The sequence below is a fragment of the Luteolibacter pohnpeiensis genome (genome assembly GCF_016595435.1).
Taxonomy (GTDB): Bacteria; Verrucomicrobiota; Verrucomicrobiia; order Verrucomicrobiales; family Akkermansiaceae; genus Luteolibacter; species Luteolibacter pohnpeiensis.
Genome location: NZ_JAENIJ010000026.1, coordinates 1 through 57,671, shown reverse-complemented (window position 1 = coordinate 57,671; position 57,671 = coordinate 1). Strand labels below are relative to the sequence as shown.

Below are 57,671 nucleotides of genomic sequence, written 5' to 3'. Positions count from 1 at the left end.
TTCGGCTTTTTGGGCGGCATTTCGACAGGAGAATCATCATCTCCGAAGTCCCAGAGATCCTGTTCGGTGGTGTCCTTCGCCAGATTATCCAGGTTCGCGCGATGGCGTGGTTTACTGGGCTTTCCTTCCGGAGATATGGGAGAATCAGGTGTCATGACAAGCGGCGAGGGTTGTTTAGAGAGGCGAGTCCGGCTTGGCGAGTGTGAAAGACGCCATGCTTTCCCTCGAAAAATCGAGTTGCAAGCTTGGCCCGGTGCATGCAACCAAGTGGCGAGAGATTACCCAATCCAGCATGGCAGACCGCGAAGACAAGAACATAGAAAACGTGCCCGGCAAATTTTACGTGGATAGCCAGTGCATTGATTGCGACCTGTGCCGCGAAACCGCTCCGGATAACTTCACGCGGGCGGACGACGAAGGTTACTCATTCGTTTTCAAACAACCAGCAAACGAAGAAGAGGAAGAACTCTGCCGCGAAGCGATGGAAGGCTGCCCGGTCGAAGCGATCGGCGAAGACGGCTGACCGAGCCGAAGCCTGCATCCATGAAAAAAAAGCCGTCCGTCAGCAGGCTGCGACAGGAAATTCTGCGCGAGTGGCGTGGCGGCGATGAAGCGGACGATTTGAATTCCGGGGTGCACCTGGCGGAGGAATTCGTCAGCGCGATCCTGAAAGCCGCTGGTGCCGAGGACGGCATTCATGAAGATGAAGTCCGCGCTGCCTGGAAAGAATTGGCTGGTGAATTCATTGCCAAGCACGCTGAGCCGGTCTCTGTGAAAGGTGGCCATTTGGTGCTACGCGTCACTCAGCCCGCCATGCGCTTCCATCTGGAGCAGATGAAGCCGCTGCTGCTCAAGCGCATTCAGGAACAACTCGGCAACAAGATCCGCTCGGTGAAATTTGGCCACGGCTGAAACCAGGCTGGTCTTGGCAGCAAGCGGATGGCAGGAATTTTCACACATGTTTCGCAACCTGATTTTCGATTGGTCCGGCACCTTGGTGGATGATTTGGGACCAGTGATCGATGCCACCAATGCGGTTTTGGTCCGCTACGGGCTGGATCCGATGGATCGTGAACAGTTCCGGCGCAAATTCCGGCTGCCATACCGGGAATTTTACGAGGAACTGCTTCCCGGGATCGCGTTGGAAGAACTTGAAGCCCATTTCCGCCCGGCGTTCGATGAATCGAAAGCTCCAGTTTGGGTGCTGCCGCATGCCCGGGAAAAACTCGACTGGTGCAAGCAGCTGGGCATTCGCACCTTCGTGCTGAGCTCGATGGATGCCACGGTGTTTGCTCGCCAACTCGAGCTTTTCGGCCTGACGGAGCACTTCGAAGCCACCTATGCGGGGGTGATCGATAAGCGGGAGCTGATCCATCAGATTTTGGAAACCCACCACCTCAATCCGACAGAAACTGCGTTTGTCGGTGACATGACTCACGATATTGAAACCGCCCGGCATGGTGGCATCTCTTCGATCGCCGTGCTGACCGGCTATCAAGATCCGGAGATTCTGGCTACGGTGAAGCCGGATCTAACCGTGCCGGATTTGAGCGTTTTGATGAAATTGATGGATCGCCGCTACCCGCCCAAACGGCCGATCATCACCGTGGGCGGCTTGGTCCATGATGGCGCTGGCCAGGTGCTGATGATCCAAACCCACAAGTGGGGCGATCGCTGGGGAATCCCTGGCGGAAAGGTCGAACACGGCGAACCGGCGGAACAGGCCTTGCGGCGGGAAATGCGCGAAGAAACGGGACTGGAAATTTCCGACATCCGCTTCGCCTTGGTCCAGGATTGCATCAACTCGCCGGAATTTCTCCGCCCCGAGCACTTTGTGTTGCTCAATTACACCGCTCTCGCGACATCGCGTGAGGTGGTGCTCAATGAGGAAGCTGAGCATTTCCGATGGCTGCCACTCGCGGATGCCTTTGACTTGGATTTGAATGAACCGACGCGCGTGCTGTTGCAGGATGTGGTCGACAACCAGCGCATCCCACTGTCATGAGAGATACCATCATCATTCGTCGGCTGCGGGTCAGCACCCATATCGGGGTGCCGGATGAGGAGCGGGCCCAGCCACAGACCCTTTGGATCACGCTTCGGCTGACACCCATTCATGGATTCGACGACCTCGCCGATGACATTACCCGAACGGTCGATTACCATGCCGTGGCAGTGGACATTGCTTCGCTTTCTGCGGCGAAACCACGTCGGCTGATCGAGTCACTGGCCGTCGAAATCGCGGATCACTTGTTGAACGCTTATCCGTTGGATAAAGTTTTTGTCGAAATCGAAAAACACATTCTTCCTGATACGGAATGTGTTGCAGTGAAATTGGTGCGGGAACGGGTCGCATCACAGTCTGAAACGCAAGATTCGGATTGAAGACTTCGCTGGATCAGCTCGACTCCGCAGCATGAAAGTTACCATCGTTGGTCCGGGAAAAGTGGGGATGATCCTCGCCTACACTCTTGTCATGAGAGGATCGGCACGGGAGATCGTGTTGATCGGAAACAATCGCCGCAAAGCAGAAGGCGAAGCGATGGATTTGATGCACGCGCAAGCGTTCATGAAAATTCCGGTCAAGGTCCGGGCCGGAGATTTGGAGGATGCGGCGAATAGTGAAGTGATCGCGATTTGTGCCTCGGTGCCGATGGCCCATGACTTTGGCGACCGCAACAGCCTCGCGGTTGGGAATGCAGAAATGATGAAACGCATTCTTCCGGTGCTTGCCCAATCTTCGCCAAATGCGAAACTGCTGATGGTTTCCAATCCGGTCGATGTGCTTTCGTATCAGGCCGAGAAACTCACCGGCTTCCCGCCTGAACGGGTGATGGGGACTGGCACTTTGGTCGACTCTATGCGGTTCCGTGAGCTGCTTTCCTCCGCAGTTTCCATCCACGCCGGCGATGTGCGTGCTTATATCTTTGGTGAACACGGAGAACATCAATTTGCTGCCATGAGTGTCGCCCAGGCAGGCGGTGAAAAATTGGATGATACTCCGGAGCGGCGCGCATTATGTGATGTCGCGAAAGCAGCGGGCATCGAGGTGTTTCGGAAAAAAGGCAACACATGCTATGCCATCGGCCAGTCTGCTTCCTATGTCATCGAATCCATCTTGTTAGATCAAAAACGGACGATTCCACTGAGCGTGGCGATTGATGGATACCTCGGCGTGAAAGATGTGTATTTGAGCATTCCGGTGGTGATCGGCAAAGCCGGAATTGAACGGAAACTACAACCGCAACTCAGTGAGCTGGAAATCGAACAATTCCATCTTGCTGCGAAAAGTGTGAGAAGTGTGATCGATTCCATCATGTGACGAAAACGGCACGCGAATCGAGCTGCCAGTTCGGAGGATTGTCGGTTTGGTCATCGCGGGATGAAAATCGACATCGTCACCGATACGTTTGCGCCGGATGTAAATGGAGTCGCCATGACTCTGGGACGCCTCACCGAAGGATTGCGGGCTCGCGGACATCGCGTGCATGTGATTCGCACGGGAGTCGGAATCGAGCCGCGACAAACCCTGGCGGCTTCTTTTCCTCTACCTGGCTATCAGGAAGTGCGGGTGGGATTGCCCGGTGCATTCAAATTGAGAAAGCGCTGGCTCAAGAAACGGCCGGACGCGGTGTATGTCGCCACGGAAAGTCCGCTTGGCAGATCTGCGGTGAAAACCGCCAAGGCATTATCCATCCCGGTGGCAACCGGTTTTCACACGAATTTCCAGGATTACATGGAGCAATATCGCCTCGGGCTGTTGCAGCCAGCGGCGATGGCATATCTCAAAAGATTTCATCGCGATGCCGATTGCACCTTGGCGCCAAGTCCGGAGCTGGTGGAGAAGTTGCGCGATGAAGGCTTGAACGAGGTGCACCTGTTAGGGCGCGGAGTGGACACGGAGTTGTTCAATCCTGCCAAGCGCTGCGAACAACTCCGCCAGCAATGGGGAGCACGGGTGGGAGTCCCGGTGGTGATGGTCGTAGGACGGGTTGCTGCGGAGAAAAATCTGGATTTGGCAATGAAGTGCTTTGAGCGCATGCGCCAAACGATTCCAGACTTATGCTGTGTGGTCGTCGGCGATGGGCCATTGCGTGCCCGATTGGAGGAAAAAAATCCCGGTGTGATCTTCGCTGGCATGCGGACCGGCGAGGAATTGGCGAAGCATTATGCTTCTGCTGACCTGTTGTTGTTCCCGAGTGAAACTGAAACATTTGGGAATGTCTTGTTAGAAGGCATGGCAAGCGGACTGGTGACCCTGAGTTATGATTACGCCGCTTCTGCTAGATATGTGAACTCTGGCAATGGATTGAAAGTTCCCAAAGGAGACTCAGAGGCATTTTTGCGGGCTGCTCAGGAAATGTTCCGCCACTTGCGCGATCAAGACATGGGTCAAGCCGCACGCGAAACCGCGGAGCGACTGGGGTGGGATCAGGTGATCTCGGAATTCGAAAATCGGCTCAACACCATCTCGGAATCCAAGCAGCCGAGCCCGCTTTCAAAACGCAAACGTGAGAAACGTGAGAAGCTTTCCTGCCGCACCTTGTTCCTTTCTGACATCCACCTTGGCACCCCGAATAGCAAAGCAGCCGAGGTGGTGCATTTCCTGAAACACATCAAGTGCTCAAAGCTGGTTCTCAACGGCGACATCATCGATGGCTGGGCCCTGCGCCGCGGCGGCAGATGGCGGGGAAAACACAGCCGGGTGATCCGCAAGATCCTCAAGATGATGGAAAAGGATCACACCGAGGTGATTTACCTACGCGGCAACCACGATGATATTCTGGAGCGCTTTCTCCCTCTTGCCTTTGGTCGACTGAAAGTAGGCAAGGAGCACATCCACATCACTCCCGATGGCAAGCGCTACCTGGTTGTTCACGGCGACGGTTTCGACAGCGTTTCCACCAATCACCGCTGGCTGGCAATGATGGGCGCGGTTGGATACGATTTCCTGTTGAAGGTGAATCGATTCTACAACCAATGGCGCGCCTGGCAGGGGAAGGAATATTTCTCTCTCAGCAAGAGTGTGAAAGCACGGGTGAAATCCGCAGTCAGCTTTGTGGATCGCTACGAAGAGCTGTTGCAGGACCTCGCTCGGCATAAGCAATGTGAGGGAATCATTTGCGGGCATATTCACACGCCGGAGGACAAGATGACGGGCGGAATCCACTATCTGAATTCCGGTGATTGGGTGGAGAGTCTCACCGCCATCATCGAGCATCACGATGGCCGGATGGAGCTGGTCCGTTACGAGGATTTCTTCCAAACGGAGCCGGAAATACTGAGTGAAGAAGCCGTCCTCGTTTAAGGGCTGCTCCGATTGTAAAAGGAATTGACCTCGCTGGTTAATTGAGACTCATTCGCATTTTCACTGCGATGAGCTTGCCACAAACAATTCGTAAAGGAGTCTTCTGGGCGCATTTGGCGATCGGTCTTTTGGCTGGGGTCATGGTCCTGTCGATGTCCGTCACCGGTATTCTGATGGTCTATGAGCGCCAGATTATCGAATGGGTGGATGGCGTTACGGTGAAACCTTCAGCCGAGGCTCTCCCTCTGGAATCGGTCATCGGAGACGAATTTTCCAAACAGGTACCGCCATCATCCATCCTGCTTTCCAGCAAACCGACGGAGCCCATCGGTTTGCAATATGGCCGTGAAAAAACCGTTTATTTTGATCCTTACACGGGCAAGTCACTTGGCGAGGGCAGCCAATCCGCGAGTAAATTCTTCCACTCTGTTGAAAGCTGGCACCGCTGGCTGGGGCAAACCGGTGAAAAGCGGACGATTGGCAAATCGATCGTCGATTCGGCGAACCTGATGTTCCTCTTCATCGTGGTGTCCGGACTTTGGCTGTGGTTTCCCCGGCGCTGGACGAAGTCAGGCATCAAAGCGATCACCCGCATTCAGCCGCGCTTGAAGGGCCGCGCCTGGGAGTGGAACTTGCACAACGTTTTCGGTTTCTGGGCATGCATCCCACTTTTTATCATCGTCACCACCGGTACGATCATGGCGTTCCCTTGGGCAAATGCATTGATCTTCAAAGCGGTCGGTGAAGAAGCCCCACAAGGACGCGGCGGTCCGAGGGGAGGAAAGCCTGGCGGTCGCGGAGAAGGCGCTCGCACGGAAGGCGGCGGAACTCGCAATGAAGGTCGGGGTGAATCACGCGGGGAGGGTCGCGGACCAGGGGAACGTAGTGAGCGCAATGAACGTGGCGGACGGGGAGGGCGTGGTGAAGGCCAAAGCCGGGGGCAACGCGAAGGCGAAGGAAGAGGGCGTGGTGAGCGCGGCGGTCTGGAAACCCAGACCGGCTCAGGGACCGTTTCTCTCGTCGGATTGAATGCGGCCTATCAAACCGTGGCGAAATCAAATCCAGACTGGGAAACGATGCGGATCGAGATGCTCGCGGATCATCAGGCAAAGTTTTCCGTGACGGATTCGCATCGCGGCCGCCCGGATCGCCGCCAGGAGGTGACCATGGATTTGGCGAAAAATCAGATCGTGCCAGTGAGTGCGTCGGATAAGCAAAGCTTGGGCCGTCAGATTCGTGGATGGGTGCGCTGGGTCCATACCGGTGAAGCCGGTGGCTGGATCGGCCAGACCATCGCGGCATTTGCCGCCGGATCGGCAGCCGTGCTGGTGTGGTCCGGATTTGCACTGAGCTGGCGCCGCTTTTTTGGAAAGCGGAAACGTTCGAAGGCGGCAATGGCATGATTCAGGACCAAATTGGCCAATCCACTGCCTGGATGCAGGAAGGGTTGCGCTTGGCAGCCCGGAACGAATGGGTATCGGCGTTGGCGCAATTTGATGAGTCGCTTGCCGTCCGTTCATCCTGGCAGTGGCAGAGCGATCCGCATCTGGCCTGGTTGCTGGCGGCGGTGTGGACCAACCGGGCAGATGCGTTGGTCCGATTGGGCCTCGAATCGCAGGCGCTGGAGTCCCTGGACCGCGGCATCGAGGTCCTCAAACACACGGATCTGGCCGAAAATCCCGCCCATCTGGAACGCTGGATTCTTGCGCTCATCCAACGGGCGACCTTGTTGGTCGATACCGCGTGTTACGATCGATCCCAGGAGGATTTTCGTGAAGCGGAAACGGCTTTGCTTCGTTTCGGAGATCGGGGGTTTTTGTCGGCATTGCTCCGGTTGAATCGCGCAAGGCTAGAGTTGCATCTGGGAAAACCGGTCGAGAGCTGGGAGGACGCAGAAGCTGCCATTGAGATTTTGAAGCGACTGCCGCCGGTGCCGGAAGTCATCGAAGCAGGAATCAAGGCGCGGAGCATCGGCTGCCGGGCGTTGGCGATGTTGCTGGAATTGCCGGACGGCCTTGAGCGGGTTGGCGATTGGATTGCCAAAGCAACGGATTTGACCGAGGAGGCGCTGGCGTGGGTTCGGGCATCGGGATTTCGCGGCCCCTGGATCGCGGATCTGGTTCGCTACGGGGCGAAAATCTATCGGGCGTGCCAGCCTCAGTTTTTAGGTGCATTTGCAACCGAGTGGGTTGGCTCCGAAGGGCCGTTGGCGGGCGATCTGGAACTGAAGCGGGAGATGCGAAACGAAATCCTGTTAGCGAAGGCGGAGGTCGAAGCCAGGGTCTACCGCGCAGCGCACGATCGCGAATGGGTCGAGCGTCAAACCCGCGTCTTGAAGTCGCTTCAGGCAGGGGAAATTGGTTTGATGGATGATTTTTGAGAAAGGAGGATGGGGCATGGAAAAGCCGCTCACGCAGATTCCGCCGCACGTGGTTTCGTTGTCCGATTACGAGGCGCTTGCGCAATCGCGAGTTGAGTCCGGCGCGTGGGCTTACATTTCAGGCGGAGCTGGCGATGAACTTACGCTGCGGGAGAATGTGGATGCCTTTCGCCGCCTGCAAATCACACCGCGAGTTTTCAAGGACATGGCTGGCGGTTCGACTTCCGTGGACATGCTTGGACGTCGATGGATCCACCCAATTTTGGTCGCGCCGATGGCGTTTCATCAGCTGATGCACCCGGATGGGGAAATCGGCACGGTGCTGGGGGCTGCCGCGATGGAAACCCCGGTGGTGGTCAGCACGCAGTCGGGCATTTCTCTCGAAGAGATCGCAAAGCGGGCGATGTCACCTTTGTGGTTTCAGCTCTACATTCAGCCGGATAGGCAGTTCACCTCAGACCTGGTGCGCCGCGCTGAAGCCGCAGGTTATGAAGCATTGGTGGTGACGGCGGATGCTCCCTTGAGTGGATTGCGCAACCGGGAGCAGCGGGCAGGATTCAGGCTGCCGGATGGAATTTCGCCGGTAAATTTAAAAGGCATGGCATCCCTGCCTCCGGAAGATCGGGTATTTGGTGGCGCTCTGGTCCAGAACGCTCCGACATGGAAGGATCTGCAATGGCTGCAAGGGCAGACCCGATTGCCGGTTTTGGTGAAAGGGATTTTGAATCCGGAAGACGCACGGATTGCGATGGACCAAGGCGTCGGCGGGATTGTGGTATCAAATCACGGCGGTCGGACCTTGGATGGTTTGCCTGCGGCGATTGAGGTTTTGCCCGAAGTGGTTGATGCGGTCAGCGGACACATCCCGGTTTTGCTGGATGGAGGAATCCGGCGGGGGACCGACATTTTCAAGGCCCTGGCGCTGGGCGCGACGGCGGTGATGGTCGGGAGACCGGTGCTGTATGGGTTGGCAGCGGCCGGCGCGGTAGGTGTTGGCCACGTCTTGAAAATCCTGCGCACCGAACTGGAAATGGCGATGGTACTGGCGGGAACGGCTACGATTTCCGAGATCAATCGCTCTGCGCTACGCCGCGGATCAGTCTAGCATTTCTCGATAAGCGCTGGTCGTTGATTCGCGATACACCCCGGGCCCATGGCGATGGATAAACCGAGCTGCCAAGCCGTGAGATTCCGCCAGGAGCGGGCCGTGCTCAGGACCGGCGATGTAAAGGGCGGTGGCCCAGGCATCCGCCAGAATGCATGTTGGTGCAAGAACCGAGACCGATGCCAGGTCCATCGACGCGGCGCTGCCGGTGCCGGGGTCGATCAAATGGCTGATTTCGCGCCCACGGTGGGTGCGGCGACGGGCGAAATCCCCGGAACTGGCGAGCGAAAGCCCGCATAGAGCGACCACGGTTTCGGCAAGCGAGTCCGCTCGGGCATCTGGTGGATTTTCGAGCAAACACCACCAGGGCGAGCCATCGGGCTTGCATCCGTGTCCTCGGATTTCACCGCCAATTTCGACGAGAAATGCCGGACTATCGTGGGCAAGCAGGACCTCGGAAATCAGATCAACCGCACCCCCTTTCGCGATCGAAGAAAGATCGAGTTGGCAATCCCCCGGCTGCAGAGCGCGATGCGATGTTGGATCGAGCGAAAGGCGTCGCCATCCCATCTGTTGGTGGGCGATTTCGAAATCGGCATCCGATAAATCTGGCGCGGGTTCGTGCGGTCCGAATCCGTGAAGGTCGACAAGGCGGCCAACGGTGGGGTCGAGCGCGCCGTTGGATGCTTCAGCGACTTCGAGAGCGATTTGCAGAACGTGGAAAAATTCGTCTGGCAATGGATGCCAGGAATTTGCCGGTGCGCGGTTGAAGCGGCATAGGTCAGACTCCGGGGCCCAGTGGCTCATTTGCCGGATGATCCGATCCAGAGTGGCCTCGATTTCGGCTTGGATTGCCTGGGCAGATAATGGCTCGGGAAGAATGCAGCGGACCGTCCAGGTTGTGCCCATGGTTGCGCCTTCCAATGTAACGAACGGTTGGCCGGAACCAACCGCTGACAGGACATGGGAAGCCAGATTTTGGGGGACCAGGACCTGGCGATCCGCTGCACGATTCGGGTTCACTGCGGGAGAACCTCGAAAGTCGCGGTGTAGGATGAGCGGCTGCTGGTTGGGATGCCTTCGAATTCGCCGCCTTCGCCCTCGGCACTCGCATTCAGCCAATAGCGTCCGGCTTCCGGGAAGGTGATGGTGAGTTTGCCGGTCGAGTCGGTTTTCAGCTTCATTTCACCCACTTCGTTGCGATAGCGATCGTCACCCTTTACGACGGTGATTTCGGTGTCCGCAGCAGGTTTGCCGTTGAATTGGAGAACAAATGAAACGGGCTCGCCGTTGAACAGATCGTTGGGATGGGTTCCATCGAGCACGAGTTCCAAACCTTCACCCGAAGGCTTGAGCACGGTATTCGTAGGTTCGCCAGCAGTGACGAAAGTTTCGACCCGTGAGTTGTTGCGAGTCAGCTTCAGATCAGCCTTATCTTTCAGACCAGCTTCAGCGAAGCTTTGGGTATCACCACGCCAGCGTTTGGTTTCACCATTCTCGGTATAGCTGGCGAAAAGCCCGTCGCGGACGCTGAAAATCTTGTAAGTGCCGGGTTGGCTGAGCTCGACATCGAAAGTCGTGCGATATTGTCCCTTCATGCCGTTTTGTAGGGCGACGCTTTTTCCATCTGGCCCGAGGACGGACAGGGAATCGAGGCCGGGTGACGCGTGGTCTGGGAAAAACAGGCTGTTGGAAATGGCGGCATCAACCGTCACCCAAGGGTGTTCGCCGGAGAGAACGGAGGATGATGGGATGATCCAAAACCGGTGGGCGGAGAGAGGTTGCACGGCAAAGGCGAGCAACGCGACGGTGGTGAGCAGGGTGTTGCGTTTCATAAGGATTTTAGGGTTCAGGTTGGATCGTGAATTTCACCGCACCGAGTTCGGTTTTTCCGGTGTCAGCCGCATCGACTGCGGTTTTTCCATCCCATTTGAAGGGAATGCGGACCATTTCCCGGCCGCCCACCTCACGGGCGGCCTCAACCACGAGCGTGTATTCGCCATCGGGCAGGGGGGCGATGGCAGCGGCTTTGTCGGATAGATCGAGCTCGTGCTTGCCGACGGGCCGGGTTGGACCGCTGACTCCATCAATGGGCAGTTCTGCGGAGCGGCCGCTTTTGCGCCACCATTGGCGGAGGTCTTTGAGCCAGGATGTGCCTTTTTTGTTCTTCGCGTCATACCAAACGGTGAGGTCGGTCGCGACGCTGCGATCGGGCTTTTCTATCCAGGCTGCGACGTAAGGGCGGTGGTATTCGGCGGCGTCGAGCTGTGGGATTTCGATGGTCAATTTGACCTCACCGCCAAAAGCCGTGGTCGCGAGGATGGGGGCGAAAATCAGGAATGAGGGTTTCATGCGTGTAGGAAAAACAGGATGAGGATGAGCGGGATCACGATGCCGGCGATCACGACCGGCCACGTGCTGGGGCGGCGCTTGGCGTGCACCCAGAGCAGGCAAAGGCCGGTGATGCAGAACACCACGCAGGCGATGGAAAATAGATCAATAAACCAAGCCCATGCGGGGCCGGTATTGCGTCCTTTGTGAAGATCATTGATGAAGGCAACCGTTCCGCGGCGGGTCGTTTCGTGGAGGATTTCCCCGGTTTCGCGATCGATCGAAAGCCATCCATCGCCGCCTGGTCGTGGGAGGCTGATGTAGAGTTCATATTCCGACCATTCCGCAGCGCGGCCGGAAAGTTTGGTCCCGGTTTTCTTGCTGAGCCAATCGGCGACCTCTTCCGGAACGGGAGCGGTGGCATCTGGTGAACCGTCGAATGCGATGCGCTTGAGCAGATTCGGTGGCAAGGTGGCCTTGATTTCCCGGACATCCGGTTTGCTCGAGAAACGGGATGCGTGATTCAGGGTGATGCCGGTGACGGCGAAAAACAGCATCGCAGCCAGGCATAAGGCGCTGCTGACCCAATGCCAAAGGTAGAACTGCTTGGTGAAAAACGCTTTGCGCTTTTTGGCCGCGTTGCGGGCAGAGTTGGATGGCTTTGGTGGATCGTCAGCAGGCATGGCAGGGCTTTACATCTCCGCCCACTGGCGCAGCAGGTTGTGGTAAACGCCGGTCAGTTGGGTGGTCGTTTCGGTGACCAACGGATCGTCAGGTCGCCCACCGCAGAGGCGTTGGATGGCGATGTCCATGTCGAACAGGAGCGAGCGGCGCTCATCGGACCGGATCATGCTTTGGAGCCAGAAAAAGGAGCACAGCCGGGTTCCGCGCGTGACGGGAGTGACGTGGTGCAGGCTGGTCGATGGATAGAGGACCATGTGACCGGCGGGGAGCTTGACGCTTTTGGCTCCATACGTGTCTTCGATGATGAGTTCACCGCCATCGTATTCGTCAGGCTCGGCGAAGAAGAGGGTGCAGGAAAGATCGGTGCGGATTTGCCGACCATCGGGAAGCCAGCGCAGGGCAGAATCGACATGGATGCCGTAGGTTTGGCCGCCGCTGTAGCTGTTGAAAAGGGGAGGTAGAATATGCAGCGGAGCGGCTGCAGACATGAAAAGCGGATTGGAGCGCAATGCCCGGACAATCCGTGAGCCGACATCGTGAGCAGTGGGGTGATCGCCTGGGAGCTGCAGATTGTTTTTAACCTTCACGGCCTGATGTCCGGCGGTTTTTTTCCCGTCTTCCCAAGGCGCGGCTTCGAGAAGCTTGCGGCACTCTGCGAGCTCGGCAGGTGGGAGAATGTCTGGAATGCAGAGGATCATGATGGGGAGGGGAGAGAGGAAGCATCCGCCGTCACCAGCAGAGCCAGTGACGACGGATGCGTTGCAGCAATTTAACCAAACAGAAAGTTACCGATCAGAATTTGAAGTTTGCGCTGAGGGCGACGGAAAGCGGAGCGCCCATGAGGATGCGGTTGCCGCTGGTATCGATACCGCTTCCGGTGCTGCCGCCAGCTCCACCGGTATCTGCGCCGCCACCACCGCTGGTGCTGGCCACGTATTCGTGATCGAGCAGGTTGTAGACGTTCAGGCGGACGTTCATGTGTTCGTTGACGTCGTATTGGACGAGGCCGTCAAAGACTGCGTAGCCAGCCATCGTCGGCGCATCATCGATGGTCGAGGTGTTGACGGAATCCTGACAACGCATGCCCAAGCCCACGGTGAAGTTCTTCGGCAGTTTGTAGGTGGTCCACAGGGAGGCCGCCCACTTTGGCGTGCGTGCCAGGCGGTTACCATCGATGGTGTTACCGGGCTGGTCGACGGATGCATCAAGCCAGGTCAGGCTGCCGAGGACGGACCAGTTTTTGGTGATTTGACCTGTAGCTCCGACGGTGACACCGAAGATTTGCTGGCCGCCATCGCTGGAATAGGAGGAGGAATCGAGGGGATCGTCCTGATAAATGTAGTTGGTGTTTTCGGTGTAGAACACCGCGCCGGTGAGTGAGAGGCGGGAATCCAGCAGATCCCACTTGGTTCCGAGTTCGTAGTTTTCGGAAATCTGTGGATCGGCATTGATGCCGGCGGTGCTGGTTTCTGAAGCGTTCAGCGAGAAGTTACCTGTTCCCGGTGGCTGGGCAGTGCGGCTGTAGGAAACGTAGATGCTTCCTTCTTCCACCGGTTTGTAAACCAGGCCGAGCTTGCCACTGTAAACTTCGTCTTCGACGCTGTAAGGGCCGGACAAGGTGTAGTCGGTGCCGCCCCGTGGGATCGAATAGGAGCGGTAATCGGTGTCGTAGTGATCCATGCGGACCCCACCGGTGAGAATCCATTTCGAGGTCAGATCTACGGTGTCAAAGGCATAGAGACCGATGGTTTCGGTGTTGCCTTGGCTATAACCAGGACCCGTGGTGTAGGGAACGTAACCTGCCGGGAGGTCGTGATCCGGCTCGGTGCCTGGATCGATGGAATCGAAGGTCCCACCGCCGACCAGGCCGTAGGTGTCCTGATCTTCCTTGGTGTATTCCAGACCCGAAACCAGCGTGTGCTTGAGGCTGCCGGTGTTAAACTTGGCAGTGAGGTTGGTTTGGTTGGAGAAAATCTGATTCTTCCGGTCATCCGTAACGAATGAGCGGCGAACCAAGCCATAGGTGTCTCCGGCGCTGAGCGAATATGAGGCACGGACGCCACGGGTGGAGCGGGTCGTATGATTGTATTTGGTCTGGTTGGTCAGCTGAAGGTTTTCGCTGAAATCGTGCTCGAAGCGAGCGGTGAAGGTGTCCTGATCGATGTCATCGTAGTCGCTATCGGTGCCGTAATACCATTCGTCGTCCACTCCCGGGGCGAGCTCGTTGCGGTTTGCCGGCAGACCGTAGTCCGGGGTATTGCGTTGCTCGATGTGTTGGTAGGTGAAGATCGCCCGCGTATCCGTCCCAAGTCCAAATGAAATGGATGGCGCGATGCCCCAGATGTTCCGCTCGACGAAATCACGACCGGCTACGCCACCTTCTTGGAACAGTGCGTTCAGACGGAATGCGGAACCCGGGAGCCAAACTTCACCGCCTGGCATCAACGACAGATCCTGATTCAAATCCATCGTGTAGCGCTGGCGTCCACCGGAAGCATACTGAACCGAACCTTGATAAGAATTTTCAAGATGAGGAACTTTGGTGCCGAGGTTGATGTAACCAGCGGCATTGCCACGGCCGACATCAGATCCGGTTGGACCTTGGAAAACTTCCACCGCTTCGGTGTTGAAGCTGTCCCGTGACATGACACCGTTGTCGCGGACGCCATCGACGAAGATGCTGTTGGTCGCGTCGAATCCGCGCATCATCACTGCGTCACCCGCCACACTGCCGGCGTTGCCGTTTTCACCACCTGTCATGGTGATGCCAGGGATGTTGCGAAGGATTTCGGTAAGGGTGGTTGCGCCCTGTTCTTCAATCACCTCTTTCGGCACCACGGTTACGGTTTGTGGCACGTCGCGAAGCGGCACCGTGTATTTCTTGGAGGTCAGATTTTCGGTCTTGTAAGTATCCGCCTTGGTCGCTTCCACCGTGATGTCCGGGAGCACTTCGGCTTCGCCGTCTTTCTTCTTCGTCGTTGGATCTGTATTCGAAGGGGCGGTGTCTTGGGCGACCGCGTGGCCTGCGGCTAGGAAAGTGGCAAGAGCGAGCGCTTCTCGGGAGGAGGGAATGTAGCGGGTATTCGAGTTGTTGGATGGTTTCATGGCTTGAGAGCGGCAAGAACGTGATGAGACTGCGTCTCAATAACGATCTGCGTCAACCCTCATCTCCCCACTTTGACAAAAAAAGCCGCTACCCGCAGATGGAGCGGATAGCGGCAAATGGATGAAACAGTCTCGCGGTTAGAATGAGACCCGGAGAGCAATCAGATTGCTGAATGCGTCGAGGCTCCCGTCTGGTGTGTCGAGGTGGTCGTAAGCAACGCCTGCCATGATCTTGAGGCTATCGCCACAGAGGTAATAGTTCAGGCCCAGGTAGATCGAGTGATCTTCGTCGCCGCGACCGCTGTTGGTATCGATGCCCAGATCATGTGCGGCCCGGACATAGCGGCTGTTGATCCGGAAGCCTTCATCGCGGCTGGCACCAGCATATTGATACTGGGCGACTGCCTGCAGGCGTTTATCGATCAGCCAATAGGAAGGCATGGCAACCAAGCCGTAGAAATGGCCACCCCGATCGCCGGAACCGATGTTTTCTCCTAAAATCGCTTCGCCAAGAAATCCGAATCGGCCTTTTTCATAAGCCGCGCTGATGGTGCTGGCCCAGTGGTAGCCGAGGAAATTTTCCTCGGAATCCTGGCTGTTGTACACGCCGTCCCAAGTGATTTTCCACTCATCGGTGACTTGGTAGCCGAGGGTGGCGGAATAGGCTAGGTCGCCATTCCAGCCATCCATGAACTTTTCATCCTCCGTGCTGTATACGCCAAGCGTCCAATTCAAGCGACCTTTCGCCGCATCAAGGGTGAAGCCGGTTGGGCGGCCTGAATTGTAGATTTTATTGCCGATGGAGGAGCGCTCAATGGTGAGAATCTTGTTGGAGGACGCGCGGACTTCGTCACTCAGCATGAATTTCAGCCTGCCATAGTTGAGCTGGAGTTGATCGAGCGGAATGCCAGCAAAGGCTTTTTTGATGTCGAAGGAGAACACGGCCTCATCGAAGGACTCATAACCCCAATCGAGGTCGTTGTTGTCGCGACGGTCGTCATCCACCAGATTCAGGCTGAGTTTGGCCGAAAAATATTGGAGGAAGTGGGTTTTGGTTTCGATCCGGGCCCGGCGGTAGTCCTCGTAGGTGTCGTTGAAATCGCGACCATTGACGTCGTTTCCGTCTTCATACGCCATTTGGTAGTGGAACCGTCCGCCGATTTGGAAGGACTGGAGCAATGGGTTCTCCGGGTTGCTGTAGAGCAGGCCAGGCTTGTTCTGAATCCAGTTGCAGAAGTCCCAGGAGGCGGGAATTTCCACGTGTTCAGTAGACGTTGGGATCGCTTCTCCGGCCAAACATGGAGCGGCCAAGGAAAGCAGGATGGCGATCGATCGGGTGGTGGTCATGGTGCGGGTTTTTTTGGTGAATTTGCGAACTGTATGCTGCATAATGTGACAAGAATGTCACGGCGGCGGATAGGAGCGCTGCGGATCGAACTTGAAAATGGTCTGAATGTGACAATTCTGACACAAAACAGATTTTGCCGGAAAGTAAGGGTTCCGGTGCATTCAAAACGTCACCTGCCCCAGGTTCGGGCGGGCCTTGAAATCCAGAATTCTATGAAATCCACAGCTATTTGTCTGACGGCTGCTGTCCTCAGCATGCTCCCGGTCTTCTCCGCGGAATCTCACATCGATCCCTCCTTGCCGGACTACAAAGCCGTCAGCGGTGTTTCTGGAAACCTCAATTCCATTGGTTCGGACACCCTGAACAACCTGATGACTCTTTGGGCTGAAGGCTTCAAGAAGGCGTATCCAAACGTCAACGTGCAGATCGAAGGAAAAGGTTCCTCCACCGCACCTCCAGCACTCATCGAAGGCACCGCTCAAGTCGGTCCGATGAGCCGCATGATGAAGGCGGAAGAAGTCGACGCATTTGAAAAGAAATACGGCTACAAACCGACTGAAGTGAAGGTGGCCATCGACGCTCTGGCCGTATTTGCCCACAAGGATAACCCGATCAAGGGTCTGACCATGAAGCAGTTGGACTCCATTTTCTCACAGACCCGCAAGCGCGGTGGTGAGGAAATCACCGATTGGGGGCAACTTGGTCTCAAGGATTGGAAAGGCCGTCCGATCTCGATTTTCGGTCGTAACTCAGCATCCGGCACCTACGGATTTTTCCAAGAGCACGCTTTGGAAAAAGGTGACTATCGCTCGAACGTGAAAGAGCAACCTGGTTCTTCTGCTGTGGTTCAAGGAGTTGGTTCCGATCTCTACGCCATCGGCTATTCCGGGATCGGTTACAAAACCTCCGGAGTCCGGACCATCCCGCTTTCCACCGATGGTAAAAACTATGCCGATGCGACTTACGACAACGCGCTGTCCGGCGATTATCCATTGGCCCGTTTCCTCGTGGTCTACGTCAACAAAAAGCCTGGCCAAGCGCTTGATCCACTGACCCTTGAGTTCCTCAAGTTCGTGGTCTCCAAGGAAGGTCAGCAAGTGGTCGAAAAAGACGGTTACTTCCCGATTCCTGCAGAAGTTGCGGCTGAGGTCGGTGAAACCTTGACCAAGTAAGAAAAATCAACCAACCGGGCGGTGTGCCTGTGGGATTTTCCTTCCCCGGCACGCCGCTTGTTTCGTTTGTTAGAGTCCCACCATGGATCCACTGCCGCCGCCTGATCCCAAGCGCTTCGAAGTCTCACGAGGCACCCTTCTTTTTGATCGATTCATGGGGATCGCCATCCGTCTCGGTGGGATTTCGGTGATCCTTGCTGTTTTCGGGATCTTCTACTTCATTGGCAAGGAAGTGGTTCCGTTGTTCCAGTCAGCCGAGGTGAAGCCAGTCGGCATGATGCACTCGGACGTGCCGCCCGCGGTCATGGGGGTCGATGAATGGGGAAAGCTGCCGTTCTTCTACAACGGCGGAGACAAGCTGGTGTTCATCCAGGCGAAGGACCAGTCGCGCAAAGAGGTCGATCTGCCGGATCTGAACGGTGGTCAAATCACGGCGTTTTCCTACGATCCAGTGCATCAACGCGTTGCGCTCGGGTTGGCCGATGGCCAAGTGGGCTCGTTTGCGGTTCATTATCAGCAAACCTACGAGGACGGGAAGTTGTCGGGGGTGGATGCCTCGGTAGAAGAAGAACCTTTTTTCCAGTTGGAGCACGGTGACGGTCCGGTCACAGAAATCAGCTACGGCGATTCCGGCACCGGCAGGATCATCGCGGCAAAACGCGAAGGCAGCACTGGCTCCAGTGTGTCCATCGTGCAGCTTGGCATGAAACGCAGTCTGCTCGGGAAGGGCAAACTCTCGCTCATCGGGGAAACCGAGGTTTCAACGGAATTGCCCGCGCCCGCCTCATTGGTCCGCTCTTCACAAAACGGTGCCATGGTGCTGATCGCTTGTGAAAACGGCGAAGTCGCCTATTTCCTGGCCGATAGCGAAGGGGTTTCGAAGCGGCAAACCTTCAAGCCCTTCGACACTGCCGTGCCACGGCAAATCAATTTCCTTTTCGGTGGAGTTTCGATCATCGTGACTGGATCCGATGGTGAACAATCCCAGTGGTCCCTGTTCCGTAAAAATGGGGAAGGTGAGCGCCTGTTTGGCGAAACCAAGACATTTCCCAATCTGCCGCAAGGCAAAGTTCTTTTCGCAGGCAGCCAACGGAACCGCAGCTTCCTCACCGGGGCAGGGAAGCACCTTTCGATCCGTCACAGCACCTCGGGCGCGGTTCGCTGGGAAGGTGAAACCGACCTGGATCCGGTCGCTGCGGTGCTCGATGCCAAGGGCGAAAATTTCATCGTCGCTGCAGCGGATGGCTCGGCGGAGCGTTATTCCATTCACGATCCCCATCCGGATTCCAGCTGGCGCGCGTTCTTTGGCAAAGTCTGGTATGAAGGTGGATCTGAACCGGTTTATCAATGGCAGTCCACTGGCGGAACGGATGATTTCGAGCCGAAGCTCTCGTTGATCCCCCTCATTTTCGGTTCCTTGAAAGGAACATTCTACGCCTTGCTGTTTTCCATTCCCGTCGCCCTGTTGGCGGCGCTTTTCTCCGCAGCATTTCTGCCGCCGGATATCAAAAAAGTGGTGAAGCCGACGATGGAAATCATGTCTTCCCTGCCATCAGTGGTGCTCGGGTTCCTGGCAGGTCTCTGGTTGGCCCCAATTCTGGAAAACCGGGTCCCATCCGTGCTGTTGATGCTGATTTCGATTCCGCTTACCGCGCTGCTGACCGGATTCGTCTGGTGCCGCTTGCCGATCCAGATTCGCAACCGCTTTGAAGGGGGCCGCGAGTGGTTGGTGGTCTTGCCATTTCTCGCTTTGGCGGCGTGGCTATCCTGGAGCCTTGGCCCGGTGATCGAGAAAATCTTCTTCGTTTATAAGGACCCTGCGACTGGTAAAGAAATCGCAGACTTCCGCGTCTGGTGGCCGCATGCGACCGGTGCCCGCTTCGAGCAGCGCAACTCGTTGGTGCTTGGCTTCATGATGGGCTTCGCCGTCATTCCGGTGATTTTCACGATTGCAGAAGATGCGCTTTCCAACGTGCCGAAATCATTGACGGCCGCTGCATCCGCCCTGGGAGCCAACCGCTGGCAGGTGGTGTGGACGGTGATGCTGCCCGTCGCGTCTTCCGGGATTTTTTCCGCGCTGATGATCGGTTTCGGGCGTGCTGTGGGTGAAACGATGATCATGGTGATGGCCACCGGAAACACCCCGGTCACCCAGTGGAATATTTTCAACGGCATGCGCACCCTTTCCGCCAACATTGCCGTGGAGCTGCCGGAAGCCTCCGAAGGCTCGACCCACTATCGCACTTTGTTCCTCGGGGCGGTTGTTCTTTTTGCCATGACCTTCGTGATGAACACCATTGCAGAAGTGCTGCGCCAGCGCCTGCGTGAGCGCAATAAACTTGTCTGATCCATGTCTGCTGAAGAACCGAAAAACCAAACACCCTTTTCGACCACCGGCCGATCCCGGAAGGGGGAGCCTTGGGTGTGGCTTACCGCCATGGGCTTGTCGATTGGTGTTGTGATGGCGCTTGGCTTGTTGCTTTTGATTGTGGTCAAAGGCACTGCCTCGTTCTGGCCCCGCCGCATCGAGCTGATGGAAGTAAAAACTCCGCAGGGGAAGGAAATGATCGCGGGCTTCATAACCCGCGAGACGGAGAGAAAAGATTCAAGCGGCGCGCTGCATCAGGAGGTCCAGATTTTCCGCGGCAACAAGGATATCTCGGGCGATACATTCCGCTTTTACGATCGGAAAGACATTCTCAAAGCATCCCGGCCGAAGGATTACCTTCGCATTGAGCGGACCGAGTATGGCCCGGCGATCGTCAAGCCGGTTGCGCTCGAAACAAGCTCCGGGAAAGTCCCCGCCAAGGCGGCGGATTTCCACAAGAAGCTCGATGAATGGATTGACCAGGCCGCCGATGCGAGAGCCCAGCTTTTGGTGATCGAGCGGAAAAAAATCGGCGCCATCAGTCGCGAGATTGATGCCCTTGATACCGCGCTGAAAAATCAGAAGGTGGACCCCAAAGTCGCGGAAAAACGCCGCGCCGAGCTGCAGGCGGAGTTTGATCAAAGACAAAAAGAAGCGGCCGAGATTCGTGCCAAATTCACTGGGACCAACCTGCTGGTGCAAACGGCCGATGGCCATGATGCATCGATTCCGGTGGCGAATGTGATGGGAGTTTTTCAATCCAATCAGGCCGGACTGTTTCAACGGATGGGCGAAATGTGGCATCGCATTTGGGAGTTTTTATCGGACGAACCACGCGAGGCGAACACCGAAGGGGGAGTATTTCCCGCCATCTTCGGAACGGTGGTGATGACGCTGGTGATGAGCTTGTTCGTGACACCCTTTGGCGTCATCGCGGCGATCTACCTCCGGGAATACGCGAAGCAGGGCATGGTGGTCCGGATTGTCCGCATTTGCGTGAACAATCTGGCCGGCGTGCCATCCATCGTGTTTGGGGTGTTCGGATTGGCGTTCTTTGTCTATTTTGTCGGAGCAAAGATCGACCACGCATTTTTTGCAGATCAATTGCCGACACCGACCTACGGGACTCCTGGTATTTTGTGGGCATCGCTGACGCTGGCACTGCTGACTTTGCCAGTGGTGATCGTTGCAACCGAGGAAGCGCTTTCCGCAGTGCCGCGCGGGGTGCGTGAGGCTGCTCTCGCGTGTGGTGCCTCGAAATGGCAAACCATCCAGCGGGTGGTTCTGCCTGCTTCGCTGCCCGGGATTCTAACAGGTGTGATTCTGGCGATGGCTCGCGGTGCTGGCGAAGTCGCTCCGTTGATGTTGGTGGGGGTGGTGAAGTTCTCTCCGACCTTGCCCATTGATGGTGTTGCTCCATTCATTCATCCGGATCGCAAGTTCATGCACCTTGGATTCCATATCTTCGACCTCGGTTTCCAATCGCCCGATGCAGAGGCGGCGATTCCTGTGGTATACGCGACCGCACTTCTACTCATCGTGGTGGTGGTGACTCTGAACCTAACTGCCATTCTCATTCGCAACCGGCTGAAAAAACGCTTTGCGACCAGCAGCTTCTAACATGTCAGTTTTTTCAAAACCTCCCGAAGGCGCACGACCGGACTTCATCCGGGTGGATAACTTCAGTTTCCACTACGGGGAGAAACAGGCGATTTTCAACATTGATATGGCCATTCCTGAAAACCAGGTAACGGCCTTGATCGGTCCCTCAGGATGCGGCAAATCAACGCTGCTTCGGAATATGAATCGCATGAACGATCTGGTGGAAGGCGTGCGACATGAAGGGGACATCCGGATCGGTGGCGTGAGTCTGTATGACCCGTCGATTGAGGTGATCTCGCTGAGGAAACGAGTCGGCATGGTATTCCAGAAATACAATCCCTTCGCAAAATCGATCTATGAAAATGTCATCTTCAGCTTGAGGGTGGCAGGCCGGTCAAAGCGCTCCGAATTGGACGAAACCGTGGAGCGTTCACTGCGATCCGCAGCGTTATGGGATGAGGTGAAGGACCGCTTGCACGATTCCGCATTCGGGCTTTCCGGCGGTCAGCAACAGCGGCTTTGCATAGCCCGGGCGATCGCAAATCAGCCGGAGATCCTGCTGATGGACGAGCCGTGCGCTGCCCTCGATCCACTGGCCACTTTGAAGATTGAGCAGCTGATACTCAGTCTGAAGAAACAGTTCACCATCGTCATCGTCACGCACAACATGGAACAGGCAACGCGTTGCTCCGACCGCACGGCGTTTCTTTACATGGGGCGGCTGATCGAATTCGGCGAGACCATGCAGATTTTTGAGAACCCGAAACAAAAGGAAACCGAGGCCTATATCACAGGGCGATTCAGCTGATGAGTGCGAATAGTCAGTCCACCGTGCCAGTCGCCATCGAAGTGAAAGATGTCGATTTCCATTATGGCAAATCCCGTGCGCTTAAAGATATCAATTTGGATATCCATCGCAATGAGATCACGGCGTTCATCGGGCCGTCCGGTTGTGGCAAGTCAACCTTGCTGCGTTGCTTCAACCGCATGAATGACCTGATCCCGGACGCTCGAGTGGTGAAGGGGGAGATTCGCATCGATGGTGTTGAAATCCACAGCCCAGAGGTGGATGGGGTTGAGCTACGACGCCGGATCGGGATGGTCTTCCAGAAATCCAATCCATTTCCCCGCTCGATCTTCGAAAACGTCGCCTATGGTTTGCGCATTCAAGGTGAGAAACGAAAGGCCGTGATCACCGAGAAAGTGGAAAAAGCTCTCCGCGGTGCCGCGCTTTGGAACGAAGTCAAAGACCGGCTTCATGAAAGTGCGTTCGGTCTATCAGGTGGCCAGCAGCAGCGGCTTTGCATCGCCAGAACCATGGCGGTGGAACCAGCAATCATTCTGATGGATGAACCTTGTTCCGCTCTTGATCCGATTGCGACGGCATCAGTCGAGGAACTGATTCTTGATCTGCGCAGTGATTATACGATCGTAATTGTCACACATAACATGCAGCAAGCAACGCGAGTTTCTGATAGGACTGCATTCTTCTACATGGGTGAAGTCGCGGAATATGACTTTACCTCAAAACTTTTTTCCAATCCCTCGAATCCGAAAACTGAACAATACATCACCGGCCGGTTTGGCTGAAACAGTCCGTCATATCCATACTTAACAAGATGCAAACACCGCACATTCTCCGAGACTTCGACCACGCGATATCAACACTCCGCGGCCAGGTGATGTCCATGGCTGCGATTACCAGAAACAATCTGGAGCGTGCGGTGCGATCCCTGCTGGAGCGAAATCCCGAACTGGCAAATGCCGTCATTGCTGATGATTCAGAGGTGGATGATCTCGAGCGCCGGATTGATCAGCTGGGGATGGAAATTTTGGTCCGCTTTCACCCACTTGCAACGGACCTGCGACTGGTGATTTCATCGATGAAGATTTCGATGAACCTCGAACGCATTTCGGACCACGCGACGAACATTGCCAAGCGCGCCAAAAAAATCAGCGCAACGGCGGAAATCCAGGAATGCACCTTGATCGAGCCGATCTATGCGCTGGCGGATCATTTGCTCCGTGATGCCGTGGCGGCCTTTAGTGATCGCGATGTGAAACTTGGTGCTTCGTTGCACGAGCGGGATAAGGAATTGGACAAAATGCACAAGGCTGCCAACGCGACATTTGGCGCGCGCATTGAGCAATCCGTTGGACGTAGTCAGGACTACCTCCATCTCATTCTGATTGTCCGTTCTCTGGAGCGGGTTGGCGATCTGGCGACCAACATCGGCGAGGATGCCGTGTTTTTGGACTCTGCCAAAGATCTGCGCCACGAGTCGAAGCGCAACGTGTAAGCTTCAGACAATTAAGGAGCTAGCGATCGTGGTTGGGGGATTGTCCCAATCACTGGATTTGTTAGATCTTTGACACGGTTTTTGGATTGCCGTGGCGGCGGGGTCTGATAGCTTCCATGCGATTGCTGGGAAAGGTTATGACAGCCGTGCTTGAATTACCCGTGCTCGTACTCAATCGGTTTTGGCAACCGGTCCATACTTGCTCCGTCAAACGTGCCGTTCACTTGCTTTGTTTAGGCCACGCACAAGTCGTGCAGGTCGATGGCGAGGAGCGGTTCAAAACCCACGACCTCGGATCCTGGATCAACCATTCCAGGCAGGTCGTCGATTTGGAAATGATCCACGGCGCCAGGCTCGCCTTGCGTGTGCCCAAGATTTTGGTGCTCGGCATTTACGATAAATTGCCACGCCTTGAAGTGAAATTCACCCGCCGGAACGTGTTCCTGCGGGACAAGTTCACCTGTCAGTATTGCACCAAGGTGCTGCCGGAAAATCAGCTCAATCTGGATCACGTGATGCCGCGGGATAAGGGCGGTCGCACGACCTGGGAAAACATCGTCACTTCCTGTGTGCGCTGCAACACCCGCAAGGCGAACAAACTTCCGGATCAAGCCGGCATGCATCCGCTATGCAAACCTGTCGCCCCGAAGTGGCGCCCACTTTTTGGACTGATCGAAAACGGCCTTTGTGACGAGAGCTGGAATCACTTCCTCAATTACGGAAAGCGTGAGACGAGAAAGTCGGCGTGATTGGAATTTTTCAGTCGCAGCCACTTGATGATAGATGACGACTCTCGATCATCGCTTCGATTTTTTCCCAATGCTGGCCATCTCCGCTGTGATCAACGGGTAGCGCTCCTGCATCTCATCTGTGATTCGCTTGATATAGACTGCCTGATTCGCAGTTTCCGCTGGCGGGCTGTTAAAGTTGTAAGCCCCAGGGAGGTTGGTCGATAGGGATGAGGTAACAGAATGATTGCCCGTATTTCGTCGGCATAAGGCAAATTTTATTCATGGGATTTACCCCTGAACTTGCCAAACTGAAACAACATTCGTTAAGAGTTTTACATGGATTTACGGGGTTGCTCGAAACTTAAATTGATTCTTGGCTTGCCACTTTTTTGGGCTGCTCCCGCTCAAGCCATCGAAACGGAATTCTGGTCGGTAACAGGCACTCCCGCAGGCATTGAGGAAATGATGCCTGTCGCTGAGAAAATCGTCCGCAAGGCACCGGTCCAGGGTGATTTCGTGCAGTCGGGAGATTATGTGGAAGAGCATCAGCTGATACGAATCCGCGGCTGTCTGGTGCCGCCGGTGTCTGGAAAGTATCGCTTCGCCGTCGCTGGAGATGACATGGCGATCCTTGAAATGTCTGACGACGCGACGCCATTTCACTGCAAGCGGATTGCCCGGATGAGTGGCGACACCGCGAAAAATGCCTGGGGTGCCAGGGAAGGGCAGGTGAGTGAATTCATCACCCTGGAACAGGGAAAATCGGTTTATTTCGAGGTCTGGGGCATGAACCATCTCGGTCAGGCTCACTTGGAAATGGGGTGGTCGTTGCCAGGTTCAGAGGTGGTCGTTCCTGTTCCTCTAAAATACCAAGGGCAACCTGTGGTGACCGATTACCAACCGACCGCAGCCGATCAAAATGACAATGGTCTGCCAGATGCGTGGGAAAAGAAAACCCAGCTGACTGACTCGGAGCATCTTCTCACCTTTCAGGACCCGGATGGTGATGGCGCGAACCATCGCATGGAGTTCATCGCTGGGACGGACCCGTTGGTTGCGGAAAGCACCGAGGGGAAACTGCTGGCAGAAATCTGGACTGGATTGGGGCGGCAGGCTGAAATCCAGATGGATGGCGCGACCGACCATCATCTGCCCCGTCCGGCATCGTTTACCAAATTGGTATCCGGCGCTTCCGGAAATAGCTACATCACTTGGACGGTGAGACGATTGCGTGGGTATGTGACGCCAGAGATTTCCGGCAACTATCAATTCCGGGTGACAGGTAATGGCAAGTTGCGGTTTTTCATTTCGCCTGATCAATCCCCCCTGCGCGAAGCGGTTGCTGTCGATGCGGGTGCTGCGGTTGAGCACTCAAATTTGGATCTGAAAAACGATGGCCTTTTTCCATTCTCGGCGCCGGTCGAGTTGCAGGCCGGTTCGAGACATTACATCGAGATTTTGTTCTACATGGAGACTTCACCATCGGGGTTGAGCTTCGAGTGGAAACGTCCGGACGGTGAGCGCGAATCGGTTCCGCTAACTATGCTGTCATCGTTTACCTATGCGGAAGGCGATGCGGATCGAGATGATTTGCCGGACGAATGGGAAAAGAACCATGGCTTAAGCACATCTGGATCGGATCTTGAGCACTTGGCATTTGGAGATCCCGACCATGACGGATTGGAGAACGGTGAAGAATACCTTTGCGGATCTGATCCGTTGACCGCGGATACGGATGGCGATGGCATTTCTGATGGCATCGAAGTTCACTTGTTAGGCACCGGGCCGGCTGATTCGACTCCGGTGGCTGGGGAAGCTCATTCGATCGACCTCTTTTCCGGTAAACCATTGACTTACGGATGGAGTAAAAAAATCGGTGGGCATTATGAAGATTGGTCTGTTTATCCCGGAGATCATCCGGATGAGAATGCCAATGCTCTTTCCAGCGCGCGTGGACTCGGCACCTATGAATGGCCCCTCAAATTCGATCAACCTGGATTCCATTTGATCTCTGCGGATGCTCAAATTGTATCGACTTCCCTCAATCGTGGAAACCAGACGGAGTGGTGGATCGATGATGTCCGCTTGCCGAATGTGCAACTTTTCGGGCGTACCTTTTCGGTATTGAATGCCCGATTTCTAACACCATGGCTCAGTGCCGGGGAACATCGGTTGAAGCTCAGACTGCGGGCCATGAATGCAGCATCAACCGTCCGGCTTTTTTCTTTAACCGAAACACCTATTCTGGATGGCGAGGCGACGAGTGCGATTAAAAAACAGCTGGCTGCGGAGAATCACTTCATCCGCGGGACCGGGAAAAGCGCAACCTCGCCAGCGTGTGTCGAGTATGTGACTCGTCTGCAACAGTCGACCGACCTGATTGCGGGTGAAAATACGAAGATCCCCGCGCGCTTGCTCGGGACTCATCAAATGTGGGCCGAGGTTCCGTTGCCGGAGAATGGCGAACCGTTGGCGATCCGCTTCGATGCGGAAATGGGAGGTTTGCAACCCAATGCCGAGGTTCAATGGGGGGCGACAAATGTTCTTGATGGTGTCGGACTCACCATCCGTCAGGGAGACTCATTGCGATTGATCGCTGCCGGGCCTGATGGAGCTTCTGGAGAAGGAAAGGTCGTGATTGCTGGCAAATCTTTCACCGCCAATGAAAACACGCCGTATATCTACAAGTTCGAAAAGTCCGGCATGGTTTCAGTTCAGGGAACCTTCGATCCAAGCGACGGTGGTAAAACGATTTCAGGAAAGTTGAACGTGTTGGTCATTCCTTCGGTGCAGACAAAAGATGTGGGATGGGCGCGCGCCGGGAAGGCCGGTCTGAAGATCGATGCACCGATGTTTCCACTCGTTTTGGATGGGCTGGGTATCGTTCAAATCGGAGCGAATGATGATTCCCTGCAAGCCGAACTCATTCCCAAAATTCCAGGGAATTTCGAACTCCCCATGCGCACCCAGCAAGATGGCCCTATCGTTGGAACCATCGCGATGCATTCCTGTTATCTGGAATTAATGTCGAGCATCATCTGGTCGAATTATTCCGAAACCTCATTTGATTCGCGTTTAGGAGGGGTGGGTCGATATGAAACCTTGGTATTGATTGAGAACCCGGTGCCTGGCGGAGCCGCTCACCTGACTTCCTACTATCCGGATAATTGGCTCCCGGCCCATACTGGTGGTAAAAATGAAGCCATCCAGCCACTCACCCAACGGAACGAGGAGGGCTGGTTGCTGTTTCATTCGCTACGCAACAAAACGAGTGGCTCCTTCCTGCATGATGTGGTTCTCGATTTACCGGATGGTACCAGCTACTGAGTAAGTGGATTCAATCTAACGGACCTGACGTCGCGTCCCATCGTCATCCACTTCCCATAGTTGGGTTGATGGTTGAGAAGTGTATTCCTCGCCATCTTCAAAGTATTGTGTCGTGACGAGTTGCTTGTATTGGCGAGTCCCTGCGACGCGCATCCGTTTCAGTCGGCTCCGGCGGGTTAGAGTGTCCTTGCTGATATGGTCACCCTGGTAGGATTCCGTGAGTGCTTGCACAATGTTATTGCTGTCCTGACTCATGAAACGGAAGGACTGGACGATGTGGCCACCCATGATGTTTTGAGCCATGAAATCACGGGATAAGCTGGAGGGATCAGCACTCCGCTCCACGATGACCAGCACCTTCTGTGGTTCAATTTCCGACAACGGTTTTCTCCAACTTGGGTTCTCTGCGGGTATGGTGTCTTCGATTCGCCACTGCAGCACTTTCCAGCCTTTTTCCTGCTGTTGAATGTTGAGGATAAAACCGGCCGACTGCACTTGGAAATCCGCACTGTCATCGTGGCGAAGTATACGCAGTCCTTCCACCGAGCTGAATTGAGGAGCCAGGTCGTGAAGCGGTTTGTCAGTCATAAAAATGAACCAATACAACTGGCTCCATTCATAGTCATAGGTGGGCGGATTCCCTTTTTTCCCTGGAGCGGAGTAAATCGTCGCAGTGTAGAAGGGAGTTGAGATGCTCCAGGTCAACGGTGGCGGGTTGCCAGTTTCGAAATGCTTCAAGGCGGCACCTTCATAGGGTGGTTCCTTAAGTAATGGATGATCGACCTCTAATTGCGGCGCACTCCAGACCGATTGAACGCTCAAATATGTGAATGCCAACGCCGCAAATCGAATCTTCATGACTGATCCAATCAAGGATTCGATCAGATTTCAAGTTTACTTGAAAAGCGCGTCCACTCCCATCGCGGATTTTCGCAAAAACTTGGGCATCGCTCGTTTGTCGCGTGGTCGAAAGATGCGATAGGCCACGCCAAGCAAGTTCAGGGTGAACAGGTGATCGATCAACCGATAGCCGCGTTTCCTGCGAAGCAAAACCGCAGCCGCGATGCGCAGGGAGCGACTTGTTAGACGAATCGGCTCGAAGGAAATTTTGATCCGATAGCGCTGGCGGATTTTTCGCGGCCAGCGCTGCTTGTAGGTCTTTTTCGCGGCGCGGATTTCTTTACCCAGCTCCTCATCGTAGGGCATAAGGTAGTAGCGGCGCGCGAGCAGGATCAGCCCGAACAAGTCGCGCATGTGCTCGATGTCATCCACGGGCAGACCGGCTTTGCGGGCGTTGTCGATCATGGGTGGAAACAGCAAGGCCGCCGCTTCGCCGCCGCGCAGCACGCGTTCGGGATCGCGAATGAAATGCCGCAAAACTTTTCGCACCGCGTGATTGATGAACAAGGAATCCCAGTAGACATGCAACAACGGCGGAATCCGCACCCGGCGAAAGAAAAGTTTCATCCGCGCGAATTCCTCGATGTAGAGAATCTCTTGCACCACCGTGTCCGCGTCGCGCAACAGCTCGAGAATCGCAGTGGATTTCTCAGGGAAATGCGTGCCGATCACTTGCTCAACGGTTTGCCCGTTTTTGAAAATGCCGATTGCCGCGAGCACGCTCAGGCGCACCCAAATATCGCGGTGGTTCGATTCCAAAAAGGTGAGCCGCTTGAACCGATGCCAGCCGCCGGTTTGGCACCACACCGACATGCCAACTACGTTGTCTGCCGTAGCAAGCTCGCGCTGGAAGCGTTCGCAATCGCGGCCTATGAACGATGGATATTCGCCTGCACCTTCGTATTCGCGCCGCGCCTGAAGCTCGAGAATCTTCGGCTGCGAAATCCGGAAGAACGCGCGATTCAGCGGCAGGTAGCGGAAGAAATCGCTTTCGCCGTGTTTCATGGAAACCACGAAGTTCGGCGAATCGATGCCCGCAAGCGTACTGGCCAGGGTTCTCCGATGCCAGATCAGGTCGCCAATTTTGTGTGCGCCGACGGTCCAAGTTCGCAGGATCAAGGTGCGGCCGCGCTGATCGAATTCGGTGAGAATGTCTTTCAGGAATCGATTGGTCTCCGCCGGTCCGCGCAGGTGGAGACGGGTGCGAATGGGATCGCGCACGTCGTTGCCATCACTTTCACCGATGCGCAGGATCAGTCCGCTCAATTGAGGGAAATCATCCAAGGTCTGGGAAACCAGCTGCCGGTAGTAAGTCGAGAGTACCCCGGAATCATCGCCGATGATCGCATCGACTGCCGGGGTGGACGGAATGACATCTGATGTTAGAAAAATTTTGAGCCCGAACTCATCGCGCAGGATGTTGAAAAGTCGGGAAAACTCATCGCGGAAAACTTCGATTCGCTGGGCAACTTCCGGCTCGTGCGCGGGATGGCGCGCAAGGTGCGCGAGGTCATCGAGCGTGACGGCATTGTAACCGATGGCTTTGACTTGCCCGGCAACGGAGCGCAAATCCTCGGCGATCTGGTCCCATTGCTCGCGTCGGCCGGGCTCGGTGGTTTTGAGATGCTGGAACGGAATTTTCGACCAGTTGATGCGTTGCTTGTCGTATCCCCGGAAAAACGGACCGATGGCATCGATGAGAAAGAGTTCCATGCGAAAGGACTCTAAATTCCCAACAGCCTACCGCCTGGCGAGGGAGCGATGTTGACGGAATCGTCACTTACTCAGATCTCTCAAAACTGCGCAATTCCCTCACGGCACGGGTTTGCCGGTGGACATGTGGCTGAGGAGTTTTTGGTTGAACTCGTCGGCCATGTTGAATCCGAGGCGGCGCAGTTGCTGGTCGAGCGCGGCGATCGCGACCATGCGCGCGGTGTCACGACCGGGACCGACGGGGATTTCGACGTGGGCGATGTGCTGGCCGAGAATTTCGTAAGTCTTCGGCTGCATACCGAGCCGGTCGACTTCGTTCAGGTCGGTCGCGGGTTTGAGCGTGACGACGAGATCGAGCCGTTTGTCCGGGCGAATCGAGGCGAGGCCAAACAGGTTGGCGACGTTGATGATGCCGATGCCGCGGATTTCCATGTAGCCGCGCGAAAGGTCGGGGGACGTCGCGACGAGCTCGCCGCCGACGTATTTGATGCGCACCATGTCATCGGCCACCAACGAGGCACCGCGTTCTAACAAACCGATCGCGGTTTCCGATTTTCCGGAGCCGCTTTTACCGACGATCAGGACGCCGACGCCGCGCATGTCGACCATGCAGCCGTGCATGGTGACGCTGGGTGCGAATTCGTGTTCCAGCCGGATGGTGGCGGCGTTGAGGAATTTCATCGTCACCTGCGAAGTGCCGAAAATCGGGATCACGTGCTCGCGGGCGACGGCCATGAGATCCTCACCGAGCGTCGCGCCACGGGCGACGACGATGCAGGGGATGTCGCGATCGCACATGCGGCGGAATCGGTCACCGCGCATCGCTTCGGGCAGTTTTTTCAGATACGACAACTCCGAGTTTCCTAGTACTTGGACGCGCTTGCGGGCGAAGTAGGAGAAAAATCCGGCGAGCGCGAGTCCCGGGCGATTGATCGCCGGTTCGCTGATCGGCCGATCGAATCCGACTCCCTCGCCGTGCAAGGTGAGGCCGAGTGCTTCGCCGTGTTGTTCGAAAAATTTCCCTACGGTGATGGAGGCGACGGTTTTTACGCGCGGAGGCATGGAAAGAAACTAGGACTGGATTTTTGCGAAGACGAGTCCGCTGCGGGACGGGCTGTAGATTTGCATGATCCCGTCGGCTTGGACAGGGTATTCCGAGTCGGCGTCGATTCGGCCGTGGCCGCCGAATTGAGGTTGGTCGGTATCGAGCACGATTCGCCGCGTCTCCATGCCCGGGACTTGCAGCGGATAGCCGAAATAGGAGCCGTCGGTGGAAAAGTTGAGCACGAAAATGAGGTTGGCGCGCTCGGCACAGATCAGTTTCTTTTCGTGATCGAGGTAAAGCAGCTGCGCCGGTGCGGCGGAGAGCAATTGGCGATCGGTGGCGAGTTTCATCAATTCGCGGTCAAACGCGGCAAGCCACTGGTATTTCAAATTCGGGCTGTCGACCAGCGACCACTGGCGGCGGCAATAATGGTAAGACCAGCCGTTGCCCTCGCGCGGGAAATCGAGCCATTCCGGGTGGCCGAATTCGTTGCCCATGAAATTCAGCCAGCCTTCGCCACCGATGGCCAGCGTGATGAGGCGGATCATTTTGTGCAGCGCAATGCCGCGCTCGATGATAGGATCCGGATCGGTTAGACCCATGTGCCAATACATTTCCTTATCCATCAGGCGGAAGGCGAGGGTCTTGTCGCCGACGAGCGCCTGATCGTGACTTTCCGCGTAAGCAATGGTGGCTTCGCCGAAACGACGGTTTGCGAGGACGCCCCAGAGTTCGCCGAGGTCCCAATCCTCGTCGCGTGTGTGCTTGAGCAGCTTGATCCAGTGGTCGGGGATGCCCATGGCCAGTCGATGGGTGAAGCCGATCCCGCCGTCTGGCAAAGGTCGGCAAAGCCCGGGCATGCCGGACATGTCTTCCGCCACCGCGATGGCTCCGGGTTTCAAGTCCTGGATCAGTTTTGCCGCCAGCTGTAGATAGAGAATCGCATCGTCATCCGCATCGCCGCCGAAGTAGTCACCATAATCACCGAAGGCTTTGTTGCCGTGCGAATGATAGAGCATCGAGGTCACGCCATCGAAGCGGAAGCCGTCAAAACGGAACTCCTCAAGCCAGTAGCGAACGTTTGAAAGCAGGAACTGCCGGACTTCCGGTTTTGAATAATCGAAGCATTTGGAATCCCATTGCGGATGATCTCCTCGGCCGCCGTGGTGGAAATATTGATTGCCGGAGCCATCGAAGTCGTTGAGCCCTTCGGCTGTGTTTTTGACGGCGTGCGAATGCACGATGTCGAGCAACACCGCGAGGTTGAGTCCGTGGGCGGTATCGATCAGGTATTTCAAATCCTCCGGCGTGCCAAAGCGTGAGCACGGAGCGAAAAACGATGAAACGTGGTAGCCGAATGAGCCATAGTAAGGGTGCTCCTGCACGGCCATCAACTGGATCGTATTGTAGCCGGCGGCGACGATGCGTGGCAGGATTTGATCGGCAAACTCGCGGTAGGTGTGAATCCGCGGTTCTTCGCCCGCCATGCCGACGTGGGTTTCGTAAATCAACGGAGCCTCGATCACCGACGGGTCGAAGCGATGTTGCCAAACGTAGGGTTCCGGCGGATTCCAGATTTGCCCCGAGTAATCATTGCTTGCCGGGTCCTGCACCGCGCGGCGGATGCAGGCGGGAATGCGATCGCGGCGCGAGCCGTCGGCACCGACGATGTGGAGTTTGACGCGCTGGCCATGTTTCAGTGAATCGGCCGGGAGCCTGAGTTGCCAAACGCCGCCACCGGCGGGGGCAAGCGGGTGGGTTTCCCGGTTCCAGCCGTTGAAATCGCCGATCAGAGAAACGGCTTTCGCGGCCGGTGCCCATTCGCGGATCATCCATTGCGCTGCGGATGGTTGGAAATGCACACCGGTGAATTTGTGGCCGGTAGCATAGGCCGCGAGCGATCCGGCGCTGCTTTCGATATCGCCAAGGGTGCGGGTAAAACGATCGAGCCGGTTCTGGATTGCTGCTTCAAAGGGTTCGAGCCAAGGGTCGTCTTTGATGAGTTGAGGTTGATCCGGCATTGCTTTGAAATTGGCCTTTATGGGGGAAGTGTAAAAGAGAAATCGAATTTCAAATCACGGATCGTTCCGCCGTGAAACTTGGCGCTTGGATCGGCGCGGCAGCCACCTAGCTTTTCCAGCATGACGATTGGTGCCATCTCGACACATTTTACCGGATTGGACTGGGCCGTGGTGGTCGCTTACATGCTTTTGACCACGTGGATCGGCCACTTGCTGAGCGGCAAGAATGCGACCATCCGCGACTTTTTCCTCGGTGGCCGGACTTTGCCCTGGTGGGCGGTATGCGGTTCGATGCTGGCTACCGAAATCAGCGCGCTGACATTCATCGCCGTCCCTGGCGGGGTTTTCGCATTAAAGGGCGACTGGACCTACCTGCAATGGGGAATCGGCTCAATGATCGCACGTTTCGCCGTGGCTTACTGGCTGGTGCCGCTGTATTTCCGTAACGAAATCTACAGCCCATACGACTACATGGGTGCGAAGCTGGGCGAGGGGGTTCGGCGATTGGTCACGGTGCTGTTTTCGCTCGGCGCGATCCTCGGCCAAAGCGTGCGGGTGCTGGTCACTGCGATCATTCTGCAAACCGTGACCGGGCTTTCGATGTCGGTCTGCATCATCGCGATTGGTGCGTTTGCGGTGGTCTGGACCCTGATGGGCGGGATGCGCACGGTGATTTGGACCGATGTGATCCAGTTCGGCGTGTTCATGTTCGGCGGGATTTTGGCGCTCGGCTGGTTGGTCGGAAATATCGGCTGGGATTCAATGGTTGATATCAACCGCCACGTGATCGGGCCCGATGGGCTGGTTGACAAGATGAGGATCTTCGATTTCACCGCGCCTTGGGACAATCCGATGCTGGAATACACCTTTTGGGTCGGGGTGATTGCGATGCCATTCCAGAATTTCACCGCGTTCGGGACGGATCAGTTGAACGCCCAGCGGATCTTCTGCTGTGGAAACGAGCATGATGCGAAAAAGGCGATGGCCTGGAGCAGTGTGTCGATGATCATTACTATTCTGATGCTGGCAGTGGGATCTGGCTTGTTCGCCTGGTATAAAACTCACGGTCTTTCGGTGGATGAGGCCGCAAAATTTGCGGAAGATTCGAATTATGTGTTTCCTGTATGGATCACCACCGTGCTGCCGCCGGGGATCACCGGCTTGATTTTGGCCGGCGCTTTTGCCGCGGCGATCTCCAGCTTGGACTCGGTGCTGGCCGCGCTTTCGCAAACGACCCTATCGGCTTGGTATGGTCGCGAGAAGCTGGAGCACGAAGGCAGCGGCCCGGCGATGGTGTTGCAGTCACGGCTGGCGGTTTTTGTCTGGGCGGTGATTTTGTCCGGCGTGGCGATCATTTTGTCGAAGATATATGAGAAGACCCATGAGAAGAATTTGATCGACCTCGCCTTCGGCATGATCGCCTACACGTATGGACCGCTGCTGGGCGTCTTGCTGTGCGCCATTCTGCCCGGCAAGCGCTACCTGGGAGGCTTGATCGCCGGGGTGTGCCTATCCGTTCTACTGGTCGTCTGGGCGCGTCCGGAGCTCGATCATTTGGCTGCTCTGTTACACCTGAAAGATGCTCTGCAAGCCGCGGCTGCCTGGCGCCCGCATTTCGCGTTTCCCTGGTTTTACCCGATCAACGCGGCGATCACTTTTGGCTTCGCCTGCATCCCGTTTGGACGACGTTTGTCGGGCAAATCTTGAGGCGAAAAACCGGCCTCCTGATTTTCTGTTAGAACGCTCGTGGTCATGTGAACCTACCCCTCCGATGGGTGGGGAATGGCCTCTTTGAAATTCAAGGTGTTGCCTCTTTTTAAAAACATTCGGATAGGGGGTTTTCCTAGATTGTGACGATACCGACACTTTTCAATTCATTGATAATCAATTCATTAGATTTCTAACAAATGGTTCTGGAGCTGTGAATATTTTGGAAAGCTGAACCATTTTTTTGATCAAGTTCTAAAAAAATTTTGTCGTGGAACCCTTGTGGAATACGGCGAGGAAGTGAGGGGGTGGTGGGGGGAATAAAAACTTTCTCCCACCCAGTCGCGGAGGCGTTCATGATGTCCCCCGCTTCCGCTCCGACTCCTCCAACTTCTCCGGTGTGGAATGCGATCCCCAACCAGCCAACCCTTACACGAAAACACACACGATGGAGCCAGCGGACCAGACAGCCAGAGCAGAAAAAAAAGCGAACCCAAACGGCAAAGCAGCCGGTAAGCGCGGCTGGACGATGGTGTGTGATGGACTCCGAAAGTCGGTCGGTAACGATGCGTTCCAGCGTTGGTTTGGTGCCGCGAAATGGATCGCCTGCGAGGATGGTGTCGCATCCATCAGTGTCCCTGGTGAAATCCATCAGGTTTGGATCGAGACCAACTACCTGCCTGAGTTGACCCTGGCTGTCGGTGCCGCGTTTGAAGACATTCGCGAGGTTGTTGTGTTGGTCGATAGTGAAGGAAAATCGCCGACAGGAGGAAACGGCGCGCAAGCAAATGCAGCCAAGCAAAGTCGCAAGGCGGCCGCGCTGGAAGGGGAGGCATTGGACAAACGGATCAAGCTTGCTGGCTTGAATCCAGGATTCAGCTTTGAAAGTTTCGTGGTTGGTGCAAACAGCCAGTTCGCCCATGCTGCTTGCGAGGCGGTGGCGAAGAAATCCGGCATCAGCTACAACCCGTTGTTCATCCACGGTGGCCCCGGCCTTGGCAAAACCCACCTGATGCAAGCGATCGGCCAAGAAATTCTCCGCCGCAATCCGTCATCCCGGGTGATCTATCTCACCTGCGAGAAATTCACCAACGAGTTCATCGATGCCGTTCGGCGGGGCGATATCGAAAAATTCCGCCGCCGCTATCGCAGTTCGGATGTTCTCCTGATTGACGACGTGCAGTTCCTCGTCGGCAAAGAGCGTTCGCAGGAGGAATTTTTCCACACCTTCAACACCCTGTTGGACGGTCGGAATCAGGTTGTCATCACCTGCGATCGTCCGGCTTGTGAAATCAAGAACATGGAACCGCGGTTGGTTTCGCGATTCGAATGCGGTCTGACGGTGGAAATGCAGCCGCCGCAGATCGAGACACGGATGGCGATTCTGAAAAAAAAGACCGCCGATTGGAAAGTGCGCGTTGACGAGGTGGTGCTTGAGTTTCTCGCTGAGAAAATCCGCACCAACGTTCGCCGCTTGGAAGGTGCCCTGATGCGCGTCGCGACCTATGCTTCCTTGGCGGGTGAGCGCGTCACGGTCGATAAGGTCGAGCATTTGCTGCGCGATTTGATCCACGAAGAAGCGAGCCGCCAGGTGACGATCGACTCGATCCAGAAAGCCGTGGCAGAGCATTTCGATGTTCGCCTTGCGGACATGACCAGCCGCCGTCGCCCGGCGAGCATCGCTTTCCCGCGCCAGATCGCGATGTATCTGAGCCGTGCGCTCACCAAGGGTTCTCTTGTCGAAATCGGTGAGGCATTCGGCGGTCGGGATCACGGCACGGTCATTCATGCCTGCAAAAAAGTGCACGAGATGATCGACCATGAAGCAGGTTTGAAAGAGACCATCGCACGGATCGAATCGCATCTCCGGCGCTGAGGAAAGCGGGGCTGTGCCCTTACGAGATGGGTTTCTTCATTGAAGTCTTGCTAATGATGAGTGAAAGCGGAAACTACCGGCCAAGTCGATACCGTCGTTCTCTCTCATGAAGTTCCGTATTTCCAAGGAAGCATTTCTCGATGGCCTGCAAAAGGTTCAGCACGTGGTCAGTTCTCGCACGACACTGCCCATTCTTTCCAACGTGTTGCTGGTGGCCAAGGATGGTCGTCTGCAATTCACGACCACGGACCTCGATGTGGGGATTACCGGCTCGGTGGAGGCACAAATTGAGAAAGATGGGGCGACGACACTCCCAGCGAAAAAGCTGGTGAACATCGTGCGCGAGCTTCCTTCCAGCGAAGTCGAGGTCTCGATCGATGCAAAAAACCATGCATCCATCCGCAGCGGCCCGTCTTTCTTCAAAATTATCGGCCTCAGCGAGAGTGAATTCCCTCCATTGCCGGACTTTGAAGGCGCCAAGGAGTTCAAAATTCCTCAGCAAGCGCTTCGCGACGGTCTGAAAAAGACCTCATATGCGATTTCGAGCGATGAAACCCGCTATGTCCTGAACGGCATTTTCGCTTCCTTCCGCGAAGGCAAGCTCACCTTGGTTGCTACCGATGGACGCCGTCTTGCGATGGTGGACATGGATCTGGAATTCCCGGCTTCTCACGAAACGGACGTGATCATTCCTACCAAGGCGGTTCAGGAACTGCAGCGTCTGCTCGGCGAATCGGGCGATGTCGAGGTGAAGCTCAGCGATAACCAAGTTTCATTCACCGTCGGTGATAACCTGCTGGCCAGCAAGTTGATCGAAGGCAACTACCCGAACTACCGCCAAGTGATCCCTGGCGACAGCAACGAACGAGTGGTGATCGCGCGCGACGCACTTCTCGAAACCGTGCGCCGTGTTTCGCTCCTTTCTTCCGATAAGTCGAACTCCGTGAAGTTGGTGTTCAGTGAGAACCACATCGAGGTGACCGCCAATTCACCGGATGTCGGTGAAGCTCAGGAGTCGATGGATGTCATCTATCAAGGCCCGCCGATGCAGATCGCGTTCAACCCGGAATTCCTCCAGGCGCCGCTTCGCAACCTCGACACCGAGGATGTGTATCTCGATCTGATCGACGAAATGAGCCCGGGCGTGCTTCGTATCGACGGTAGCTTCCTCTACGTGTTGATGCCAATGCGCGTGACGAGCTGATTCACGAGCCGCATCGAACAGATTTCATCAAAAAAGCACAGGCGGTGATGCCTGTGCTTTTTTTGTTAAATCGCTAAAACGCCATGATGGCGTCGTGTCCGTAGGGAGCTGTCGATGGAGGCAGGCTCAGTCCTGCGAATCGTCAACTTCTGGAGCTTTTGGAAGCTTTTCGACTTCCTGCAACAGATTCACGATATCGACACCGCGGATGGCTGATGCATCGTGGCGGAACGTAAGAATCGGAGTCGATTTCAGAACCACGCGCTTCATCACCTTGCTCTGAATCGAGCCGTGATCCTTGTTCAGTTTTTCGATCACCGGGCTGGAATCACCGCCAAGGACGCTGATCCAGACTTTCCCCTCTTTGAGGTCCTGGGTGATTTCCACATCGCTTACGGTTACGAGTTTTCCATTCCACTCGTAATCCTTTTGCAACACCGAACCGATTTCGCGGCGCAGGAGCTCATTTACTTTATCAAGTCGGCGTGACATGGGGATGGGAAACTCGCGTCCGGCTCCCAGGAGTTTCTGGAAGCCGGACGCTGAAAACGCTGAAGTTTAGAGGGATTGTGGGACTTTCTCGAGCTTGTAGCACTCGATGACATCACCTTCCTGATATTCGTTGAATTCGCCGAGGCGGATACCGCATTCGTAGTTTTGCCGGACTTCCTCCACTTCGTCCTGGAAGCGGCGAAGGGTCGACATTTTGCCATCGAATACCGGAATGCCGCCGCGGATGACGCGGGCATGTGCCTTGCGGTGAATGCGGCCATCGGTAACAAACGAGCCAGCGGCACGTCCGCGGGAAAGCTTGAACACCTGGCGAACTTCCGCGTGACCAATGACGGTTTCGCGGGTGAGAGGCTCCAGCAAACCGAGCATCGCTTCGCGAACCTGATCGATCAGCTCGTAAACCACCGAGTAGAGTTTGACCTCGACGCTGGCGGCCTTGGCCGCTTTCACCGCCTTGGCTTCAACCTTGACATTGAAGCCCATGACGACGGCACCGGTGGATGCTGCGAATGCAATGTCGGATTCAGTCACCGGCCCTGCAGCAGCGGTGATGAAGGTGGATTCCACTTTGTTCGACTCGATCGCGAGAATCGCTTTCTTGATCGCTTCGACCGAACCCTGAACGTCGCACTTGAGGATGATCTTGAGCTGGGCCTTGCCGCCACCTTCGTTGACCATCGAGTAGAGGTCTTCCATCCGGTTGCGGTGTTGCGGGCGCAGACGCTTGAGGCGTTGCTCTTCCTGGCGCTCTGAAGCCAATGACTTGGCCTCGCGCTCATTCTTCATCTCGGTGAGGTGATCACCGACGTGTGGGAGTTCTTCAAAGCCGATCACTTCAACCGGCGATCCCGGAGGCGCGGTTTTGATCGTTTCGCCGCGATCATTGATCATCGAGCGAATTTTGCCGGCGTATGGACCGCAAATGAAAGGAGTTCCAACCTTGAGCGTCCCGGACTCAACGATGACCGTTGCGGTGGTGCCGCGACCTGGAACAACGCGGGCTTCGATGACCGATGCCCGGGCGGTTGCCTTCGGATTGGCTTTCAGTTCGAGCACTTCCGCCTGAAGGATCATCAGATCGAGCAGGTCATCCATGCCTTTACCGGTGAGAGCTGAAACTTCAGCGAACTCCGTATCTCCACCGTAATCGGTGGTCTGAAGTCCGTTTTCTGCCAGCTGGGTTTTCACCCGTTCGACGTTGGCGGAGGAAAGGTCGATCTTGTTGATCGCGACGATGATGGTCTTGTTCGCCTTCTTCGCGTGCTGGATCGCTTCCTTGGTCTGCGGCATAATGCCGTCGTTGGCTGCGACCACGATCACCACGATGTCCGTGATGTCCGCGCCACGGGCACGCATGTCGGAGAAAATCGCGTGGCCGGGGGTGTCGAGGAAAGTCAGAAGTTGGTCCTGATGCTTTACCTGATAAGCACCGATGTGCTGAGTAATGCCGCCTGCTTCGCCCGCCGTGATGCGGGTTTTGCGCAGGTAATCGAGAAGTGAGGTTTTGCCGTGGTCGACGTGACCCATGATCGTGATGATCGGTGGGCGGGTCTTGAGAAGCTCTTCAGGTTCCTCAGCAGGAGCTTCCGGTTCCTTGATGACTTCCTCAACCTTGTGGAAGCCTTTGTCCTTATCGCGTTTCTCACGCTCGAAGGAGAATCCATGGATTTCGCAAACTTTGGCCGCGATTTCCGGTTCCAATGGCTGGTTCGGGGCAGGGAAGACGCCGAGCTTGATCAGGTCCGCCATCACGTTGAACGGCTTCAAGCCCAGGCGGGCAGCCAGTTCAGGAACGAGGATCGGCGGTTTGATGACGATCAGTTTTGGATCGTCGGAAGCATATTCCTCTGATGATGAATCAGCAGTTACTTCGGCTGGAGCTGCAACGGGCTCGGCAGGTGCAGGTTCTGGAGCTTTTTCTTGAACCGGTTCTGGTTCTGGCTCGAGCAGTTTCGAAATGGACGGGAGAACGTTTTTACCGGAACGGGCGGTTTTACGAACTTTCGGTTTTTTCTCTTCTGCGAAAAGATCGAGCGCATTCGCCTTAGCAGCGTCGATCTTGCTGGCTGGAGGAGCGGCTTGGGCTTCCAGGCGCTGACGTTCGCGGCGCGAAGGTTTCTTGGATCCGTCGAGTAGATCGAGGACCTTGCGTTTTTCAGGGGCGCTATCGCTATTTTGAGGCATCCGGCTGTTCTGCGTGGTTCTGGTAATAATACTAGGTAACTGAATTAGGCTTGTCGGGAAATGGGATCTTTATTGGACGGGCTCGCCACCGCCGACGATCGCACGTGCGCGCACGAGGATCGCATCTGCTTCCGCCTCGGTGATTTCGAGGGCGGCGGCGATGTAGTCCGCTGGCATGTCCACGATCAATTCGGAGTTGAACCCGCCGGCAAGCGTGAGCTTTTCGGCAAGCTCGTCAGTGATTCCGAGTTGTTCGCCCAAAGTATGAGCGGCACCGCCGATCTTTTCTTTGAACTGTTCTTCCTTCGACTCGTCCTTGCGGACCTGGACGTCCCAGCCCATCAGGCGGGAGGAAAGCCGGGCATTCTGGCCTTTGCGGCCGATCGCTTTGCTCAAATCAGCCTCGTCGACGGTGACATGGACGACCTTGGCTTTTTCATCGACCGAGATCGAGCGGAGTTCGGCGGGCTTCAGGGCCTCGCGGACGAATTCTTCCGGATCATCGCTCCAGCGGATGATGTCGACCTTCTCGTTGTTGAGTTCACGGACGATGTTTTTCACCCGTGCGCCGCGCATGCCGACGCAAGCGCCGACCGGGTCAACCTTCGGGTCGTTGCTCCATACGGCAACTTTGGTGCGGAAGCCGGCTTCACGGGCGATGCCGCGAATTTCGACCGTCCGGTCGGAAATTTCGTTCACTTCAGCTTCGAACAAGCGGCGGACGAAGTTCGGGTGGCTGCGGGAAAGGATGATTTCCGGACCACGGCCTTCGTTTTCAACTGCCAGCACGTAGGCGCGGATGCGGTCGCCGATGTTGTAGTCCTCTCCTTGCACGCGCTCACGGTTTGGCATGATGCCCTCGAATTTACCGAGGTCGACCATCACGTCATTGCGCTCAAATCGGCGAACCGTGCCGGAAACGATGTCGCCGGCGCGATCCTTGAACTCTTCGTAAATCATTTCCTTCTCCGCTTGGCGGAGGCGCTGCATCATCGTCTGCTTGGCAGTTTGCACGGCGATGCGGCCGAAATCTTTGGGGGTGACGTTGAATTCCTGAGTGTCACCAGCTTCAGCGGCAGGGTCCTTCTTGCGGGCGATGGAAAGGGGAACGTGGTTGAACTTGTCGGTGACTTCACCGTCCTCGACGACATTCAGCAGCGCGAAAATGCGGGTTTCACCCTTCTTGGTGTTGACGTCGGCACGCAGCGTTTCGATGGCATCAGCACCCGGAACCATTTTCCGGTAAGCGGAAATGAAGGCAAACTCAAGCGCGGCAACGACCTTGGCGCGGTCGATGCCTTTTTCCTTTTCGTAATAATCAATGAGGGCGACGATGTCGTTGGTCATGGCTGGCGTTTGTCTGCGATCGACGCTGGTGGGGTCTGGAGACGCAAAAGAGTGGGTGCAAGACCCACTCCTTTCTTTCGTCAGAAGCTGTTCGACGGACTTATAAACCATGCAGTTTTCGCTTGCAAGCCGAAACTCCGCGTCCGGAATGATCCGGTTTGCCGAAATGCATGCGGAGTTTGTGAGTTTGTTTCGGCTTCGCTCTGGCGTTCGCCCTGGGACGGCACATAGTCCGGCCATGCAATTTATTGTGAAGTCGGTGGCTTTCCTTTCGCTGGTGATGTGGCTCCCATCTTGTTCGAGCTCGATTGCGCCGCCTTTGACGACGGCATCGGGTCGCGACTACTGGGGTCACCGTCCGGGGCCGAAGGGATTCCGCACCGTGATTCTGGATGCGGGACACGGCGGGAAAGACAGCGGGGCAGTCAGTCCTTACACCCGTCAGCGGGAAAAGGATCTGACTTTGGATACGGTGAAGCGAGTTCGTGCCGAGCTTGGCTCGGATTTCAAAGTCATCCTGATGCGTGACGACGATACCTTTGTCGACTTGGATGATCGGGTGGCCCGGGCCAACCGCTATGGCGATGCGATTCTGGTATCCATCCACTATAATAGCTCAGGGGCGGCGACCCGTGGGCCAGAAACGTATTTCTGGCGCGTCGATAGCCATGGTTTGGCCGTGCGGGTGCAGCAGGCGATGGAGTCGGTTTCGCCAGTGGAGTCCGGAAATCGCGGGATGGTGCGGCGACGGCTGCGTTTGACGCGCAATCCGGAAATTCCGTGTATCCTGGCCGAAGTGGGATACCTGAGCAATTCGCAGGAGAGTCGTTTGGTTTCGTCAGCAGCCTACCGGCAGAAAATGGCCAAGGCGATCGCGGGGGCGATCCGGATGCAGTCGAAAATCGGCGACAGCGGAACCGGTCCACTGCCGCGTCCAATCAATGCGCCGCCGAGTCGCCCGACCGACGCGCGCGAGTGATTCAGCATTCGACGACGTTGACCGCGAGGCCGCCGCGTGAAGTCTCTTTGTATTTGGATTTCATGTCGCGGCCGGTATCGCGCATGGTGCGGATGACCTTATCCAGGGAGACAAAATGGGTGCCGTCGCCCGAAAGGGCGAGTCGCGAAGCATTGATCGCTTTGATCGAGCCCATGGCATTGCGCTCGATGCAGGGAATTTGAACCAGGCCGCCGATCGGATCGCAGGTGAGGCCGAGGTTGTGTTCCATGCCGATTTCTGCCGCGTTTTCCACTTGTTTCGGAGTTCCGCCGCAATATTCGGCCAAGCCAGCGGCTGCCATCGAGCAGGCAACTCCGACTTCGCCCTGGCAGCCGGCTTCGGCGCCTGAAATCGACGCATTCCTTTTATAGAGCATGCCGATGGCGGCAGCGGTGAGAAGGAAACGGTGCACGCCGTCTTTATAAGGTGAATGGCGGAAGCGGACCGCGTAGTGCAAAACTGCCGGGATAATGCCAGCCGCACCATTGGTTGGTGCAGTGACCACGCGTCCGCCTGCGGCGTTTTCTTCATTCACGGCCAGGGCGTAGAGATTCACCCAGTCGAGAATGGTCAGTGGATCGGAAAGCGCGGCTTCGGATTTATTGCGCAGGTTTTCATGAATCGCCTTCGCGCGGCGCTTCACGTGGAGGCCACCGGGGAGGATGCCTTCCAGTGAACAGCCACGGGTCACGCAATTTTGCATGGCCTGCCAAATATCGTCCAGGCGGGCGCGAGTTTCTTCTTCCGGGCGAAATGCGGCTTCATTATCTAATAGCAGCTCGGCGATCGAAAGTCCGGCTTGCTCGCTGTGCTCCATCAGTTCGGCTGCATTGCGGAACGGGTAGCGCACGGTGATTTCATTCACGACGGGATTTTTCATTTCCTCCTCTGTCGAAATGAAACCACCGCCGAGCGAGTAGATCACCGAGTCGGCCAGGATCGCGCCATCGGCTGAAAGCGCGGTGAAATGCATGCCGTTCGGGTGGAGTGGGAGCGGTTTGAGGCGCTTGAAGTCCAGATCGGATCGCTCGTTGAAGGAAATCGTAGTGCCCCATGGCGTGGCGAGCTTGCCGGAGCGAATGGTGGCCAGTTTTTCAGGGATCGACTCGATATCGATCGTTTCAGGCTCTTCGCCAAGAAAGCCGAGCAAGACGGCGGAGTCCGTGCCGTGGCCTTTGCCGGTGGCGGCCAGCGAACCGTAGAGATCGCAGCGGACTCGGGTGACGCTTGCAGAAAGTCCGTTCTCCATCAGTTCTCGCATGAACCGGCTTGCCGCGCGCATGGGGCCGACGGTGTGGGAGGAGGAGGGGCCGATGCCAATGGTGAAAAGATCGAGGGCCGATAACGTCATACTTGGCGGATGCTTGGTGCCTGCGGGCCGGTGTGGCAAGTACCCGATGAGATTTTAACAGGGAAAATCGCCTTTATTTTCGGGGGTTCCGGCGCGATCGCCTCCGCTGAGACTGCTCGTAATTGGGCTCTCAACGCTGGAAGCGACTGAGTGACAGCTTCATGGAAATAAATCGCGGCGTGGAATGGATGATACTGGCGTGAAATGGAACCGTTCAGGAATTGGCCCGTGAGGTGCTGCAAGTTTCACTCATCGTTCCTTCTCGCGGAGAAAAATAAGAAAACCGGGAGAATTCGAATTATTTCCCGGTTGACACCTTGGGGGCTGGTCACTAGTTTGCCCGCCCCTTCGCCAACGCGCGGAAGGATTTTCCAAGTACACGCACATGAATACGTTTTCCGCCAAGCCGCACGAAGTCGAGCGCAAATGGTATGTGATCGACGCCAAGGGCAAGGTCCTCGGCCAGGTCGCCGTGGAGGCAGCACGTCTGCTTCGCGGCAAGCATAAGCCGACCTTCACCACTCACGTTGATACTGGTGACTTTGTTATCGTCATCAATGCTGATAAAGTCGTGCTGTCGGGAACCAAGGAAACTTCCAAGATCTACACCCGTTTCTCCGGTTACGTGGGTGGTCAAAAAGTGGAAACTCCTGCCAAGGTGCGTGACCGTCGGCCAATCCTGCTGGTTGAGCGTGCAGTTTGGGGGATGCTTCCTAAGACCCGTCTTGGACGTGAGCAATACCGCAAACTCAACGTTTATGCGGGCGAAACTCATCCGCACGAAGCACAAGCGCCGGCTGTTTACGAAGTCCGCTAATTCCCAACTCATCTCCCATGTCCGCCACCACCACTCATAGTGCCACCGGCCGCCGCAAAACTGCGGTTGCCCACGTTCGCCTCACCGAAGGCACCGGCGAGATCGTGATCAACGATCGCCACTTCGAAGATTACCTTCCTACCGTCGAACTCCAGAACGCTGTGCTTGCTCCATTCCAGCACATCTCTGCGATGAACAAGTTCGATGTTGTCGTTTCCGTCAAAGGCGGTGGCGTTCACGGCCAAGCAGTAGCGATTCGCCATGCGATTTCCCGCTCCCTGACTGCGATGGACCCGGAAAACCGCAAGCTCATCAAGCCACTTGGCTTCCTCACCCGTGACCCTCGGATGAAGGAACGGAAAAAGCCAGGTCAACCAGGTGCTCGCAAGCGCTTCCAGTTCTCCAAGCGCTAAGCTCAGAAACTGTTCTGTTCCTCAAAGAAGCCGCATCCATGCTGGGTGCGGCTTTTTTGTATCCTGTGGGTGCGGACTGCCGGAGGAGAGGGATGGATCCTTATTCGCAGCCGTATGCGTAACGATTCCTTGTTCCACTAGCTGCCCTCGATCCAGCCTTTGGTGGAATGGAGTGGCCCTGTAACTCAAGCCTGGGGAGCAAGTCGCTCCATCGCAACGAGTGTGATATCGTCCATTTGTGGACCATCACCGGTGAATTTTCCGAGTTCTTCCTGAACGTGTTTCAGAACCTGCTCCGCCCCCAGAGGTGCGGCGTTACGGAAGGCGTTTGACATGCGTTCGACGCCAAATTCTTCATCGTTCGCATCCACCGCTTCCTTCACTCCATCGGTGTAGAAGAGAACGCAATCGCCCGGCTCCAGTTGGACCTCGAAGTCTCGTGTCACCCGTTCGAAGACCTGGCCGCCATCAACGCCAACCGCCAGACCGGGCGAGCGGAGGGTTTCGACCTTGCCCGTGGCTTTCCGATAGCAAAGTGCTGGGTCGTGGCCGGCGCGGGATAGGAGAAGCTTGCCGGTGTCGACATCGAGAATGCCGTAGGCAATGCTGATGAACATGTCCTCGCGAATGTCTGGAAAAAGTTGGCGATTCACCAGAGCCAGAGCTTTGGACGGAGACATTTCGCCTGGGGCGACGGACCGCAGTGCGCTGCGGCACATGGCCATCATCAGACCGGCGGGGACGCCCTTGCCTGACACATCGGCGATGACGATGCCGAAACTGCGTTCCGCGACTTCGATGTAGTCGTAATAATCACCGCTGATGATCCGGGCCGGCAAATTGGTGCCGCTGATCCGGAAGCCATCGACGACCGGATCGACCTGCGGCAGGAGAATCCGCTGCACTTCGCGGGCATTGCGAAGTTCCTTCTCCATGGTCCGTTTTTCATGGGCCTCACGATGGACCTTGGCATTGCCGATGGCAAACGACGATTGTTCGGCCAGCGATCGGAACACCAGGAAATCGTTGTTGGAAAAATCGCCATCTTCCACCCGCCGCGCGACAACCAGCACCCCCATGTCCTTGTCGGCGTGGCGTAAGGGTGCGATCAGTGCAGAGACGTGGTCAGTCGGAGGGGCTGCGGAATTTTTGAATGAGGAATGACTTTTGAGGTCGCGAATGTGAATCGCTTCGCCGACGGCCAGGCAGTGGCCAAGCACTCCATCATCGATCGCGACACGTGTGAGACGAAGGTGGCTGGTGAGCGCGCGGTGATCGGTGCCGGCCTTTTCCCGGACTGCCTCAGGCATTCCCATCAGCGGTGGGCAATCTTCCGATAAATAGGACGGGTTCAGGAACAATCCGTCATCGGATAGAAAGTAGATACCGCCACCTCTGGCGGCGACCACATCGATGGCTCCATCGACGATGGTTCTGGAAAGAACTGCAGGTGAGGGATCGCGTTCGATCGAGCCTCCGAGGACGTTCAGGAACGTGAACATCCGTTTTTCCTCACCTTCCAAATCTTGGAATCGGGCTCGCAGGCGTTTGGAGCGCCGCCGGTGGTTTTGCAATGCCACAACCAAGCCAACGGCAATGATGACGATGGCAATTAGTGCGAAGGTCGATGGATGAGGCATCTTACCGAGGATTTCCGTGACGCCCGAATCAGGGGATCAACCATTCTTTTTGGACTCTTTGTCCACTTCGGCTTCGAGCAAGCCGACGACTTGGGAAAACTTCTTCGCGTTCTTCTCGTTGGCCTGGGAAAGATTTTTGTGGGCCTCGAGCACATGGCGGGCAGCGACTTCGCGCTGTTTCTCTTCTTTTTTCAGCTCAGGCGGAACCAGTGAAGAGCGAACTGCTTCGATTTGCCCACGCCAGGCAGCCTTGGGTGGATCGATTTCTAGCAGAAAATCCAGGCCGAGATCTTCGAGTGATCGTCGGTTCCGCTCACCAGGTTCTGCGATTTGCAGGGTTCCGCCATCCACGACGGAGAGGCGGGCCGCCATACCGGCAAGGGTGCCCATAAAGGTGGAATCCATGCCCGTGCAATCGCTGAGGTCAACGACAAGGCAAGATTCACCAGCGGCGATTCTTTCATCCCCGAAGGATTTCATGGCCGGACTCGCAAGGAAAGATCCCTTTCCTTTACATCGAATCCAACTGAAACCTTCAAAGATTCCGACTGAGATTGGGTAGTCCGTAGTCACAAGGAAAAATGGGGAGGCCGTCAGCGATCAACAGTCTTCACTATAAAATCACTGGTGCCTCCGGTCAATCATCCATCCACTGAAATATCGCGTAATGCGCAAGGATTGGCGGAAACGGTGATTCAGTGTTAGATTCGATGTTTTGGGCGAATTTTCAGCCAATCGCTATTTCCAGAGGAAGGATTGTTGGGTGGCGATGGTTTTGCCATTGCGCTTCAGGCTGATCTTCCAGGAAAGGACTTTGCCGCTCTTGAAATAATCGTCGCCAATGACTGAGAAAACCGCCTTGCCGCTGGTGCTATCTGCGGGAAATGACTTCGTGCGGCGCTTGATCTTGCTCGCAGTGACGCCCTGCTGGAATTCGAAGATCACATCGACCGGTCCGCTACCCGCATCATTCCAGAGCGCGGTGTAGTATTGGCCAAGTCGGTCGCGCCGTTCTTCCATGCTCACGGCACCGTAGAGTAAACGCTGTTTCTCCGCACGCACCATCGGATCGACGCCGCTGTCATATTTTTCGTCTCGCAGGTAAAACTGCTTCACTTTCAAGGCTTCTGGCTGCCCGGCACAACCGACCATCACGACGGCCCCGAATCCTAAAATCCACTGTTTCACGGCAGACATTCAATCAGCGTCGCGACAGCGTTCAAGAACCATCGAACGCGATCGTTTCGAAGTCTTCAGCTGCGATGACCCCTGCGCGGGAATATTTAAACTTTGGTGGACGATCGAACTGGTAAAACGGTCACACACCCCATTTCTTAGGGTCATGTCAGAGGGCAAGCTGCCGATTGAAGAAATTCTTGATTTGTTGATGGATGGGAGAACGCTAGACGCGTGGGAAATCGCAAAAACCACCGGCCTACCCATCACGAAATGGCCAAAAGGCAAACCGATGGCTGCAGCCTCAAAGCTGGTATCCAGCCTTGGAGCTCCCAGATTGGGTAATGCTCTTAGCTGGCTCAATTGGAGAGCCGAGCGCAAGGATCCAAGGCGATACTTCGATGCGCTGTTTAGCCGTCTTAGTTTCACACCGGACTGGAAGCTGGTTTCTGAAATTGAGAATTTCCTTCAACGGAATCGACCAATCGACGTGCAGGATCGAAGTGATTTATTGGCGATTCAGGCTTCCATGTATGCAGAGCTCCGAGATTTTCCTCAAGCATTTCACCGGATCGAGAGTGCGCTCGAAATGCAGCCAGAAGATTCATGGATTCATGTCCAGCATGCAAGTATCTTGGAACTGGCGGATCGATATGAGGACGCGCTCGAGGCGGGGAGAACGGCATTCAATCTGAGGCCCAATTATCGAGCGGCTGTATTGAAATATGTCGATATTCTTGTCCATTTAGGCTGTGACGAGGAAGCGATTCAGGTTCTGGAAAAGGTTGTGGCAGAAACGCAACACGCCTTTTTCTCGGTAAGGCTTCAAGGGCTATACAGTGAAAAGGAAGATCATGTGTCTGCTTTAAAGTGCCTTGATCTGATCGAGCAGCGGATGCCGATGATGGAGAAGTCTTACCAGCAATGGATTGTAGGACGCAGAGCGGATTTTGCCTATATGGCTGGTGATATTGATAGCTGTCTTGAATGGTGTGATCGGAAGGATGATGGATTTCACAAAAGAGTCGCTCAAAATTTACGCAGCCCAAATGCGCGAACGAAGAGCCGTGTTCGATTGCAGGTTCCGTTTGTTCGACAGCATAATTCGACATGTGCACCCGCGACACTCGCGGCAATTTCCTGCTTTTGGGGAAAGAATCATGATCATCTGGAAATTGCAGAGGCGATATGTCACGAGGGTACGCCTTGGCACAAAGAGCGTCGCTGGGCTGAGGAGCATGGATTTGTAACCCGAGAATTTCGGATCACCCACGAGGTGGTGGTTGCATTGATCGACCGTGGGCTCCCGTTTACGCTCACCACGGAATACATCACTAGTGGACACTTACAGGCGTGCATTGGCTACGATGATCGTTTGGGAGTGATTCTATTGCGCGACCCAACGGTGCGTCATTTCGGAGAAATGATATTGGAGAGCCTAATTGAGGAGCATCCTATTGCAGGCCCAAGAGGAATGGTTTTGGTGCCAAGGGAGGAGTCTCAACGATTGGATGGCATTCATTTTCCAGATGAAGCGGCTTATAATGAATTTCATCAATTGTTAGTTGCCTTGGATGGGCATGACCGAATGGCAGTAGAAGACGGGTTGTGCAGATTGCGCACGGTTGCCCCGGATAGTCCATTGATCCATGAGGCAGCTTATCGAAAAGCCGTGTGGGATGGAGATCCGCAAGGTCAGCTTGATGAAGCTAATTTCTTGTTAGAAATAGCTCCAAAGATGGGGCGTAATCAGTTGCGCAGGTGTAATGCATTGAACCGTTTGGGGAGGAGGAACGAACTCATCGCCTATTTGGAATCCATCACTGCAGAGAAAAATTCTGATCCTGTATTTGAGTCAGAACTTGGTGAATTGTTACTGGAAGACGCACGGCAACTTGAACAGGCACAATACCATTTGAAAAAAGCACTGCGAAGACGCAGACGTGAATCTAGGTGTTATGATAGCTTGGCGCGCTGCATGTCAAAGCTGCGGCTGTTGAAAGAGGAGGCCATGTTACGACGGGTCGCATCTGGATTTTCTCCGGATTTTGAACCATATGCCCGTGGGTATTTCGATGTTTGCAGGGCGGTGAATCGCACCGATGAAGGATTGATTTTTTTGGAGCAGAGAGCGAATCAGGTGGCCACTAAATCAAGCAATCCGTGGCTGACTTGGGCTGAAGCATTGGATGATCTTCATCATCCTGAGCAGGCGGCTACGGTTCTGAAAAGGGCCATGGCTCTAATGCCGGATGACGGCAATTTACTGCTGCACTCTGGTAAGATGATGTGCCGGTGGGGTGGAGAGAGTCGTATCCAAGGTTTGGAGTTCATGGAGCAGGCGAGATCCAAAGTGCCTGACCGAGTTTGGTTGACTGAGACCGCAAAGGTAGCCGCGATCCAAGGTGAACGGGCCAAAGCCTTGAAATCTTGGGAGGAGCTGGTTCGTCTTCAACCTCTATCCATTGATGCCTGGCGCGGGTTGGCGGGAGCCACGGCAGATGAATATGATGAAGAGGCTGCTATCGCGTTGCTGAAAGAAGCAACGAACCGGAATCCAGATTGGTTACCGTTATTGCATCTCCAGGCCGAATGGCTGGTGGATACAAAAGAGGGCCCTTTGGAAGTCCTGGGACGCATTATTGAAATGGATCCCAAAGATCGTTGGGCACTCCGGGAACGTGCATTCCGTCGGGTCAACGTAAACGATTTGGTAGGCGCAGAACATGATGCACGTGAAGCATTGGAGTTGGCGCCCTGGGAGCCAGCTTCACATGGGACTTTGGGAAAAGTTTTGGAAAAAACCGGACGAATTCGCGATGCAATTCATCATTATCGTGAAGCATTGCATCTCGAAATCGATTACATCCAAGCCGCTCACTATTGGTCTCAATTAGCATCAGATAAATCGCAAGAATTGGAACTCATCGAGTTTTTGGAAGCGGAGATGCATCAACAAGTTTCGACCGGTGAGATCGTTCTAACTTATCAAGAAATTGCATGTCCTGTTCTTGATGCAGCGACATTGCTGGCTCAACTAAAGGCATTTGGTGAAGAGCGGCCGGATCTTTGGCAAACTTTTGTTGCGATCATTGAACAGGCGGTCACGATGCAGGCTGATGATGTTGCGTTGCAGCAGGCAGATGCATTCGTGGAACGCTTTCCGTTGATGCCGAGAGCCTGGACTGAGCTAGCCCGTGTTCAGCGGCTTGCGGGCAGTAGAGAGAGTGAGCTCCGAGCTGCAGCGAAGGCTTTCGAGCTTTCACCTGGATGGGGAACGGCTGCGACTTCATATGCTGAGGTTTTGGAAAAATCTGGTATGTTGGAGCAGGCGATTGCAGTCCTATCGGAGACCTGTCGCTTGAACCCGCAAGGAGCATCCACATATGGGTATTTGGCGGATGTTCACAGAAGGAAAGGGGATCATGAGCAGGCTTTGAAGTGTTTGCTTGAAGCCGTTCGCTACATACCAAATTACACGTGGGCATGGTCAACGGCTTGCAAATGGGCAGTTGTTGACGGCAAAAAACAAGTCATGGTGGAGGCGCTCGATGCGGCCTCGCAAAAGTATGGCCATTTGACCCGCTGGTGGAGGTCGGCAGCTGCGGCATGGCAGGATCTGGAGGAGACAGACAGGATGGTGGCAGCGATTTACAGCGGTCTGAAGCTCAGTCCCGCTGATCCTACGCTTCGGGACTCTTTGGCGCTGCATTTTTTTGAGGAGTCGAAATACCCTGAAGCACTTGCCGCATGTGAGTCAGTTGGTAATGAAGTGAAGCCGCCTGTTAATCTTAGAGGGCGTCGTGCATGGATTCTCATGCATTCGGGCCAGGCCGTCGAAGGATTGGCAGAAATGAAGGATCTGTTAGATCAAGAGCCCGAGTATGCCTGGGGATTCGGGGAACTGGCTTCATGGCATGAAGGACGCAGAGAGTGGGCGGAGGTTGCAGCCATCTGTAGAAGGTGGCAGCGGGCAGATGCGGCGAATGCCAGGGTTTTAGGACTGCTAGGGTTCGCAGAAAGAGAGTTGGGAAATTGCGAAGGTGCCAAAAACGCTTTTGCTAGAGCGAATGCATTGAACCCTGAATATACCTTTGCCACGCGGCAGCTAATGGATCTGCAGATGAGGGACGGGGAACTCGAAGCAGCAGCGGCAACACTCAAGCATTTACAGCATTACTCACCGTCTCCCTACGTGATCTGTGATGCAATTGAATTGGAGCTGAAACGTAAGGATAGAAAAGCTGCTTTGCGACAGGCAGAAACACTTACTTCCGATCCAGGTGCGGATCTAGAAGTGATGAATTGGGCATTCACTCTCTTCAACGACAATCGTTCAGGGCTTGCTTGGAAAAGATGGCTGAAGTCGAAAGTGAAGGCAGGACCCTTGGTTGCACCCGGAGCTCTGGCTTCCTATCTGAAAATGTTGGCGGGAGAGAAAATGATCGCTACCGGGCTTAAATTAATCCGCAAAGAACCATCAAACAGCCCAGCGCGCATTACCGCATGGCGTGTCATGATTCGATCAATGGAGCAGCGAAATGCAGTCAGAAAATTGAGGCGATGGGCTGTGAAACGTTATCCAGAACTCAGGGAAAACGCCATGCTGTGGAACGCAATCGGAGAACGTGCTGTGACTTTGGGGGATTCGGATTTCGGCCTGCAATGGCTGGCTGATTGGCGGGATAGGTCGCAGGATGTTAACGATGCGACGTTGCTTCATTTGGCGGTATTACAAATCGGTCTGAAAAAAGACCGGGAAACGAATTTCCGCGTCGCCGAATCACTCACGGAAGAATCTCTAACATTATTCCCGAGAGGACCAAATTCCAATGCGCACCGTGCCTTGAGCGCATTCTTGTTAGCTTGGCGGGGTGAAACGGAAAGTGCACAGAAGCAATTGGATTGTTGCGATTTTACAAACCTCTCTGACTTCTACCGACTCACTGGTGAAGCTGCAAAAGCCTTATTAGCTGGGGCAAATGACAAACAAATCGAAGCGCGCGAGTATTTTCGCAACTTTATCTCCGTGTTTCATAAGTATTCGGACGTCTGTAGCGGCGAGATTCGATCAGCTGCAGAGACCGCGATGGCAAGTCTCGTCCCATCGACCAAAGGTAAAGTCTCTACATTACGTCGACTTTGGGCTCTTCAGAGCCCATCGAAAACGAGCTGGTGGAAACCGGTTTCTGAAATCCAGCCAAGGTATGTAATCATTTTACTGATTGTTGTACTCCGTGCTTGTTCGGCAATGTATGGCCATCATTGACCAGTCCTAAACCTTTACATGTGGGAGCAAATGGCGATCAGGCGCTTCCAGGCTTGAACCCGTTGATTGGATTTGGTTCATGGGCTTGATGTTGAAGAGTCTCCACCTTTGCGTTTGGTTGCTTTTATTCCTCGGTCGCTCGATGGGGGCTGATGCGGTGGAATTTCGGGTTTTGGTCTGTAAACCCGCCATCGCGAAGGCGATTAAGTCGAATCTGGATGAGGCAAAGATCTCGATGGATAGTTTCGAAACCACTTACGATCGGTTGACCGGCACGGGGGATATTCAGGAGCTATTTCGCATTCAGAAATCGGATTGGGTGCCTGGATCGCAACTGGTTTATACTGCCAAATCCTCGTCCGGTGGGCAGGCTGGAAATAGCTGGGAGGTGAATCTCCAGGGGCAACGCCTGAAATCCGGTGACTCGACCGGATATCGCGCTCAGCTGAAATTGGCCGCCGCCAAAGGAAATGAATCGACGGAGTTCGATGCAAACGCCACGCGCTCATCGCTATCCGAACAGTGGTGTGTCCTCGCGGAATTTTCCTGGAATTCGCAGCGATTGCTTTGGCTCGGCAGAGGAGATGAGAAGTCGGCGGACGCGGCCCAGAACCCGGAATTGCGGGTAGAGGGCATCGTTTTTTCATCCAAAACCAAGGACTCGGCATCACTGCTAAACAAATCTCCCGAAGAGCTCGCGGTGATCTGTGATAAAATCGCTCTCAATGATGATGCGGAAGTCTTCCGGATTTGGGGCGGCAGCAGTGGCTTGTATGGCATTGCAAAAACCGGAGAGAATTCACTCGATGTCCAACTTCGTTGCCTGGAATCGCAAAACCGCAAGTTGGTGGATTGTGGAGGGCAAATCCAGATTCATCACGGCAGTTCCACGCCATCCTTAGAGGCCGGGAAAACCATCCCGAAAGGCGCGTGGAGCTTGATCTCGACCAGGGATCTGGAGGACGGCGAATCCATGGTGCTTTTTCTCAAAGTCACGGGCGGGCAAACCGAACCATCGGCGATCGACCCCATCAGCCCGCTTCCGGAAAAAGGAAATCTTACCCGGTCCTACACCGTGCATCCCAGCGCGATGCGTATCCTGAATCAAAAGTATCCGGGTAAGGAGCCGCGCCAGACCAAGCAGCTTTTTCTCGATGCAGGGATCCCAGCGGGGAATTGGAAAATCTTTTATACCCCGGGCGGCCCGTCGTTCATGGTGACGGGGGATGTTTCCGTGCATCAAAAATTCCTCGAAATCATCGAGGGGCTGTGGTGGAAGGAATGATTTCTGCGGTTTTGAGCTGGGGAAAACGCGAGTCCGGCGGTGGATTTCGCATTGGGCCGTTTCAAATTCGGGAATTGCCTTGGCAGAACGGGGTTTTTTCAAGCTAGCTTCTCCCGCCCATGCCAACTGATGCGATCTTATCCACTGCCCGCCAGTTTCTGGGGGTGGACCCGACCGTCCCCGTTACTCTGGAGCCGATTCGACGCGGCGCATCCGGCCGGACCATCGTCCGTGTCAAATCGCCCGTCCATGAACCATTTATCGGTCTTCATTGGACTGACGAGAGGCCGGATAACGACCATTTTGTGCCCGTTGCGTTGTTTTTGAAGAAAGCCCGCATCCGTGTGCCGGAAATCATTCACGATAATTCCAAACGGCGTGTCGCATTGGTCGAGGATCTGGGCGATGTCGATCTGCATTCGTTGAAGGACCGTCCGTTTGAAGAACGCTTGCCCTATTATCGGTCCGCGCTGGAGCAGATCGACAAATTGTTTTACGCAAGGTCGCCGAAGGAGCTGGAGTTGATGCCGCCTTTCGATGCCAGCCTCTATCGCTGGGAGCAGACTTATTTCTTCGAATATTTGGTGGAGGAATTTCTGGGCAAGGACCCGGCGCCCCTTCTTGCTAATGAGGCGTTCATTTCTCTTTCCGAGAAATTAGGCACGGTCGCACGTCACCTGGTTCATCGGGATTTTCAGTCGCAAAACCTGCTGATCAAAGACGGGCAGACTTACTTGATCGATTTCCAAGGGCTGCGACGCGGTCGGCAGGAGTACGATCTCGCATCCTTGATTTTCGATCCATACATGAACCACAGCTCGGAAGAGCGTGAAGCATTGTTAGAGCTGTGGGAAGACATCGCGGATGAACGCCCGGAGACCACCTTGTTTCACCAGTGCGCGGCGCAGCGCTTGATGCAGGCGCTCGGTGCCTACGGCAAAATTCTGACCACCCGTGGCGATGATTGGTATCGCCAGCATATCCCGACAGCCGGAAAATTGCTGGGCGAAGTCACCGCTGGAACGGATCTGGAAGGTCCGCTTGCTCCGATTTTATCTGCCATTACCTGATCCTTCACCGTGGCTCGTCCGCTCTACCGCTTTTTGAGTGTGGCCGTGCTTTCTGCGGCAGCTTCCATTTCCGTGTGGCAATTTTTGCCGGCGACCAAGGTGGAACGGCTGATGGTGGAAACCGCTGTTCGCAGTTTTGCGAATCCGCCATTCTACGTCGGTGGCAAAGGGACCAAGAACGAGCCGTGGACTTTGCGCGCGATCTCTCCCGAGGTGGAGGCGGCTCCGGAATTCGCGCCTTCAGTGGTGTCGTTCGGGGACGATCCCAATCGGATTTTCGAAAGTTCGCCGCCATCACCGGTTGATGTCGCGATTGTCCTGAACAACCTGAATCAACTCGGCTTGACCGATCCTGCCATGGCGATGGTTATGGACTGGGAAAGTCCGGGAAGTGTTCCACTGGCGGCGTTGGAGACGGCGATGAATCGCTTTGCGTCGATCACCACCGCCGCGCCTCTCACCAGAGGAGCAGTCCCGGCTGGCCTGCCGCCGGCATTTCGTCGGGCGTCGATTCCTGCGTCATCGGTGGCTGGCGACGCCTCCATGTTGCCATCGGTAAATCAGATTCCCTTACCCGGGATCATCCTGGGTGGGGACAACGCGTATGCGGGATTCAGCACGCTTGAGACCGGTAGCAATTCGAATGCTTTGGTGGCCCGATGGGAAGATCGACTCGTGTTCTCGTTCCCGCTTTTAGCCGTGATCCGGGAACTCGGCATTCCAATGGATCAGGTCGAAGTCCGGCCTGGATCGGCCATCCAGCTCGGGCCAAAAGGTCCAGTGGTCTTGATCGATTCATTTGGCTGTCCGGCGACCTCGATTCCTCAGGTGAAGCCTGCGGCGATCACTCATGCTGAGGACTTGATTCTGAATCCGGAGTCTTTGTCAGCAGCGAGACCCTTGGTGATCCGCGACGATCAAAGTTTGGCAAGCCAAGCGACGCATGCTTTTTCACAGCAACTCCCGAGCTTGATTGCAGCCATTGCTTCGGACCGGAATCTAACCGCAGAAAAACCCTTTCGGCGTTTAGCGGGGCATGTGGAACTGGTAATCATCGGTGGATTCGTCGGGCTGTTAGGCTTGATTGCGACGCAGAAGCGTCTGACGGCAGAAATCCTGTTAGGGTTGTTAGCCGTGGTGGTTTTGGGGGCGCAATTGCTGGGTTGCGGGTCCGCCGGATACTGGTTGCCTGGTCCCGCATTGCTTGCGGCAATTCTCACGGTAGCGGTGTATTTCAATTTGTTTGTGGGAAGAAACGAACCACTTGAAAGTGTGGTCCCATCACCGGAACCAAAGCCGGAACCAAAGCCGGAACCAAAGCCGGAACCAAAGCCGGAACCAAAGCCGGAACCAAAGCCGGAACCAAAGCCGGAACCAAA

The 57,671-nt window shown here is 55.4% G+C and carries 46 protein-coding genes (1 of these 46 running past the window's edge); 27 read left to right on the top strand and 19 right to left on the bottom strand.

Translation table 11 applies throughout. From position 1 onward, the window contains the following. A protein-coding gene (locus tag JIN85_RS15065) for a hypothetical protein (RefSeq protein ID WP_200272199.1) crosses the window boundary here: on the bottom strand, nucleotides 1–155 show its beginning. Its footprint begins 958 nt before the window's first position; only the first 155 of its 1,113 coding nucleotides appear in the window; its start codon is at nucleotides 153–155; its stop codon lies beyond the left edge, outside the window. Between the two features lie 137 nt (nucleotides 156–292). Here JIN85_RS15065 and JIN85_RS15060 point away from each other — a divergent pair, with 137 nt between their 5' ends. The 9 genes from JIN85_RS15060 to JIN85_RS15020 are packed head-to-tail and all read left to right on the top strand — an operon-like array spanning nucleotide 293 to nucleotide 8,793. Next, nucleotides 293–523: a ferredoxin gene (locus tag JIN85_RS15060; RefSeq protein ID WP_200272197.1), complete on the top strand. Its 231-nt coding sequence runs from the start codon at nucleotides 293–295 to the stop codon at nucleotides 521–523. A gap of 20 nt (nucleotides 524–543) precedes the next feature. Beyond that, nucleotides 544–912, top strand: a complete 369-nt coding sequence (locus JIN85_RS15055; RefSeq protein WP_200272195.1) for a DciA family protein — start codon at nucleotides 544–546, stop codon at nucleotides 910–912. A 46-nt stretch (nucleotides 913–958) separates the two neighbouring features. After that, nucleotides 959–2,005 (top strand): HAD hydrolase-like protein, encoded by a 1,047-nt coding sequence (locus tag JIN85_RS15050; protein WP_200272193.1) that lies wholly within the window; start codon nucleotides 959–961, stop codon nucleotides 2,003–2,005. Continuing rightward, entirely contained in the window at nucleotides 2,002–2,385 is a 384-nt protein-coding gene (locus tag JIN85_RS15045) for a dihydroneopterin aldolase (protein ID WP_200272191.1), read from the top strand. The genes JIN85_RS15050 and JIN85_RS15045 overlap by 4 nt, the downstream gene beginning before the upstream one ends. Before the next feature lie 31 nt (nucleotides 2,386–2,416). Then, nucleotides 2,417–3,322 carry a malate dehydrogenase gene (locus JIN85_RS15040; RefSeq protein WP_200272189.1) on the top strand — a complete coding sequence of 302 codons (906 nt, stop codon included), beginning with the start codon at nucleotides 2,417–2,419 and terminating at the stop codon, nucleotides 3,320–3,322. Between the two features lie 60 nt (nucleotides 3,323–3,382). Beyond that, nucleotides 3,383–5,308 (top strand): glycosyltransferase, encoded by a 1,926-nt coding sequence (locus JIN85_RS15035; protein ID WP_200272187.1) that lies wholly within the window; start codon nucleotides 3,383–3,385, stop codon nucleotides 5,306–5,308. 41 nt (nucleotides 5,309–5,349) lie between these two features. After that, complete coding sequence (locus JIN85_RS15030; RefSeq protein WP_200272185.1) at nucleotides 5,350–6,711, top strand: PepSY-associated TM helix domain-containing protein; 1,362 nt, start codon at nucleotides 5,350–5,352, stop codon at nucleotides 6,709–6,711. Beyond that, complete coding sequence (locus JIN85_RS15025) at nucleotides 6,708–7,688, top strand: hypothetical protein (RefSeq protein ID WP_200272183.1); 981 nt, start codon at nucleotides 6,708–6,710, stop codon at nucleotides 7,686–7,688. The genes JIN85_RS15030 and JIN85_RS15025 overlap by 4 nt, the downstream gene beginning before the upstream one ends. Beyond that, complete coding sequence (locus tag JIN85_RS15020) at nucleotides 7,678–8,793, top strand: alpha-hydroxy acid oxidase (RefSeq protein WP_234047452.1); 1,116 nt, start codon at nucleotides 7,678–7,680, stop codon at nucleotides 8,791–8,793. Before JIN85_RS15025 ends, JIN85_RS15020 begins: the two co-directional genes overlap by 11 nt. On the opposite strand, the gene JIN85_RS15015 is transcribed toward JIN85_RS15020, so the two are convergent. The 7 genes from JIN85_RS15015 to JIN85_RS14985 form a co-directional block, all read right to left on the bottom strand. After that, nucleotides 8,785–9,816: an FAD:protein FMN transferase gene (locus JIN85_RS15015; RefSeq protein ID WP_200272181.1), complete on the bottom strand. Its 1,032-nt coding sequence runs from the start codon at nucleotides 9,814–9,816 to the stop codon at nucleotides 8,785–8,787. The genes JIN85_RS15020 and JIN85_RS15015 overlap by 9 nt on opposite strands. Next, nucleotides 9,813–10,628 carry a DUF4198 domain-containing protein gene (locus JIN85_RS15010; RefSeq protein ID WP_200272179.1) on the bottom strand — a complete coding sequence of 272 codons (816 nt, stop codon included), beginning with the start codon at nucleotides 10,626–10,628 and terminating at the stop codon, nucleotides 9,813–9,815. The genes JIN85_RS15015 and JIN85_RS15010 overlap by 4 nt, the downstream gene beginning before the upstream one ends. Nucleotides 10,629–10,635: 7 nt before the next feature. Then, complete coding sequence (locus tag JIN85_RS15005; protein WP_200272177.1) at nucleotides 10,636–11,145, bottom strand: DUF2271 domain-containing protein; 510 nt, start codon at nucleotides 11,143–11,145, stop codon at nucleotides 10,636–10,638. Next, nucleotides 11,142–11,807 (bottom strand): PepSY-associated TM helix domain-containing protein, encoded by a 666-nt coding sequence (locus JIN85_RS15000; RefSeq protein WP_200272175.1) that lies wholly within the window; start codon nucleotides 11,805–11,807, stop codon nucleotides 11,142–11,144. Before JIN85_RS15000 ends, JIN85_RS15005 begins: the two co-directional genes overlap by 4 nt. Nucleotides 11,808–11,816: 9 nt before the next feature. Beyond that, nucleotides 11,817–12,506, bottom strand: coding sequence for a Fe2+-dependent dioxygenase (locus JIN85_RS14995; protein ID WP_200272174.1), 690 nt, complete (start codon nucleotides 12,504–12,506; stop codon nucleotides 11,817–11,819). A 94-nt stretch (nucleotides 12,507–12,600) separates the two neighbouring features. After that, nucleotides 12,601–14,913, bottom strand: a complete 2,313-nt coding sequence (locus JIN85_RS14990) for a TonB-dependent receptor (protein WP_200272172.1) — start codon at nucleotides 14,911–14,913, stop codon at nucleotides 12,601–12,603. A 138-nt stretch (nucleotides 14,914–15,051) separates the two neighbouring features. After that, the gene (locus tag JIN85_RS14985; protein ID WP_200272170.1) at nucleotides 15,052–16,260 is read right to left on the bottom strand and encodes a porin; all 1,209 of its coding nucleotides are present in this window, start codon (nucleotides 16,258–16,260) and stop codon (nucleotides 15,052–15,054) included. A 213-nt stretch (nucleotides 16,261–16,473) separates the two neighbouring features. Between JIN85_RS14985 and JIN85_RS14980 the strand changes: the two genes are divergently transcribed. The 8 genes from JIN85_RS14980 to JIN85_RS14945 all read left to right on the top strand — a co-directional run bounded on the left by JIN85_RS14980 (nucleotide 16,474) and on the right by JIN85_RS14945 (nucleotide 27,761). Then, the gene (locus tag JIN85_RS14980; protein ID WP_200272167.1) at nucleotides 16,474–17,433 is read left to right on the top strand and encodes a PstS family phosphate ABC transporter substrate-binding protein; all 960 of its coding nucleotides are present in this window, start codon (nucleotides 16,474–16,476) and stop codon (nucleotides 17,431–17,433) included. Nucleotides 17,434–17,515: 82 nt separating this feature from the next. Next, complete coding sequence (locus tag JIN85_RS14975; RefSeq protein WP_200272165.1) at nucleotides 17,516–19,780, top strand: ABC transporter permease subunit; 2,265 nt, start codon at nucleotides 17,516–17,518, stop codon at nucleotides 19,778–19,780. A 3-nt stretch (nucleotides 19,781–19,783) separates the two neighbouring features. Then, nucleotides 19,784–21,421: a phosphate ABC transporter permease PstA gene (gene pstA / locus JIN85_RS14970; protein WP_200272163.1), complete on the top strand. Its 1,638-nt coding sequence runs from the start codon at nucleotides 19,784–19,786 to the stop codon at nucleotides 21,419–21,421. 1 nt (nucleotide 21,422) lies between these two features. Next, complete coding sequence (gene pstB, locus JIN85_RS14965) at nucleotides 21,423–22,211, top strand: phosphate ABC transporter ATP-binding protein PstB (protein ID WP_200272161.1); 789 nt, start codon at nucleotides 21,423–21,425, stop codon at nucleotides 22,209–22,211. Further along, nucleotides 22,211–22,993 carry a phosphate ABC transporter ATP-binding protein PstB gene (gene pstB, locus JIN85_RS14960; RefSeq protein ID WP_200272159.1) on the top strand — a complete coding sequence of 261 codons (783 nt, stop codon included), beginning with the start codon at nucleotides 22,211–22,213 and terminating at the stop codon, nucleotides 22,991–22,993. The genes pstB (JIN85_RS14965) and pstB (JIN85_RS14960) overlap by 1 nt, the downstream gene beginning before the upstream one ends. Before the next feature lie 29 nt (nucleotides 22,994–23,022). Beyond that, the gene (phoU, locus tag JIN85_RS14955; protein ID WP_200272157.1) at nucleotides 23,023–23,703 is read left to right on the top strand and encodes a phosphate signaling complex protein PhoU; all 681 of its coding nucleotides are present in this window, start codon (nucleotides 23,023–23,025) and stop codon (nucleotides 23,701–23,703) included. Nucleotides 23,704–23,840: 137 nt separating this feature from the next. Beyond that, the gene (locus JIN85_RS14950; protein WP_200272155.1) at nucleotides 23,841–24,452 is read left to right on the top strand and encodes an HNH endonuclease; all 612 of its coding nucleotides are present in this window, start codon (nucleotides 23,841–23,843) and stop codon (nucleotides 24,450–24,452) included. A gap of 360 nt (nucleotides 24,453–24,812) precedes the next feature. Next, a complete protein-coding gene (locus JIN85_RS14945) occupies nucleotides 24,813–27,761 on the top strand; it encodes a PA14 domain-containing protein (RefSeq protein ID WP_200272153.1) in 2,949 nt (982 codons plus the stop codon). A gap of 15 nt (nucleotides 27,762–27,776) precedes the next feature. Here JIN85_RS14945 and JIN85_RS14940 read toward each other — a convergent pair whose 3' ends face one another. The 4 genes from JIN85_RS14940 to JIN85_RS14925 form a co-directional block, all read right to left on the bottom strand. After that, complete coding sequence (locus JIN85_RS14940; RefSeq protein ID WP_200272151.1) at nucleotides 27,777–28,619, bottom strand: hypothetical protein; 843 nt, start codon at nucleotides 28,617–28,619, stop codon at nucleotides 27,777–27,779. Between the two features lie 36 nt (nucleotides 28,620–28,655). Further along, the gene (locus tag JIN85_RS14935) at nucleotides 28,656–30,374 is read right to left on the bottom strand and encodes a hypothetical protein (protein WP_200272149.1); all 1,719 of its coding nucleotides are present in this window, start codon (nucleotides 30,372–30,374) and stop codon (nucleotides 28,656–28,658) included. A 99-nt stretch (nucleotides 30,375–30,473) separates the two neighbouring features. Then, nucleotides 30,474–31,436, bottom strand: a complete 963-nt coding sequence (gene hprK / locus JIN85_RS14930) for an HPr(Ser) kinase/phosphatase (RefSeq protein ID WP_200272147.1) — start codon at nucleotides 31,434–31,436, stop codon at nucleotides 30,474–30,476. 9 nt (nucleotides 31,437–31,445) lie between these two features. Then, on the bottom strand, nucleotides 31,446–33,440 hold the full coding sequence (locus JIN85_RS14925; RefSeq protein ID WP_200272145.1) for an alpha amylase C-terminal domain-containing protein: 1,995 nt from the start codon (nucleotides 33,438–33,440) through the stop codon (nucleotides 31,446–31,448). Nucleotides 33,441–33,560: 120 nt separating this feature from the next. Between JIN85_RS14925 and JIN85_RS14920 the strand changes: the two genes are divergently transcribed. The 3 genes from JIN85_RS14920 (at nucleotide 33,561) to dnaN (ending at nucleotide 38,227) form a co-directional block, all read left to right on the top strand. Next, nucleotides 33,561–35,147 (top strand): sodium:solute symporter family transporter, encoded by a 1,587-nt coding sequence (locus JIN85_RS14920; protein ID WP_234047451.1) that lies wholly within the window; start codon nucleotides 33,561–33,563, stop codon nucleotides 35,145–35,147. 448 nt (nucleotides 35,148–35,595) lie between these two features. Beyond that, on the top strand, nucleotides 35,596–37,023 hold the full coding sequence (gene dnaA, locus JIN85_RS14915) for a chromosomal replication initiator protein DnaA (RefSeq protein WP_200272143.1): 1,428 nt from the start codon (nucleotides 35,596–35,598) through the stop codon (nucleotides 37,021–37,023). 106 nt (nucleotides 37,024–37,129) lie between these two features. Beyond that, nucleotides 37,130–38,227, top strand: coding sequence for a DNA polymerase III subunit beta (gene dnaN / locus JIN85_RS14910; RefSeq protein ID WP_200272141.1), 1,098 nt, complete (start codon nucleotides 37,130–37,132; stop codon nucleotides 38,225–38,227). Nucleotides 38,228–38,353: 126 nt separating this feature from the next. On the opposite strand, the gene rbfA is transcribed toward dnaN, so the two are convergent. The 3 genes from rbfA to nusA all read right to left on the bottom strand — a co-directional run bounded on the left by rbfA (nucleotide 38,354) and on the right by nusA (nucleotide 42,271). Next, on the bottom strand, nucleotides 38,354–38,719 hold the full coding sequence (gene rbfA / locus JIN85_RS14905) for a 30S ribosome-binding factor RbfA (protein WP_200272139.1): 366 nt from the start codon (nucleotides 38,717–38,719) through the stop codon (nucleotides 38,354–38,356). A gap of 66 nt (nucleotides 38,720–38,785) precedes the next feature. Continuing rightward, the gene (infB, locus tag JIN85_RS14900) at nucleotides 38,786–40,924 is read right to left on the bottom strand and encodes a translation initiation factor IF-2 (RefSeq protein ID WP_200272137.1); all 2,139 of its coding nucleotides are present in this window, start codon (nucleotides 40,922–40,924) and stop codon (nucleotides 38,786–38,788) included. Between the two features lie 69 nt (nucleotides 40,925–40,993). Beyond that, complete coding sequence (gene nusA, locus JIN85_RS14895; RefSeq protein ID WP_200272135.1) at nucleotides 40,994–42,271, bottom strand: transcription termination factor NusA; 1,278 nt, start codon at nucleotides 42,269–42,271, stop codon at nucleotides 40,994–40,996. Between the two features lie 238 nt (nucleotides 42,272–42,509). Here nusA and JIN85_RS14890 point away from each other — a divergent pair, with 238 nt between their 5' ends. After that, nucleotides 42,510–43,250, top strand: a complete 741-nt coding sequence (locus JIN85_RS14890; RefSeq protein ID WP_200272133.1) for an N-acetylmuramoyl-L-alanine amidase — start codon at nucleotides 42,510–42,512, stop codon at nucleotides 43,248–43,250. Nucleotide 43,251: 1 nt separating this feature from the next. Here JIN85_RS14890 and JIN85_RS14885 read toward each other — a convergent pair whose 3' ends face one another. Further along, a complete protein-coding gene (locus JIN85_RS14885; RefSeq protein WP_200272131.1) occupies nucleotides 43,252–44,622 on the bottom strand; it encodes an L-serine ammonia-lyase in 1,371 nt (456 codons plus the stop codon). Between the two features lie 385 nt (nucleotides 44,623–45,007). Between JIN85_RS14885 and rplM the strand changes: the two genes are divergently transcribed. Continuing rightward, entirely contained in the window at nucleotides 45,008–45,439 is a 432-nt protein-coding gene (rplM, locus tag JIN85_RS14880; protein WP_200272129.1) for a 50S ribosomal protein L13, read from the top strand. Nucleotides 45,440–45,456: 17 nt separating this feature from the next. After that, nucleotides 45,457–45,852 (top strand): 30S ribosomal protein S9, encoded by a 396-nt coding sequence (gene rpsI, locus JIN85_RS14875; RefSeq protein ID WP_200272127.1) that lies wholly within the window; start codon nucleotides 45,457–45,459, stop codon nucleotides 45,850–45,852. A gap of 185 nt (nucleotides 45,853–46,037) precedes the next feature. On the opposite strand, the gene JIN85_RS14870 is transcribed toward rpsI, so the two are convergent. The 3 genes from JIN85_RS14870 to JIN85_RS14860 all read right to left on the bottom strand — a co-directional run bounded on the left by JIN85_RS14870 (nucleotide 46,038) and on the right by JIN85_RS14860 (nucleotide 48,689). Next, nucleotides 46,038–47,492: a GAF domain-containing SpoIIE family protein phosphatase gene (locus JIN85_RS14870; RefSeq protein ID WP_200272125.1), complete on the bottom strand. Its 1,455-nt coding sequence runs from the start codon at nucleotides 47,490–47,492 to the stop codon at nucleotides 46,038–46,040. A gap of 36 nt (nucleotides 47,493–47,528) precedes the next feature. After that, nucleotides 47,529–48,065: an STAS domain-containing protein gene (locus JIN85_RS14865; protein ID WP_325109518.1), complete on the bottom strand. Its 537-nt coding sequence runs from the start codon at nucleotides 48,063–48,065 to the stop codon at nucleotides 47,529–47,531. A gap of 165 nt (nucleotides 48,066–48,230) precedes the next feature. Beyond that, nucleotides 48,231–48,689, bottom strand: coding sequence for a hypothetical protein (locus JIN85_RS14860; protein WP_200272121.1), 459 nt, complete (start codon nucleotides 48,687–48,689; stop codon nucleotides 48,231–48,233). A gap of 508 nt (nucleotides 48,690–49,197) precedes the next feature. On the opposite strand from JIN85_RS14860, the gene JIN85_RS14855 reads away from it, so the two are divergent. From JIN85_RS14855 to JIN85_RS14840, 4 genes are all read left to right on the top strand, one after another. Further along, nucleotides 49,198–53,937 (top strand): C39 family peptidase, encoded by a 4,740-nt coding sequence (locus JIN85_RS14855; protein WP_200272119.1) that lies wholly within the window; start codon nucleotides 49,198–49,200, stop codon nucleotides 53,935–53,937. Between the two features lie 88 nt (nucleotides 53,938–54,025). Beyond that, the gene (locus JIN85_RS14850; RefSeq protein ID WP_200272117.1) at nucleotides 54,026–55,222 is read left to right on the top strand and encodes a hypothetical protein; all 1,197 of its coding nucleotides are present in this window, start codon (nucleotides 54,026–54,028) and stop codon (nucleotides 55,220–55,222) included. Nucleotides 55,223–55,341: 119 nt separating this feature from the next. After that, nucleotides 55,342–56,292: a phosphotransferase gene (locus JIN85_RS14845; protein WP_200272115.1), complete on the top strand. Its 951-nt coding sequence runs from the start codon at nucleotides 55,342–55,344 to the stop codon at nucleotides 56,290–56,292. Between the two features lie 9 nt (nucleotides 56,293–56,301). Continuing rightward, a partial coding sequence (locus tag JIN85_RS14840; RefSeq protein ID WP_200272113.1) for a hypothetical protein occupies nucleotides 56,302–57,671 on the top strand: 1,370 nt, incomplete at its 3' end.

Coding starts and splice junctions, on each gene's coding strand:
- JIN85_RS15060 (WP_200272197.1), top strand. CDS start 293: ATGGCAGACCGCGAAGACAAGAACATAGAAAACGTGCCCGGCAAATTT.
- JIN85_RS15055 (WP_200272195.1), top strand. CDS start 544: ATGAAAAAAAAGCCGTCCGTCAGCAGGCTGCGACAGGAAATTCTGCGC.
- JIN85_RS15050 (WP_200272193.1), top strand. CDS start 959: ATGTTTCGCAACCTGATTTTCGATTGGTCCGGCACCTTGGTGGATGAT.
- JIN85_RS15045 (WP_200272191.1), top strand. CDS start 2,002: ATGAGAGATACCATCATCATTCGTCGGCTGCGGGTCAGCACCCATATC.
- JIN85_RS15040 (WP_200272189.1), top strand. CDS start 2,417: ATGAAAGTTACCATCGTTGGTCCGGGAAAAGTGGGGATGATCCTCGCC.
- JIN85_RS15035 (WP_200272187.1), top strand. CDS start 3,383: ATGAAAATCGACATCGTCACCGATACGTTTGCGCCGGATGTAAATGGA.
- JIN85_RS15025 (WP_200272183.1), top strand. CDS start 6,708: ATGATTCAGGACCAAATTGGCCAATCCACTGCCTGGATGCAGGAAGGG.
- JIN85_RS15020 (WP_234047452.1), top strand. CDS start 7,678: ATGATTTTTGAGAAAGGAGGATGGGGCATGGAAAAGCCGCTCACGCAG.
- JIN85_RS15010 (WP_200272179.1), bottom strand. CDS start 10,628: ATGAAACGCAACACCCTGCTCACCACCGTCGCGTTGCTCGCCTTTGCC.
- JIN85_RS15005 (WP_200272177.1), bottom strand. CDS start 11,145: ATGAAACCCTCATTCCTGATTTTCGCCCCCATCCTCGCGACCACGGCT.
- JIN85_RS15000 (WP_200272175.1), bottom strand. CDS start 11,807: ATGCCTGCTGACGATCCACCAAAGCCATCCAACTCTGCCCGCAACGCG.
- JIN85_RS14995 (WP_200272174.1), bottom strand. CDS start 12,506: ATGATCCTCTGCATTCCAGACATTCTCCCACCTGCCGAGCTCGCAGAG.
- JIN85_RS14990 (WP_200272172.1), bottom strand. CDS start 14,913: ATGAAACCATCCAACAACTCGAATACCCGCTACATTCCCTCCTCCCGA.
- JIN85_RS14985 (WP_200272170.1), bottom strand. CDS start 16,260: ATGACCACCACCCGATCGATCGCCATCCTGCTTTCCTTGGCCGCTCCA.
- JIN85_RS14980 (WP_200272167.1), top strand. CDS start 16,474: ATGAAATCCACAGCTATTTGTCTGACGGCTGCTGTCCTCAGCATGCTC.
- JIN85_RS14975 (WP_200272165.1), top strand. CDS start 17,516: ATGGATCCACTGCCGCCGCCTGATCCCAAGCGCTTCGAAGTCTCACGA.
- pstA (WP_200272163.1), top strand. CDS start 19,784: ATGTCTGCTGAAGAACCGAAAAACCAAACACCCTTTTCGACCACCGGC.
- pstB (WP_200272161.1), top strand. CDS start 21,423: ATGTCAGTTTTTTCAAAACCTCCCGAAGGCGCACGACCGGACTTCATC.
- pstB (WP_200272159.1), top strand. CDS start 22,211: ATGAGTGCGAATAGTCAGTCCACCGTGCCAGTCGCCATCGAAGTGAAA.
- phoU (WP_200272157.1), top strand. CDS start 23,023: ATGCAAACACCGCACATTCTCCGAGACTTCGACCACGCGATATCAACA.
- JIN85_RS14950 (WP_200272155.1), top strand. CDS start 23,841: ATGACAGCCGTGCTTGAATTACCCGTGCTCGTACTCAATCGGTTTTGG.
- JIN85_RS14940 (WP_200272151.1), bottom strand. CDS start 28,619: ATGAAGATTCGATTTGCGGCGTTGGCATTCACATATTTGAGCGTTCAA.
- JIN85_RS14935 (WP_200272149.1), bottom strand. CDS start 30,374: ATGGAACTCTTTCTCATCGATGCCATCGGTCCGTTTTTCCGGGGATAC.
- hprK (WP_200272147.1), bottom strand. CDS start 31,436: ATGCCTCCGCGCGTAAAAACCGTCGCCTCCATCACCGTAGGGAAATTT.
- JIN85_RS14925 (WP_200272145.1), bottom strand. CDS start 33,440: ATGCCGGATCAACCTCAACTCATCAAAGACGACCCTTGGCTCGAACCC.
- JIN85_RS14920 (WP_234047451.1), top strand. CDS start 33,561: ATGACGATTGGTGCCATCTCGACACATTTTACCGGATTGGACTGGGCC.
- dnaA (WP_200272143.1), top strand. CDS start 35,596: ATGGAGCCAGCGGACCAGACAGCCAGAGCAGAAAAAAAAGCGAACCCA.
- dnaN (WP_200272141.1), top strand. CDS start 37,130: ATGAAGTTCCGTATTTCCAAGGAAGCATTTCTCGATGGCCTGCAAAAG.
- rbfA (WP_200272139.1), bottom strand. CDS start 38,719: ATGTCACGCCGACTTGATAAAGTAAATGAGCTCCTGCGCCGCGAAATC.
- infB (WP_200272137.1), bottom strand. CDS start 40,924: ATGCCTCAAAATAGCGATAGCGCCCCTGAAAAACGCAAGGTCCTCGAT.
- nusA (WP_200272135.1), bottom strand. CDS start 42,271: ATGACCAACGACATCGTCGCCCTCATTGATTATTACGAAAAGGAAAAA.
- JIN85_RS14890 (WP_200272133.1), top strand. CDS start 42,510: ATGCAATTTATTGTGAAGTCGGTGGCTTTCCTTTCGCTGGTGATGTGG.
- JIN85_RS14885 (WP_200272131.1), bottom strand. CDS start 44,622: ATGACGTTATCGGCCCTCGATCTTTTCACCATTGGCATCGGCCCCTCC.
- rplM (WP_200272129.1), top strand. CDS start 45,008: ATGAATACGTTTTCCGCCAAGCCGCACGAAGTCGAGCGCAAATGGTAT.
- rpsI (WP_200272127.1), top strand. CDS start 45,457: ATGTCCGCCACCACCACTCATAGTGCCACCGGCCGCCGCAAAACTGCG.
- JIN85_RS14870 (WP_200272125.1), bottom strand. CDS start 47,492: ATGCCTCATCCATCGACCTTCGCACTAATTGCCATCGTCATCATTGCC.
- JIN85_RS14860 (WP_200272121.1), bottom strand. CDS start 48,689: ATGTCTGCCGTGAAACAGTGGATTTTAGGATTCGGGGCCGTCGTGATG.
- JIN85_RS14855 (WP_200272119.1), top strand. CDS start 49,198: ATGTATGCAGAGCTCCGAGATTTTCCTCAAGCATTTCACCGGATCGAG.
- JIN85_RS14850 (WP_200272117.1), top strand. CDS start 54,026: ATGTTGAAGAGTCTCCACCTTTGCGTTTGGTTGCTTTTATTCCTCGGT.
- JIN85_RS14845 (WP_200272115.1), top strand. CDS start 55,342: ATGCCAACTGATGCGATCTTATCCACTGCCCGCCAGTTTCTGGGGGTG.